60 protein-coding genes (2 of these 60 only partly in view) are annotated in these 55,041 nt (G+C 65.4%); 49 read left to right on the top strand and 11 right to left on the bottom strand.

All coding sequences use genetic code 11. The features are described 5' to 3' along the window. The 29 genes from fliH to ABFA30_RS10385 form a co-directional block, all read left to right on the top strand. Positions 1–32, top strand: partial view of a flagellar assembly protein FliH gene (fliH, locus tag ABFA30_RS10245; RefSeq protein WP_225789303.1) — the 3' portion only. The gene continues 736 nt to the left of window position 1, outside the view; 32 of the gene's 768 nt are visible here — the last part of the coding sequence; its start codon lies off the left edge, out of view; the stop codon is at positions 30–32. After that, the gene (gene fliI, locus ABFA30_RS10250; protein ID WP_253104439.1) at positions 22–1,380 is read left to right on the top strand and encodes a flagellar protein export ATPase FliI; all 1,359 of its coding nucleotides are present in this window, start codon (positions 22–24) and stop codon (positions 1,378–1,380) included. The genes fliH and fliI overlap by 11 nt, the downstream gene beginning before the upstream one ends. Positions 1,381–1,386: 6 nt before the next feature. Further along, complete coding sequence (gene fliJ / locus ABFA30_RS10255) at positions 1,387–1,839, top strand: flagellar export protein FliJ (RefSeq protein ID WP_253081042.1); 453 nt, start codon at positions 1,387–1,389, stop codon at positions 1,837–1,839. Between the two features lie 172 nt (positions 1,840–2,011). Continuing rightward, positions 2,012–2,317 carry an STAS domain-containing protein gene (locus ABFA30_RS10260; RefSeq protein WP_225789300.1) on the top strand — a complete coding sequence of 102 codons (306 nt, stop codon included), beginning with the start codon at positions 2,012–2,014 and terminating at the stop codon, positions 2,315–2,317. Positions 2,318–2,325: 8 nt separating this feature from the next. Then, positions 2,326–4,017 carry a SpoIIE family protein phosphatase gene (locus ABFA30_RS10265; RefSeq protein ID WP_410045398.1) on the top strand — a complete coding sequence of 564 codons (1,692 nt, stop codon included), beginning with the start codon at positions 2,326–2,328 and terminating at the stop codon, positions 4,015–4,017. A gap of 70 nt (positions 4,018–4,087) precedes the next feature. Continuing rightward, a complete protein-coding gene (locus ABFA30_RS10270) occupies positions 4,088–4,426 on the top strand; it encodes an Hpt domain-containing protein (protein WP_253104454.1) in 339 nt (112 codons plus the stop codon). A 71-nt stretch (positions 4,427–4,497) separates the two neighbouring features. Further along, a complete protein-coding gene (locus tag ABFA30_RS10275; RefSeq protein WP_410045399.1) occupies positions 4,498–5,751 on the top strand; it encodes a flagellar hook-length control protein FliK in 1,254 nt (417 codons plus the stop codon). Between the two features lie 130 nt (positions 5,752–5,881). Then, positions 5,882–6,379 carry a flagellar basal body-associated protein FliL gene (fliL, locus tag ABFA30_RS10280; RefSeq protein ID WP_225789296.1) on the top strand — a complete coding sequence of 166 codons (498 nt, stop codon included), beginning with the start codon at positions 5,882–5,884 and terminating at the stop codon, positions 6,377–6,379. 9 nt (positions 6,380–6,388) lie between these two features. Beyond that, the gene (fliM, locus tag ABFA30_RS10285; RefSeq protein ID WP_225789295.1) at positions 6,389–7,357 is read left to right on the top strand and encodes a flagellar motor switch protein FliM; all 969 of its coding nucleotides are present in this window, start codon (positions 6,389–6,391) and stop codon (positions 7,355–7,357) included. 46 nt (positions 7,358–7,403) lie between these two features. Then, positions 7,404–7,874: a flagellar motor switch protein FliN gene (gene fliN / locus ABFA30_RS10290; RefSeq protein ID WP_225789294.1), complete on the top strand. Its 471-nt coding sequence runs from the start codon at positions 7,404–7,406 to the stop codon at positions 7,872–7,874. Further along, the gene (gene fliO, locus ABFA30_RS10295) at positions 7,875–8,321 is read left to right on the top strand and encodes a flagellar biosynthetic protein FliO (RefSeq protein WP_225789293.1); all 447 of its coding nucleotides are present in this window, start codon (positions 7,875–7,877) and stop codon (positions 8,319–8,321) included. Then, on the top strand, positions 8,321–9,088 hold the full coding sequence (fliP, locus tag ABFA30_RS10300) for a flagellar type III secretion system pore protein FliP (protein WP_225789292.1): 768 nt from the start codon (positions 8,321–8,323) through the stop codon (positions 9,086–9,088). The genes fliO and fliP overlap by 1 nt, the downstream gene beginning before the upstream one ends. Before the next feature lie 21 nt (positions 9,089–9,109). Next, the gene (gene fliQ, locus ABFA30_RS10305; RefSeq protein WP_368816236.1) at positions 9,110–9,379 is read left to right on the top strand and encodes a flagellar biosynthesis protein FliQ; all 270 of its coding nucleotides are present in this window, start codon (positions 9,110–9,112) and stop codon (positions 9,377–9,379) included. Between the two features lie 7 nt (positions 9,380–9,386). Beyond that, complete coding sequence (gene fliR / locus ABFA30_RS10310; protein ID WP_410045400.1) at positions 9,387–10,163, top strand: flagellar biosynthetic protein FliR; 777 nt, start codon at positions 9,387–9,389, stop codon at positions 10,161–10,163. A gap of 2 nt (positions 10,164–10,165) precedes the next feature. Next, a complete protein-coding gene (gene flhB / locus ABFA30_RS10315) occupies positions 10,166–11,308 on the top strand; it encodes a flagellar biosynthesis protein FlhB (protein WP_253168320.1) in 1,143 nt (380 codons plus the stop codon). Positions 11,309–11,486: 178 nt separating this feature from the next. Further along, the gene (gene flhA / locus ABFA30_RS10320) at positions 11,487–13,616 is read left to right on the top strand and encodes a flagellar biosynthesis protein FlhA (RefSeq protein WP_225789288.1); all 2,130 of its coding nucleotides are present in this window, start codon (positions 11,487–11,489) and stop codon (positions 13,614–13,616) included. Positions 13,617–13,627: 11 nt separating this feature from the next. After that, positions 13,628–14,938 (top strand): flagellar biosynthesis protein FlhF, encoded by a 1,311-nt coding sequence (flhF, locus tag ABFA30_RS10325; protein ID WP_410045401.1) that lies wholly within the window; start codon positions 13,628–13,630, stop codon positions 14,936–14,938. 90 nt (positions 14,939–15,028) lie between these two features. After that, positions 15,029–15,862 carry a flagellar synthesis regulator FleN gene (fleN, locus tag ABFA30_RS10330; RefSeq protein WP_011534890.1) on the top strand — a complete coding sequence of 278 codons (834 nt, stop codon included), beginning with the start codon at positions 15,029–15,031 and terminating at the stop codon, positions 15,860–15,862. After that, positions 15,859–16,599: an RNA polymerase sigma factor FliA gene (gene fliA, locus ABFA30_RS10335; RefSeq protein WP_225789286.1), complete on the top strand. Its 741-nt coding sequence runs from the start codon at positions 15,859–15,861 to the stop codon at positions 16,597–16,599. The genes fleN and fliA overlap by 4 nt, the downstream gene beginning before the upstream one ends. A gap of 103 nt (positions 16,600–16,702) precedes the next feature. Continuing rightward, positions 16,703–17,077, top strand: a complete 375-nt coding sequence (locus tag ABFA30_RS10340) for a chemotaxis response regulator CheY (RefSeq protein WP_225789285.1) — start codon at positions 16,703–16,705, stop codon at positions 17,075–17,077. Positions 17,078–17,095: 18 nt separating this feature from the next. Next, positions 17,096–17,884 (top strand): protein phosphatase CheZ, encoded by a 789-nt coding sequence (locus ABFA30_RS10345; protein WP_225789284.1) that lies wholly within the window; start codon positions 17,096–17,098, stop codon positions 17,882–17,884. 12 nt (positions 17,885–17,896) lie between these two features. After that, positions 17,897–20,143 (top strand): chemotaxis protein CheA, encoded by a 2,247-nt coding sequence (locus tag ABFA30_RS10350; RefSeq protein ID WP_410045402.1) that lies wholly within the window; start codon positions 17,897–17,899, stop codon positions 20,141–20,143. Between the two features lie 45 nt (positions 20,144–20,188). Beyond that, positions 20,189–21,313, top strand: coding sequence for a chemotaxis response regulator protein-glutamate methylesterase (locus ABFA30_RS10355; protein WP_225789282.1), 1,125 nt, complete (start codon positions 20,189–20,191; stop codon positions 21,311–21,313). Beyond that, the gene (locus ABFA30_RS10360) at positions 21,313–22,053 is read left to right on the top strand and encodes a flagellar motor protein (RefSeq protein ID WP_225789281.1); all 741 of its coding nucleotides are present in this window, start codon (positions 21,313–21,315) and stop codon (positions 22,051–22,053) included. Before ABFA30_RS10355 ends, ABFA30_RS10360 begins: the two co-directional genes overlap by 1 nt. A gap of 3 nt (positions 22,054–22,056) precedes the next feature. Then, complete coding sequence (gene motD, locus ABFA30_RS10365; RefSeq protein WP_225789280.1) at positions 22,057–22,914, top strand: flagellar motor protein MotD; 858 nt, start codon at positions 22,057–22,059, stop codon at positions 22,912–22,914. Positions 22,915–22,993: 79 nt separating this feature from the next. Continuing rightward, entirely contained in the window at positions 22,994–23,782 is a 789-nt protein-coding gene (locus ABFA30_RS10370) for a ParA family protein (protein WP_225789279.1), read from the top strand. Beyond that, positions 23,782–24,621 (top strand): CheW domain-containing protein, encoded by an 840-nt coding sequence (locus ABFA30_RS10375; protein WP_225789278.1) that lies wholly within the window; start codon positions 23,782–23,784, stop codon positions 24,619–24,621. The genes ABFA30_RS10370 and ABFA30_RS10375 overlap by 1 nt, the downstream gene beginning before the upstream one ends. A 67-nt stretch (positions 24,622–24,688) precedes the next feature. Continuing rightward, positions 24,689–25,168 carry a chemotaxis protein CheW gene (locus tag ABFA30_RS10380; RefSeq protein WP_003254393.1) on the top strand — a complete coding sequence of 160 codons (480 nt, stop codon included), beginning with the start codon at positions 24,689–24,691 and terminating at the stop codon, positions 25,166–25,168. Position 25,169: 1 nt separating this feature from the next. Next, the gene (locus ABFA30_RS10385) at positions 25,170–25,565 is read left to right on the top strand and encodes a DUF2802 domain-containing protein (protein ID WP_225789277.1); all 396 of its coding nucleotides are present in this window, start codon (positions 25,170–25,172) and stop codon (positions 25,563–25,565) included. A gap of 35 nt (positions 25,566–25,600) precedes the next feature. On the opposite strand, the gene ABFA30_RS10390 is transcribed toward ABFA30_RS10385, so the two are convergent. The 3 genes from ABFA30_RS10390 to ABFA30_RS10400 form a co-directional block, all read right to left on the bottom strand. Next, positions 25,601–28,306 carry a dermonecrotic toxin domain-containing protein gene (locus tag ABFA30_RS10390; RefSeq protein ID WP_410045403.1) on the bottom strand — a complete coding sequence of 902 codons (2,706 nt, stop codon included), beginning with the start codon at positions 28,304–28,306 and terminating at the stop codon, positions 25,601–25,603. A gap of 136 nt (positions 28,307–28,442) precedes the next feature. Next, a complete protein-coding gene (locus ABFA30_RS10395; RefSeq protein ID WP_225789275.1) occupies positions 28,443–28,775 on the bottom strand; it encodes an EscU/YscU/HrcU family type III secretion system export apparatus switch protein in 333 nt (110 codons plus the stop codon). Further along, positions 28,772–30,328 (bottom strand): flagellar hook-length control protein FliK, encoded by a 1,557-nt coding sequence (locus ABFA30_RS10400; protein WP_253081451.1) that lies wholly within the window; start codon positions 30,326–30,328, stop codon positions 28,772–28,774. Before ABFA30_RS10400 ends, ABFA30_RS10395 begins: the two co-directional genes overlap by 4 nt. A gap of 252 nt (positions 30,329–30,580) precedes the next feature. Here ABFA30_RS10400 and ccmA point away from each other — a divergent pair, with 252 nt between their 5' ends. The 13 genes from ccmA (at position 30,581) to ABFA30_RS10465 (ending at position 40,270) form a co-directional block, all read left to right on the top strand. Then, complete coding sequence (gene ccmA, locus ABFA30_RS10405; protein WP_410045404.1) at positions 30,581–31,213, top strand: cytochrome c biogenesis heme-transporting ATPase CcmA; 633 nt, start codon at positions 30,581–30,583, stop codon at positions 31,211–31,213. Next, positions 31,210–31,878, top strand: a complete 669-nt coding sequence (ccmB, locus tag ABFA30_RS10410) for a heme exporter protein CcmB (RefSeq protein ID WP_225789272.1) — start codon at positions 31,210–31,212, stop codon at positions 31,876–31,878. The genes ccmA and ccmB overlap by 4 nt, the downstream gene beginning before the upstream one ends. 46 nt (positions 31,879–31,924) lie before the next feature. Continuing rightward, complete coding sequence (locus ABFA30_RS10415; protein WP_225789271.1) at positions 31,925–32,692, top strand: heme ABC transporter permease; 768 nt, start codon at positions 31,925–31,927, stop codon at positions 32,690–32,692. Continuing rightward, the gene (ccmD, locus tag ABFA30_RS10420; RefSeq protein ID WP_225789270.1) at positions 32,689–32,865 is read left to right on the top strand and encodes a heme exporter protein CcmD; all 177 of its coding nucleotides are present in this window, start codon (positions 32,689–32,691) and stop codon (positions 32,863–32,865) included. The genes ABFA30_RS10415 and ccmD overlap by 4 nt, the downstream gene beginning before the upstream one ends. Further along, positions 32,862–33,317 carry a cytochrome c maturation protein CcmE gene (ccmE, locus tag ABFA30_RS10425; RefSeq protein WP_225789269.1) on the top strand — a complete coding sequence of 152 codons (456 nt, stop codon included), beginning with the start codon at positions 32,862–32,864 and terminating at the stop codon, positions 33,315–33,317. The genes ccmD and ccmE overlap by 4 nt, the downstream gene beginning before the upstream one ends. An 11-nt stretch (positions 33,318–33,328) precedes the next feature. Further along, a complete protein-coding gene (locus tag ABFA30_RS10430; RefSeq protein ID WP_410046039.1) occupies positions 33,329–35,302 on the top strand; it encodes a heme lyase CcmF/NrfE family subunit in 1,974 nt (657 codons plus the stop codon). Next, positions 35,299–35,835 (top strand): DsbE family thiol:disulfide interchange protein, encoded by a 537-nt coding sequence (locus tag ABFA30_RS10435; RefSeq protein ID WP_225789268.1) that lies wholly within the window; start codon positions 35,299–35,301, stop codon positions 35,833–35,835. Before ABFA30_RS10430 ends, ABFA30_RS10435 begins: the two co-directional genes overlap by 4 nt. Then, positions 35,832–36,308 carry a cytochrome c-type biogenesis protein gene (locus ABFA30_RS10440; protein ID WP_225789267.1) on the top strand — a complete coding sequence of 159 codons (477 nt, stop codon included), beginning with the start codon at positions 35,832–35,834 and terminating at the stop codon, positions 36,306–36,308. The genes ABFA30_RS10435 and ABFA30_RS10440 overlap by 4 nt, the downstream gene beginning before the upstream one ends. Then, complete coding sequence (gene ccmI, locus ABFA30_RS10445) at positions 36,301–37,497, top strand: c-type cytochrome biogenesis protein CcmI (protein WP_410045405.1); 1,197 nt, start codon at positions 36,301–36,303, stop codon at positions 37,495–37,497. The genes ABFA30_RS10440 and ccmI overlap by 8 nt, the downstream gene beginning before the upstream one ends. A gap of 11 nt (positions 37,498–37,508) precedes the next feature. Then, the gene (locus ABFA30_RS10450) at positions 37,509–37,928 is read left to right on the top strand and encodes a hypothetical protein (RefSeq protein WP_368816243.1); all 420 of its coding nucleotides are present in this window, start codon (positions 37,509–37,511) and stop codon (positions 37,926–37,928) included. A gap of 106 nt (positions 37,929–38,034) precedes the next feature. Further along, entirely contained in the window at positions 38,035–38,973 is a 939-nt protein-coding gene (locus ABFA30_RS10455) for a 2-hydroxyacid dehydrogenase (protein ID WP_253081453.1), read from the top strand. Positions 38,974–39,001: 28 nt separating this feature from the next. Then, positions 39,002–39,790: a PhzF family phenazine biosynthesis protein gene (locus ABFA30_RS10460; RefSeq protein ID WP_410045406.1), complete on the top strand. Its 789-nt coding sequence runs from the start codon at positions 39,002–39,004 to the stop codon at positions 39,788–39,790. Positions 39,791–39,862: 72 nt separating this feature from the next. Beyond that, the gene (locus tag ABFA30_RS10465) at positions 39,863–40,270 is read left to right on the top strand and encodes a GFA family protein (protein ID WP_253081454.1); all 408 of its coding nucleotides are present in this window, start codon (positions 39,863–39,865) and stop codon (positions 40,268–40,270) included. A 10-nt stretch (positions 40,271–40,280) separates the two neighbouring features. Here ABFA30_RS10465 and ABFA30_RS10470 read toward each other — a convergent pair whose 3' ends face one another. Beyond that, positions 40,281–41,171, bottom strand: a complete 891-nt coding sequence (locus ABFA30_RS10470) for a LysR substrate-binding domain-containing protein (protein ID WP_225789261.1) — start codon at positions 41,169–41,171, stop codon at positions 40,281–40,283. A 143-nt stretch (positions 41,172–41,314) separates the two neighbouring features. On the opposite strand from ABFA30_RS10470, the gene ABFA30_RS10475 reads away from it, so the two are divergent. The 4 genes from ABFA30_RS10475 to ABFA30_RS10490 all read left to right on the top strand — a co-directional run bounded on the left by ABFA30_RS10475 (position 41,315) and on the right by ABFA30_RS10490 (position 44,765). Continuing rightward, on the top strand, positions 41,315–42,256 hold the full coding sequence (locus ABFA30_RS10475) for a DMT family transporter (RefSeq protein ID WP_225789260.1): 942 nt from the start codon (positions 41,315–41,317) through the stop codon (positions 42,254–42,256). Between the two features lie 39 nt (positions 42,257–42,295). Then, complete coding sequence (locus ABFA30_RS10480) at positions 42,296–42,634, top strand: FKBP-type peptidyl-prolyl cis-trans isomerase (RefSeq protein WP_253081455.1); 339 nt, start codon at positions 42,296–42,298, stop codon at positions 42,632–42,634. A 226-nt stretch (positions 42,635–42,860) separates the two neighbouring features. Then, positions 42,861–43,523: a histidine phosphatase family protein gene (locus ABFA30_RS10485; protein WP_225789258.1), complete on the top strand. Its 663-nt coding sequence runs from the start codon at positions 42,861–42,863 to the stop codon at positions 43,521–43,523. Positions 43,524–43,571: 48 nt separating this feature from the next. Further along, complete coding sequence (locus ABFA30_RS10490; RefSeq protein ID WP_225789257.1) at positions 43,572–44,765, top strand: D-amino acid dehydrogenase; 1,194 nt, start codon at positions 43,572–43,574, stop codon at positions 44,763–44,765. A gap of 127 nt (positions 44,766–44,892) precedes the next feature. Here ABFA30_RS10490 and ABFA30_RS10495 read toward each other — a convergent pair whose 3' ends face one another. The 3 genes from ABFA30_RS10495 to ABFA30_RS10505 all read right to left on the bottom strand — a co-directional run bounded on the left by ABFA30_RS10495 (position 44,893) and on the right by ABFA30_RS10505 (position 48,087). Next, positions 44,893–45,621: an aspartate/glutamate racemase family protein gene (locus tag ABFA30_RS10495; protein ID WP_225789256.1), complete on the bottom strand. Its 729-nt coding sequence runs from the start codon at positions 45,619–45,621 to the stop codon at positions 44,893–44,895. A 16-nt stretch (positions 45,622–45,637) separates the two neighbouring features. Then, on the bottom strand, positions 45,638–47,167 hold the full coding sequence (locus tag ABFA30_RS10500; protein WP_225789255.1) for an NCS1 family nucleobase:cation symporter-1: 1,530 nt from the start codon (positions 47,165–47,167) through the stop codon (positions 45,638–45,640). Between the two features lie 482 nt (positions 47,168–47,649). Beyond that, a complete protein-coding gene (locus ABFA30_RS10505) occupies positions 47,650–48,087 on the bottom strand; it encodes an Lrp/AsnC family transcriptional regulator (protein WP_225789254.1) in 438 nt (145 codons plus the stop codon). Between the two features lie 133 nt (positions 48,088–48,220). Here ABFA30_RS10505 and ABFA30_RS10510 point away from each other — a divergent pair, with 133 nt between their 5' ends. Both ABFA30_RS10510 and ABFA30_RS10515 read left to right on the top strand, forming a co-directional pair. Next, complete coding sequence (locus ABFA30_RS10510) at positions 48,221–49,120, top strand: DMT family transporter (protein WP_225789253.1); 900 nt, start codon at positions 48,221–48,223, stop codon at positions 49,118–49,120. Between the two features lie 77 nt (positions 49,121–49,197). Continuing rightward, positions 49,198–50,127 carry a class I SAM-dependent methyltransferase gene (locus ABFA30_RS10515; RefSeq protein ID WP_225789252.1) on the top strand — a complete coding sequence of 310 codons (930 nt, stop codon included), beginning with the start codon at positions 49,198–49,200 and terminating at the stop codon, positions 50,125–50,127. A gap of 29 nt (positions 50,128–50,156) precedes the next feature. On the opposite strand, the gene ABFA30_RS10520 is transcribed toward ABFA30_RS10515, so the two are convergent. Together ABFA30_RS10520 and ABFA30_RS10525 are read right to left on the bottom strand one after the other, a co-directional pair. Next, positions 50,157–51,155: a sulfate ABC transporter substrate-binding protein gene (locus ABFA30_RS10520; RefSeq protein ID WP_225789251.1), complete on the bottom strand. Its 999-nt coding sequence runs from the start codon at positions 51,153–51,155 to the stop codon at positions 50,157–50,159. A gap of 130 nt (positions 51,156–51,285) precedes the next feature. Next, positions 51,286–52,116, bottom strand: a complete 831-nt coding sequence (locus ABFA30_RS10525) for an ion transporter (protein WP_225789250.1) — start codon at positions 52,114–52,116, stop codon at positions 51,286–51,288. 153 nt (positions 52,117–52,269) lie between these two features. Here ABFA30_RS10525 and ABFA30_RS10530 point away from each other — a divergent pair, with 153 nt between their 5' ends. Then, positions 52,270–53,223: an RHS repeat-associated core domain-containing protein gene (locus tag ABFA30_RS10530; RefSeq protein WP_225789249.1), complete on the top strand. Its 954-nt coding sequence runs from the start codon at positions 52,270–52,272 to the stop codon at positions 53,221–53,223. A gap of 131 nt (positions 53,224–53,354) precedes the next feature. Here ABFA30_RS10530 and ABFA30_RS10535 read toward each other — a convergent pair whose 3' ends face one another. Continuing rightward, positions 53,355–54,224 carry an urea transporter gene (locus ABFA30_RS10535; protein ID WP_225789248.1) on the bottom strand — a complete coding sequence of 290 codons (870 nt, stop codon included), beginning with the start codon at positions 54,222–54,224 and terminating at the stop codon, positions 53,355–53,357. A 233-nt stretch (positions 54,225–54,457) separates the two neighbouring features. After that, a protein-coding gene (gene pyk / locus ABFA30_RS10540) for a pyruvate kinase (protein ID WP_253081460.1) crosses the window boundary here: on the bottom strand, positions 54,458–55,041 show its 3' portion. Its footprint extends 832 nt past the window's final position; only the last 584 of its 1,416 coding nucleotides appear in the window; its start codon lies beyond the right edge, outside the window; it ends in the stop codon at positions 54,458–54,460.

The following is a 55,041-nucleotide window of genomic DNA, read 5'->3' on the forward strand; positions in this document are numbered from 1 at the left end:
CGATCGAACTGGATAATCCCGATGCGCCTTGACCGCACCAGCTTCGGCAAGCGCCTGGGCAGCTATGCCGGGGCGGTGAAGTTGCCTGCGCAACCGCTGGTCGAGGGCCGCCTGCTGCGCATGGTCGGCCTGACCCTGGAAGCCGAGGGGCTACGGGCGGCGGTGGGCAGCCGCTGCCTGGTGATCAACGACGACAGCTACCACCCGGTGCAGGTGGAGGCCGAGGTGATGGGCTTTTCCGGTAGCAAGGTGTTCCTCATGCCGGTCGGCAGCATCGCCGGCATCGCCCCGGGCGCGCGGGTGGTACCGCTGGACGACAGCGGCCGCCTGCCCATGGGCATGAGCATGCTTGGCCGGGTGCTCGACGGTGCCGGCCGTGCGCTGGACGGCAAGGGCGGGATGAAGGCCGAGGACTGGGTGCCGATGGACGGGCCGGTCATCAACCCGCTCAACCGCGACCCCATCAGCCAGCCGCTCGACGTGGGCATCCGCAGCATCAATGGGTTGCTCACCGTCGGCCGAGGCCAGCGCCTGGGCCTGTTCGCCGGTACCGGCGTGGGCAAGTCGGTGCTGCTGGGCATGATGACCCGCTTCACCGAGGCCGAGATCATCGTGGTCGGGCTGATCGGCGAACGGGGCCGGGAGGTCAAGGAGTTCATCGAGCACATCCTCGGCGAGGAGGGGCTAAAGCGCTCGGTGGTGGTGGCCTCGCCAGCCGACGACGCACCGCTGATGCGCTTGCGCGCGGCCATGTATTGCACGCGCATCGCCGAGTACTTCCGCGACAAGGGCAAGAACGTCTTGTTGCTGATGGACTCGCTGACCCGTTTCGCCCAGGCCCAGCGCGAGATCGCCCTGGCCATCGGCGAACCGCCGGCGACCCGGGGCTATCCGCCTTCGGTCTTCGCCAAGCTGCCCAAGCTGGTGGAGCGGGCGGGCAATGGCGAGCCGGGAGGCGGTTCGATCACGGCGTTCTATACCGTGCTCTCGGAAGGCGACGACCAGCAGGACCCGATCGCCGACTCGGCGCGGGGCGTGCTGGATGGCCACTTCGTGCTGTCCCGGCGCCTGGCCGAGGAAGGGCACTATCCGGCCATCGATATCGAGGCTTCGATCAGCCGGGTCATGCCCCAGGTGGTCGATGCCGATCACCTGTGCCAGGCGCAGAAGTTCAAGCAGCTGTGGTCGCGCCTGTCGCAGAGCCGCGACCTGATCAGCGTCGGCGCCTACGTGGCTGGCGGCGATCCAGAGACGGACCAGGCCATCGCCTTGCAGTCCAAGCTGGTGGGCTTCTTGCGCCAGGGGCTGGACGAGAATGTCGGCATGGCCCAGAGCCGCGAACAGCTGGGCGGTATCTTCGCCGCGCCGGCGGGCGGTTGATAGCCCATGGCCCTGCCCAGCAGAGCGGCGCGCCTGGCGCCGGTGGTGGAAATGGCCGAGGAGGCCGAGCGCAAGGCTGCCCAGCGCCTGGGGCATTTCCAGCAGCAGGTGGTGCAGGCCCAGGCCAAGCTGGCCGAGCTTGAGCGTTTTCGCGAGGACTACCAGCAGCAATGGATCAACCGTGGCGGGCAGGGGGTCAACGGCAGCTGGCTGGTCAACTACCAGCGCTTCCTGGGGCAACTGGAGGCGGCCATGACCCAGCAGCGGCAGAGCCTGACCTGGCACCAGAACAACCTCAACGGTGCCCGCGACACCTGGCAGCAGGCCTATGCCCGGGTCGAAGGCCTGCGCAAGCTGGTGCAGCGCTATAGGGACGAGGCCCGGCGTGCCGAGGACAAGCGTGAGCAGAAGCTGCTCGACGAGCTGTCCCAGCGCCTGCCGCGCCAGGGGCATCTGTAGCCGTGAGCATCTGGGGCCGCTTCGCGCCCCATCGCCGGCAAGCCCCTGAGACCTCTCTGAAACCCGCCCGGCAACGAACCTCACGAACGGTCCTGCCCCTGCCTTGCGACCCCGCTCCATGCCTGCTAAACCTTCAAAAGTCGTATTCGCCATCATCGAAGGAATCGCTGGCATGGCTGTCGAATCCGATTTCTCCCAGGACGATAAAAAGCTGACGATCAAGGTCAAAGGCCGCTTCGATTTCGGCAGGCATCAGGAATTTCGCAATGCCTACGAAAGGCAACCGGTACGGCCCAACTCGGTCGTGGTCGACCTCAAGGACGCCACCTACCTGGACAGCTCGGCGCTGGGCATGTTGCTGCTGCTGCGCGACCACGAAGGCGGTGATGACTCCTGCATCAGCGTGATCAACACCAGCCCCGACGTGCGCAAGATCCTGGCCATTTCCAATTTCGAAAAGCTGTTCGACATCAGTTGAGTATCGACATGCCGGCCGAACGGGCGCTGAGCGTGCTGGTTGCCGAGGACGGGGCGGCAGACCGCATGCTGCTCGCGCAGATCGTCCGGCGCCAGGGCCATGAGGTGTTCACCGCGGAAAACGGCGAGCAGGCCGTGGCGCTGTTCGCCGAGCGGCGCCCGCAACTGGTGCTGCTCGACGCGCTGATGCCGGTGATGGACGGCTTCGAGGCTGCGCGGCAGATCAAGGCGCTGGCCGGCGAAGCGCTGGTGCCGATCATCTTCCTTACGTCGCTGAACGAAGAACAGGCTCTGGTGCGCTGCCTGGAGGCTGGCGGCGACGATTTCATGGCCAAGCCCTACAGTGCGGTGATCCTCGGCGCCAAGATCCGTGCCATGGACCGCTTGCGCCGGCTGCAGGCCACGGTGCTGGAGCAACGGGACCAGATCGCCCGCCACCATCACCACCTGCTCAACGAGCAGCGCGTGGCCAAGGCCGTGTTCGACAAGGTGGCCCATTCCGGCTGCCTGCAGGCGCCGAACATCCGCTACCTGCAATCGCCCTACGCCCTGTTCAACGGCGACCTGCTGCTGGCGGCCTACACCCCTTGTGGCGACATGCACGTGCTGCTCGGCGATTTCACCGGCCATGGCCTGCCTGCCGCGGTCGGGGCCATGCCCCTGGCCGAGGTGTTCCATGGCATGACAGCCAAAGGCTATGGCCTGGGCGAGATGCTGCGGGAGATGAACGCCCGGCTCAAGCGCACGCTGCCGGTGGACATGTTCTGCTGCGCGCTGTTGCTCGAACTGAGTTTCCAGCGCGGCACGGTGCAGGTGTGGAACGGCGGCATGCCTGACGGCTACCGCTTGTCCGCGGCTGGCGAGGTGCTTTCGACGTTGGTGTCCCGCCATCTGCCGCTGGGGATCCTGGCCCCCGAGCGCTTCGACGACAGTACCGAAGTGCTGCCGCTGGCGGTGGGCGAACGCTTGTTCCTGTTGTCCGACGGTGTCGTCGATACCGCTGACGCGCAGGAGCGGCTGTTCGGCGTGCAGCGCCTGCGCCAGGTGCTGGCCGACAACCGGGATCCGGCCCGGCTGTTCGACGAGGTGATGCTGGCCCTGGAGCGGTTCGGCGGGCGCCCCCGGGACGATATCAGCCTGTGCGATATCCGCATGAGCGAGCCAGTACCGCCGCCCCCGCTGGCCGTGGCCCCTGGCGGTGGTGGGCACTCCGGCCCGCTGGCGTGGTCGATGCGCTTCGAATTGCGTGCCGACAGCTTGAAACGGTTCAACCCGGTGCCCTACCTTGTGCAACTGCTGCAGGAAGTCCAGGGGTTGCGATCGCATGGTGGGGCGCTGCACAGCGTGCTCAGCGAACTGTACGCCAATGCCTTGGAGCACGGGGTGCTGGGCCTGGACTCGCGGCTCAAGTGCGACGCCCAGGGTTTTGCCGATTACTATCGCGAGCGCGACCGGCGCCTGGCGCAACTGGCCGAGGGGTTCGTGCAGATCGTCATGAAGGTGGAACCACAGCCCTGTGGCGGGCGTCTGACGATCGAGGTCGGCGACAGTGGTGCCGGCTTCGACGTGGCGCGGGAACTGGCGCGCTCGATGACGGCGCACAGGCTCAGCGGCCGCGGCCTGAACATGGTCCGGCGCCTTAGCCAGGGGGCCGAGTGGCTCGACGGTGGCCGTTGCGCACGGGTGATGTTTTTCTGGTGAATGGGTGGCGAACTGCCACGCAGGCTGGGGCATAATCAAGCTTGATCAAGGAGTGAACAAGTACGTGGACATGCATATCGATCACAAGGTGCTCACCGACCTGCAGGAGGTCATGGAAGACGGCTACCTGCAATTGCTGGAAACCTTCCTCGAGGATTCCGAGCGGCGCCTGAGCCAGTTGCACGAAGCCAGGAACGCCGATGAGCTGGGCCTTGCCGCGCACAGCTTCAAGGGCAGCAGCAGCAACATGGGCGCCGTTGGCCTGGCCGAACTGTGCCGCCAGCTCGAGGAGCGGGCGCGGCAGCGGCCGCTGTATGGCATCGAGGACCTGGTCAACCGCATCGACCAGGAATATCAGGAGGTCCAGCGCTTCTACCGCGACGAGCGAGAACGGATTTCCGCCAGCTGAGGGAAACCTGGCGCGAGTCTTGCCTGTCTTTGCCCGGACGATTTCACGATTTCCGGCGCGGAGACCTTTCAATGCCTGTCGCACCCAATCCTTTGTTGCAAGCCAGTGTCATGGACAAGCCGTCGCGCTCGGCTGCCAGCGTGGTGGACAAGCCGCAGCAGGGCGCGGGCGGGCAGGGCACTGGCTTCGACCAGGTCATGGCCCGCCAGGGGCGTGACGACAAGCCCGTCCAGGCCAAGCCGAAGGACAGGCCCGAGGCGGCGTCGGGCGGCAAGCAGGATGATGGCAAGGGGGCAGCCGTTGCCAAAGGCGGCAAGAACTTGCCGGCCACCGACCAGGCTGGCGAAACCGCTGAAGCCGATGGCCCGGGCTCGCTCGATGCTCGCCTGGTGGCGGGCCAGGTCACCGATGCGCAACCCGGCGCGCAGCTGATTCAGGCCCAGGCCGAGGCCGTGGCGCCTGCCCTGCAGGCGGCCCAGCCAGCAGACGCATCGACGGCTACCGAGCAGGCGTCCGAAGATTTCGACCCGCAGGCTGACCCCTTGGCCGACCTGCCAGCCCTGCGCCTGGCCCTGGAGCAGAATGCCCAGGCCAAGGGCACCACCTGCGCCCATGCCAGCCGGGCTGACGAGCGCCAGGCCCAGGCCGACGATGGCCGGGGAGCCGTCAATACCTTGGCGAACCTGGTCGATGAAGCTGGAGAGTCGGAGCCGGGCGGCAAGGCATTCGACAACCTGCTCGACGATGGCCTCAAGGACCTCAAGAGCGCCAGCAGCGACACCCGCGTCGACGATTTCGCCAACCGCCTGGCCAGCCTGACCCAGGCCGCCACGCCGAAGGCCGCCAACGCCATGCCGGCCACCCCCCTGCACCAGCCGCTGCCGATGAACCAGAACGCCTGGGCCGAGGGGTTGGTCAACCGGGTCATGTACCTGTCCAGCCAGAACCTCAAGTCGGCCGACATCCAGCTCGAGCCCGCCGAACTCGGGCGCCTCGATATCCGCGTCAACGTGGCGACGGACCAGTCCACCCAGGTGACCTTCATCAGCGGTCATGCCGGCGTGCGCGATGCCCTCGACAGCCAGGTGCACCGCCTGCGCGAGCTGTTCGCCCAGCAGGGCCTGGCCCAGCCTGACGTCAACGTCGCCGACCAGTCCCGTGGCCAGCAGCAACAGCAGGGGCAGCAGGAGAGCTCGAGCCTGTCCGGCGTCGCCGCGCGCCGGGCCGCCGAGGCCGGTGGGGAGGCCGACGAGCTGGCCGATGCCACGCGGCCGGTGGAGCGGCAGGTGGTCGTCGGTGACAGTGCGGTCGATTACTACGCTTGAATCGATTGCGGCGATCCGTCTGCGGGGCAAGCTCCCGGTTGGTCGACACCCCCTGCGATAAATCTGGCATAACACTTGCTCAAGCCACGTCATTCTCCTGTGAAACCCCAATGGACGACGGATTATTGGCATGGCCAAGAGCGAAGCAGTCAAAGACCCCGCCACCAAAGGCAAACTCAAACTGATCCTGCTGCTGGTGCTGGCCCTGTTGCTGGCGGTCGGCCTGTCGGTGGGTGCCACCTGGTTCGTCATGCACAAAAGCGAGTCGGCACCCGCCGCCGACCCGGCCCAGACCAATGCCAAGCCAGCGGCGATCTACGAGCCCCTGGCCCCCGCCTTCGTGGTCAACTTCAACCAGAACGGCCGGCAGCGCTACATGCAGGTGAGCATCACCCTGCAAGGGCGCAACCAGGCCGACCTGGACGCGCTCAAGGTGCACATGCCGGTCATCCGCAACAACCTGGTCATGATGTTCTCAGGCCAGGGCTTCGACACCCTGGCCAGCAGCGCGGTGGGGCAGGAGATGCTGCGCCAGAAGGCCACCGCGGTGGTCCAGGAAGTAGCGCAGAAGGAAGTCGGCAGGCCGGTCGTCGACCAGCTGCTGTTCACCAATTTCGTATTGCAGTAGGAGCCCGAAATGGCCGTGCAGGACCTGCTGTCCCAGGATGAGATCGATGCCCTGTTGCACGGGGTCGACGATGGGCTGGTACAGACCGAAAGCGTTGTCGAGCCCGGCAGCGTCAAGAGCTACGACCTGACCAGCCAGGATCGGATCGTGCGCGGTCGCATGCCGACCCTGGAGATGATCAACGAGCGCTTCGCCCGCTACACCCGCATCAGCATGTTCAACCTGTTGCGCCGCTCCGCCGACGTGGCGGTCGGGGGCGTGCAGGTGATGAAGTTCGGCGAGTACGTGCACTCGTTGTACGTGCCCACCAGCCTGAACCTGGTCAAGATCAAGCCGTTGCGCGGTACCTCGTTGTTCATCCTCGACGCCAAGCTGGTGTTCAAGCTGGTGGACAACTTCTTCGGCGGCGATGGTCGCCACGCCAAGATCGAGGGCCGCGAGTTCACTCCCACCGAGCTGCGCGTGGTGCGCATGGTGCTGGACCAGGCCTTCGTCGACCTCAAGGAAGCCTGGCAGGCGATCATGCCGGTCAACTTCGAGTACATCAATTCCGAGGTCAACCCGGCCATGGCTAACATCGTCGGGCCGAGCGAGGCGGTGGTGGTGTCGACCTTCCACATCGAACTCGACGGTGGCGGTGGCGACCTGCACGTGACCATGCCGTACTCGATGATCGAGCCGGTGCGGGAAATGCTCGACGCCGGTTTCCAGTCCGACCTGGACGACCAGGACGAGCGCTGGGTCAAGGCCCTGCGCGAGGACGTGCTGGATGTCAGCGTGCCGCTCTCGGCCACCGTGGCCCGTCGCCAGCTGAAGCTGCGCGACATCCTGCACATGCAGCCGGGCGACGTGATCCCGGTGGAGTTGCCCGAGCACCTGGTGCTGCGCGCCAATGGCGTACCGTCGTTCAAGGCGCGGCTGGGCTCGCACAAGGGCACCCTGTCGCTGCAGATCATCGATCCGATCGAACGCCGCTGACGGCGTGCCGGTCGCAATCCCGAATCGAATGCCAGTCGAGGACACTATGGCTAACGAAAACGAAATCACCTCCCCGGAGGATCAGGCCCTGGCCGACGAGTGGGCCGCAGCCCTGCAAGAAACCGGCGATGCCGGCCAGGCCGATATCGACGCGCTGCTGGCCGCCGATGCTGGCAAGCCGTCCGCCGGCACCGGCCGCCTGCCGATGGAAGAGTTCCCTAGCTCGCCCAAGCCGAACGAAAACGTCAGCCTCGAAGGCCCGAACCTGGACGTGATCCTGGACATCCCGGTGAACATCTCCATGGAAGTGGGCAGCACCGAGATCAGCATCCGCAACCTGCTGCAGCTCAACCAGGGCTCGGTGATCGAGCTCGACCGCCTGGCCGGCGAGCCACTGGACGTACTGGTCAACGGCACCCTGATCGCCCATGGCGAGGTGGTGGTGGTCAACGAGAAGTTCGGCATCCGCCTGACTGACGTGATCAGCCCCAGCGAACGCATCAAGAAGCTGCGCTGAGTGAAAGGCCGGATTCGGGCCGCGATGGCCCTTGGCGCGCTGTTGGCCAGCGAGGCGGTGATCGCCGCCGCCCAGCCGGTAGCGCCGGCGCCTGCCACCCCGGGCAGCCTGGGCGGGCAACTGGCGCAGATGGTCCTGGGCCTGCTGCTGGTGGTCGGCCTGATCTTCTTCCTGGCCTGGCTGCTGCGCCGCTTGCAGGGCGCCGCGCCGCGTGGCGCGCAAGTGATCGAGATCGTCGGCAGCCGGGCCATCGGCCCGCGCGACAGGTTGTTGCTGGTGCAGGTGGGCAAGGAGCAGATCCTCATCGGCCATACCCCTGGCAGCATCGAGGCGTTGCACGTGCTGGCCGAGCCCGTGGAGGTGCCGGCTGGCGCCCGCCCGGCCACGCCGGAATTCGCCCAGCGGCTGTTGGAGCTGATGGGCAAGGATCAGAAGGACAAGAAGTGATGAGTGGCGCCCTGCGCACCCTGTTGAGCACCTTGCTGCCAATCGCGCTGCTACTGGCCGCGCCGTCGGTCCTGGCCGCCGACCCGTTGTCGGTGCCGGCCATCACCCTGTCCAGCGGTCCGGACGGGCAGCAGGAATACTCGGTCAGCCTGCAGATCCTGCTGATCATGACGGCGCTGAGCTTCATCCCGGCGTTCGTCATCCTGATGACCAGCTTCACCCGCATCATCATTGTCTTCTCCATCCTGCGCCAGGCCCTGGGCCTGCAGCAGACGCCGTCGAACCAGGTGCTCACCGGCATGGCGCTGTTCCTGACCCTGTTCATCATGGCGCCGGTGTTCGACCGGGTGAACCAGGATGCCATCCAGCCCTACCTGAACGAGCAACTGACCGCCCAGCAGGCCATCGACAAGGCCCAGGGGCCGTTGAAAGACTTCATGCTGGCGCAGACCCGGCAGAACGACCTGGACCTGTTCGTGCGCCTGTCCAAGCGCACCGACATCGCCAGCGCCGAGCAGACGCCGCTGACCATCCTGGTCCCGGCCTTCGTCACCTCGGAGCTCAAGACCGCGTTCCAGATCGGCTTCATGATCTTCATCCCGTTCCTGATCATCGACATGGTGGTCGCCAGCGTGCTGATGGCCATGGGCATGATGATGCTGTCGCCGCTGATCATCTCGCTGCCGTTCAAGATCATGCTGTTCGTCCTGGTCGATGGCTGGGCGCTGATCATGGGTACCCTGGCCGGCAGTTTCGGTGGCGTCTGACGCCATCAAGGAGAGCCTTGCATGACACCTGAAGTCGCCGTAGACCTGTTCCGCGATGCCTTGTGGCTGACCACCCTGATGGTCGCAATCCTGGTGGTGCCGAGCCTGCTGGTGGGGCTGGTGGTGGCCATGTTCCAGGCCGCCACGCAGATCAACGAACAGACCCTGAGCTTCCTGCCGCGCCTGCTGGTGATGCTGGTGACCCTGATCCTCGCCGGGCCCTGGCTGGTGCAGAAGTTCATGGAGTATTTCATCGGCCTGTACACCAGCATTCCCCAGTTGATCGGTTGAAACGGCCATGCTGGAGCTGACCGACACGCAGATCGGCACCTGGGTCGCCACCTTCATCCTGCCGCTGTTCAGGGTGACCGCGCTGCTGATGACCATGCCGATCTTCGGTACGCGCATGCTGCCGGCGCGCATCCGGCTGTACGCCGCCCTGGCCATCACCGTGGTGATCATGCCGGGCCTGCCACCGTTGCCTGAGATCGACCCGTTGAGCCTGCGCGGCGTGCTGCTGTGCGGTGAGCAGATCATCGTCGGCGTGCTGTTCGGCCTGTCGTTGCAGATGCTGTTCCAGGCCTTCGTGGTGGCTGGGCAGATCATCGCCGTGCAGATGGGCATGGCCTTCGCCTCCATGGTCGACCCGGCCAACGGCGTCAACGTGGCGGTGGTCAGCCAGTTCATGACCATGCTGGTGAGCATCCTGTTCCTGGTGATGAACGGCCACCTGGTGGTGTTCGAGGTGCTGACCGAAAGTTTCACCACCTTGCCGGTGGGCAACGCCCTGGTGGTCGGCCACTTCTGGGAAATGGCCGGGCGCCTGAGCTGGGTGCTCGGCGCCGGGCTGCTGTTGATCCTGCCGGCGATCGCCGCATTGCTGGTGGTCAACATCGCCTTTGGCGTGATGACCCGTGCCGCGCCGCAGTTGAATATCTTCTCCATCGGCTTCCCGCTGACCCTGGTGCTGGGTATGGGCATCTTCTGGGTCGGGCTGGCCGACATCCTTTCCCACTACCAGGCATTGGCCAGCGAAGCGCTGCAATGGCTGCGTGAACTGGCACGGGCGCGCTGAGCATGGCAGAGAGCGAAAGCGGTCAGGACAAGACAGAAGAGCCCACCGACAAGCGCAAGCGCGACGCGCGCGAGAAAGGCGAGATCGCCCGCTCCAAGGAGCTCAACACGGTAGCGGTGACCCTGGCCGGCGCTGGCGGCCTGCTGGCGTTCGGTGGCTACCTGGGCGAGACCTTGATGGAACTGATGCGCCTGAACTTCAACCTGCCGCGTGAGGTGCTGGTGGACGAGCGGGCCATGGGCGCCTTTTTGCTCGCCTCGGGCAAGATGGCGTTGTGGGCGGTGCAGCCGGTGCTGATCCTGCTGTTCGTGATCGCCTTCATCGCCCCCATCGCCCTGGGTGGTTTCTTGTTCTCCGGGAGCCTGCTGCAACCGAAGTTCAGCCGCATGAACCCGTTGTCGGGGATCAAGCGCATGTTCTCCTTGAACGCCTTGACCGAGCTGCTCAAGGCCATCGCCAAGTTCTTCGTGATCCTCGTGGTGGCGCTGGTGGTGCTGGCCAACGACCGCCAGGCGCTGCTGGCGATCGCCAACGAGCCGCTGGAGCAGGCGATCATCCACAGTGTCCAGGTGGTGGGCTGGAGCGCCTTGTGGATGGCCGCGGGGCTGCTGTTGATCGCGGCGGTGGACGTGCCGTTCCAGCTCTGGCAGGCGCACAAGAAGCTGAAGATGACCAAGCAGGAAGTGCGCGACGAGTACAAGGACACCGAGGGCAAGCCGGAGGTCAAGCAGCGCATCCGCCAGTTGCAGCGCGAAGTGTCGCAGCGGCGCATGATGGCCGCGGTGCCGGAGGCTGACGTGATCATCACCAACCCGACCCATTACGCCGTAGCGCTCAAGTACGACCCCGAGAAGGGCGGTACGGCGCCGTTGCTGCTGGCCAAGGGTAGCGACTTCATCGCCCTGAAGATCCGCGAGATCGGCATGGAGCACAAGGTGCAGATCCTCGAATCGCCGGCCCTGGCGCGAGCGATCTACTACTCCACGGAGCTCGAGCAGGAAATCCCGGCGGGGCTGTACCTGGCGGTGGCCCAGGTACTGGCCTACGTCTTCCAGATCCGCCAGTATCGGGCGGGCAAGGGCAAGGCGCCAGAACCGCTCAAGCCAGACCTGCCGATTCCGCCGGATTTGCGTCGGGACTCTTGAGAGCTGCAAGCTACAAGCCGCAAGAAAAAGCAGTCCGTGCGCCCCGCCTGATGCGAGTTCGTCGACGCTCAATGGGCCGCCGCGATTAGCTTGCCGCTAGAAGAGTTGGAAGGTTTCTTGCAAAGGCAGCGCCAGGCGCCCTCCAGGCGTCAAAGTTTTTGCTTGAAGAGGACTCGCGGTGGATCGCACTCAGTTAATCAACAGCGCCCGACACAACCTGGCCGGCCTCGGTCGGGGCAACCTTGGCGTGCCGCTGCTGTTGCTGGTGATGATGGCAATGATGATGTTGCCGATCCCGCCGTTCCTGCTCGATGTGTTCTTCACCTTCAACATCGCCCTGTCGATCGTGGTCCTGCTGGTCTGCGTGTATGCCTTGCGCCCGCTGGACTTCGCCGCCTTTCCCACCATCCTGCTGGTGGCCACGCTGCTGCGCCTGGCGCTGAACGTCGCCTCGACCCGTGTGGTGATGCTCCACGGCCATGAGGGGCACGAGGCCGCGGGCAAGGTGATCCAGGCCTTCGGCGAAGTGGTGATCGGCGGCAACTACGTGGTCGGCGCGGTGGTCTTCGCCATCCTCATGATCATCAACTTCGTGGTGGTGACCAAGGGCGCCGGGCGTATCTCCGAGGTGAGCGCGCGTTTCACCCTGGACGCCATGCCCGGCAAGCAGATGGCCATCGACGCCGACCTCAACGCCGGATTGATCGACCAGGCCCAGGCCAAGGCGCGCCGTGCCGAGGTGGCCCAGGAGGCCGAGTTCTACGGCTCGATGGACGGTGCCAGCAAGTTCGTGCGGGGCGATGCCATCGCCGGCCTGCTGATCCTGTTCATCAACCTGATCGGCGGCATGCTGATCGGCATGCTCCAGCACGGCATGCCGTTCGGCGAGGCGGGCAAGGTCTACGCGCTGCTGACCATCGGTGACGGATTGGTGGCGCAGTTGCCGTCGCTGCTGCTCTCCACCGCCGCGGCGATCATGGTCACCCGGGCCTCCAGCTCCGAGGACATGGGCAAGCTGATCAACCGGCAGATGTTCGATTCGCCCAAGGCCCTGGCGGTGTCCGCCGCGCTGATGATCGTCATCGGCTTGGTCCCGGGCATGCCCCACGTTGCCTTCCTCGGCCTGGGCGGGCTGGCTGCGGGCGCAGCCTACCTGGTCTGGCGCAAGCAGCAACAGGCCAAGGTCAAGGCCCAGGAAGAGGCGCAGCGCCAGCAGGATCTGCTGCCATCGCCCCAGCGTGCCCTGGAAACCAAGGAACTGGGCTGGGACGACGTGACACCGATCGACATGATCGGCCTGGAGGTCGGCTACCGCCTGATCCCGCTGGTCGACCGCAACCAGGGTGGTCAACTGCTGGCGCGGATCAAGGGGGTGCGCAAGAAGCTGTCCCAGGACCTGGGCTTTCTCATGCCTACCGTGCACATCCGCGACAACCTCGACCTGCAGCCCAGCGCCTACCGCCTGACCCTGATGGGGGTGATCCTGGCCGAGGCGGAGATCTATCCAGACCGGGAACTGGCGATCAACCCCGGCCAGGTCTTCGGTACGCTCAACGGCATCGCCGCGCGCGACCCGGCCTTTGGCCTGGAGGCGGTGTGGATCGATGTCGGCCAGCGCGCCCAGGCCCAGTCGCTGGGCTACACCGTGGTGGACGCCAGCACTGTGGTCGCCACCCACCTCAACCAGATCCTGCAGAAGCACTGCCACGAACTGATCGGCCACGAAGAGGTCCAGCAGTTGCTGCAGGTCCTGTCCAAGGCATCGCCCAAGCTGGCCGAGGAGCTGGTGCCGGGCGTCATTTCCTTGTCGGGGTTGCTCAAGGTCTTGCAGGCCCTGCTCGCCGAGCAGGTACCGGTGCGCGATATCCGCAGCATTGCCGAGGCGATCGCCAACAATGCGGGCAAGAGTCAAGATACCGCCGCGCTGGTGGCGGCGGTGCGCGTCGGATTGTGTCGCGCTATCGTGCAAAGCATTGTCGGCACTGAGTCCGAGCTGCCTGTGATCACCCTGGAGCCCAGGTTGGAACAGATTTTGCTCAATAGTCTGCAAAGGGCCGGGCAAGGCCAGGAAGACGGTGTTCTCCTGGAGCCGAGCATGGCCGAGAAGCTGCAACGTTCGTTGATCGAGGCGGCCCAGCGCCAGGAAATGCAGGGTCATCCGGCTATCCTGCTGGTAGCGGGCCCGATCCGCGCGATGCTGTCGCGATTCGGCCGCCTGGCTGTACCGAATTTGCATGTTCTGGCGTATCAGGAAATACCTGACAACAAGCAAGTCACCATCGTTGCCACCGTGGGCCCCAATGGCTGAGGTAGTGGGTTATGCAAGTTAAGCGTTTTTTCGCCGCCGATATGCGCCAGGCCATGAAGCTGGTCCGCGATGAGCTGGGCGCCGATGCCGCCATCATCGGCAACCGGCGCATCGCCGGCGGTGTCGAGTTGACGGCCGCGCTGGACTACAAGCTGTCCGCCCTGGCCCCACGTGTGCCCAATGCCGAGCTCGAGGACGAACTGCGCAAGACCCAGTCGCGCATCGCCACCGCCCAGGCCGAGCTGGGCAGCCGCAACGACACCGACGAAGGTAACCGCCAATTGTTCGCCGGCCTGCCGCTGACCGCCTCGGAGCCGTTGGTCGAGCCCCATGTCGACCTGCCGCCGCCTGCCGCCGCGCAGGCCCCGGCTGCTGTCGACCCGCGCCTGTTCGATGCCATGCGCTCGGAGCTGTCGGGGCTGCGCGAGCTGCTCGAAGTGCAGCTCGGCTCCCTGGCCTGGAGCCAGTTGCAGGGCAGCAAGCCGCAGCAGGCCAACCTCTGGCGCCGCCTGCAGCGCATCGGCCTGTCCGGCCCGATCGCCCGCGAACTGCTCGACCTGACCGCCGAGGTCGGCGAACCACGGCATGCCTGGCGCATGGTCCTGGCGCACCTGGCGCGGATGATCGAGGTTCCAGAGGTGGAGCCGATCGAGGAGGGCGGGGTGATCGCCATGGTCGGCCCGGCCGGCATGGGCAAGACCACCACCCTGGCCAAGCTGGCGGCGCGCTACGTGCTCAAGTACGGCGCGCATAACCTGGCGCTGGTGAGCATGGACAGCTTCCGTATCGGTGCCCAGGAGCAGCTCAAGACACTGGGGCGCATCCTCAACGTACCGGTGACCTACGTCGATCCGGGCCAGTCCTTGGCCCAGGCGCTGGAGCCGTTGCTGCGCAAGCGCGTGGTGCTGATCGATACCGCTGGCCTGCAAGCCAGCGACCCGGCCCTGCGCATGCAACTGGAAACCCTTGCCGGGCGCGGCATTGCCGCCAAGAATTACCTGGTGCTGGCAACCACCAGCCAGAAGCAGGTGCTGACCGCCGCCTACCACAGCTACAAGCGCTGTGGCCTGGCCGGATGTATCCTGACCAAGCTCGATGAAACGGCCAGCCTCGGTGAAGTGCTGAGCCTGGCCATCAGTCATGAATTGCCGGTGGCCTATCTTACCGATGGGCCGCGCATTCCCGACGACCTGCACCTGCCGCGCAAGCACCAGTTGGTCAGCCGCGCAGTCAGTGTGCAAATGCAGGACGAGCCCAGCGAAGAGGCGATGGCCGACATGTTCGCTGATCTCTATCACAACCCTGGCAAGCGCGCGGGTTGATGAATGTGCAGCGCAAAGTACCTACATCAGGGGGTCGAGTTCAGCCCCTCATGTGGCCTGGGTCCAAGCGAGACAAGGTAAAGAACGAACATGGGTAGCATGCATCCCGTACAGGTGATCGCCGTAACCGGTGGCAAAGGTGGCGTCGGCAAGACTAACGTTTCAGTGAACCTGTCCCTGGCACTGGCCGAGCTGGGCCGGCGGGTCATGCTGCTGGACGCCGACCTGGGCCTGGCGAACGTCGACGTCCTGCTGGGCCTCACGCCCAAGCACACCCTGGCCGATGTCATCGAAGGCCGCTGCGAACTGCGCGACGTGCTGTTGCAGGGGCCCGGTGGCGTGCGCATCGTCCCGGCCGCCTCTGGCACCCAGAGCATGGTGCACCTGGCGCCTGCCCAGCATGCCGGCCTGATCCAGGCGTTCAGCGAGATCGGCGACAACCTCGACGTGCTGGTGATCGACACCGCCGCCGGCATCGGCGACTCGGTGGTCAGCTTCGTCCGCGCGGCCCAGGAAGTGCTGCTGGTGGTGTGCGACGAGCCGACCTCGATCACCGACGCCTACGCCCTGATCAAGCTGCTCAACCGCGACTACGGCATGAACCGTTTTCGCGTGCTGGCCAACATGGCGCAGAGCCCGCAGGAGGGCCGCAACCTGTTCGCCAAGTTGACCAAGGTCACCGATCGTTTCCTCGATGTCGCGCTGCAGTATGTCGGTGCCGTGCCCTACGACGAATGCGTGCGCAAGGCGGTGCAGAAGCAGCGGGCGGTCTACGAGGCTTTCCCGCGGTCCAAGTGTGCGCTGGCGTTCAAGGCCATCGCGCAGAAGGTCGACAGCTGGCCGTTGCCGGCCAACCCGCGCGGGCACCTGGAGTTTTTCGTCGAGCGCCTGGTGCAGCCCACCAGCGCAGGGCCGGTGCTATGAACGCGAGCGGTTTCAAGATGTACAGCAAGGCGTCGCGCGATGCCCAGTACGAACTGGTCGAACGCTACGCCCCGCTGGTCAAGCGCATCGCCTATCACCTGCTGGCGCGCCTGCCGGCCAGCGTGCAGGTCGAGGATCTGATCCAGTCCGGCATGATCGGCCTGCTGGAAGTGGCCAACAAGTACGATGCCAGCAAGGGCGCCAGCTTCGAGACCTACGCTGGTATCCGCATCCGTGGCGCCATGCTCGACGAGGTCCGCAAGGGCGACTGGGCGCCGCGCTCGGTGCACCGCAACACCCGTATGGTCAGTGACGCGATACGTGCCGTCGAGGCACGTACCGGCCGTGACGCTAAAGATCATGAAGTTGCTGCCGAACTCCAATTGAGTCTCGATGATTACTACGGGATCCTGAACGATACCTTGGGCAGCCGCCTGTTCAGCTTCGACGACCTGTTGCAGGACGGCGAGCACGAAGGGCTCCACGAGGATGGCGCCAGTGGCCAGCTGGAGCCCTCGCGCGACCTGGAGGACGAGCGCTTCCAGGCCGCGCTGGCCGATGCGATCGCCAACCTGCCGGAGCGTGAGCGCCTGGTACTGGCGCTGTACTACGACGAAGAGCTGAACCTCAAGGAGATCGGTGAGGTACTGGGGGTCAGCGAGTCGCGTGTCAGCCAGTTGCACAGCCAGTGCGCGGCGCGCCTGCGCAGCCGCCTGGGGGAATGGCGGGCGCGCTGAAGCCAGGTTCGCCGCAGTCGTTGTAAATGATGCCCAATTGATTGAATGCGTGCTCGGGGCCGAGCGCGTCTAGGACTGCTTGGAGGTCTAATTGAACAAAGACATGAAAATCCTCATCGTTGACGACTTTTCGACGATGCGGCGGATCATCAAGAACCTGTTGCGTGACCTGGGCTTCACCAACACCGACGAGGCCGACGACGGCACCACGGCGCTGCCGATGCTGGAAAACGGCCATTACGATTTCCTGGTGACCGACTGGAACATGCCCGGCATGTCCGGCATCGACCTGCTGCGCAAGGTCCGCGCCCATGACCGCCTCAAACACATGCCGGTGCTGATGGTGACTGCCGAGGCCAAGCGCGACCAGATCATCGAAGCGGCCCAGGCCGGGGTCAACGGCTATGTGGTCAAGCCTTTTACCGCCCAGGTGCTCAAGGAGAAGATCGAGAAGATCTTCGAACGCGTCAACGGTTGAGTCACGTCAGGGGGCGCCATGGAGCAGAAAAACACGTCGCTGGGTGAGTTCGAATCGACCCTGAAGAAACATGCCCAGGAACTGGTCGAGAGCCTCGAGCACGGCCGGTTCGGCGAGGCGGTGCAGTTGATCCACCAACTGAACCAGACCCGCGACCGCGGCCTGTACCAGGAAGTCGGCAAGCTCACCCGCGAGTTGCACAGCGCGATCGTCAGTTTCCAGATCGACCCGCGCATGCCGCAGGCCGAGGAAATGTCGCAGATCACCGACGCCACCGAGCGCCTGGCCTATGTGGTCAAGCTCACCGAGGGCGCCGCCAACCGCACCATGGACCTGGTGGAAGCGGGTACCCCGGTGCTCAACGACCTGGCCGCCGAAGCCCAGAACCTGAGTGCCGACTGGCAGCGCTTCATGCGCCGCGAGGTCGCCGCGCCGGAGTTTCGCGAGCTGGTCAAGCGCGTCGACAGTTTCCTGACGCACAGCGTCGAGGGTAACCGCAAGGTCGCAGGCCATCTCAACGACATTCTCCTGGCCCAGGACTATCAGGACCTGACTGGCCAGGTGATCAAGCGCGTGACCGCGTTGGTCACCGAAGTCGAAAGCAATCTGCTCAAGCTCGTGCTGATGGCAAGCCAGGTCGACCGTTTTGCCGGTATCGAACATGACCACCAGCAGCTGCGCGCTGAAAAAGATCAAGAAAAACATCCGGCCCGGGGTGAAGGTCCGCAGATTCATGCCGATAAGCGTGAAGACGTCGTGTCCGGTCAGGACGATGTCGACGATCTGCTGTCCAGCCTGGGTTTTTAGGGAGCACGTTCAATGAGCTTCGGCGCCGATGAAGAAATCCTCCAGGATTTCCTGGTAGAAGCCGGCGAAATTCTCGAGCAACTGTCCGAGCAACTGGTCGAGCTGGAAAGCCGGCCCGACGACGCGGACCTGCTCAATGCGATCTTTCGCGGTTTTCACACTGTTAAAGGGGGCGCCGGCTTCCTCCAGCTCAACGAGCTGGTGGAATGCTGCCATATCGCCGAGAACGTGTTCGACGTCTTGCGCAAAGGGGAGCGCCGGGTCGACGCAGAGCTGATGGACGTGGTCCTCGAGGCGCTGGACACGGTCAATGGCATGTTCGGCCAGGTGCGCGAGCGCAGCGACGTCACCCCGGCCACGCCCGAGCTGCTGGCGGCCCTGTCGCGCCTGGCAGAGCCTGCCGCAGCCGAGGCCGAGGCGCCGGCCCCTGAGCAGGCGCCGGCAGCGGTCGCCGAAGCGCCGGCTGCCGAGGCGGACATCACCGATAGCGAATTCGAACAACTGCTCGACTCCCTCGACGCGGTCAAGGCCCAGGCTGAGGCTGCCGAGCAGAGGCAGGGCGAGGCGGTCGGCGGCGAAGGCGACGAGATCACCGATGCCGAGTTCGAGTCGCTGCTGGACCAGTTGCACGGCAAGGGGCAGTTCTCCCCGGAAGCCGTCGCCACTGCGCCGCAGGACTCTGCCGCGGCACCGGCGGGCGACGAGATCACCGACGCCGAGTTCGAGGCGCTGCTCGACCAGTTGCACGGCAAGGGCACCTTCGCCGCCGATGCGCTGCCTGGCGCCGCTGCGCCCGTGGCCAGCGCTGCCCCGGCGGCGGGCGACGGCGAGCACATTTCCGAGCACGAATTCGAAGCGTTGCTCGACCAGTTGCATGGCAAGGGCAAGTTCTCCAGCGACGCAGTGGCTGGCGACGCACCTGCCGCCGTGGCGGCTGCGCCGGCGACCAGTGCGCCCAAGGCCGAAAGCAAGCCCGCTGCCAAGCCGGCACCGGCCGTCAAGCCTGCCGCCGCCGCGCCTGCTGCCAGCAAGCCTGCGGCCCCGGCCCGTGCCCCGGCGCCGGCTGCCGACAAGCACGCGGTCAGCGAGGCGGAAACCACCGTGCGGGTCGATACCGCCCGCCTGGACGAGATCATGAACATGGTCGGCGAGCTGGTGCTGGTGCGTAACCGCCTGGTCCGCTTGGGCCTGAACAGCGGTGACGAGGCCATGTCCAAGGCCGTGTCCAACCTCGACGTGGTCACCGCCGACCTGCAGACCGCGGTCATGAAGACCCGCATGCAGCCGATCAAGAAGGTCTTCGGCCGCTTCCCGCGCCTGGTTCGCGACCTGGCCCGCCAGCTCAAGAAGGAGATCAACCTAGAGCTGGTCGGCGAAGAGACCGACCTGGACAAGAACCTCGTCGAAGCCCTGGCCGACCCGCTGGTGCACCTGGTGCGCAACGCCGTCGACCATGGCGTGGAGATGCCCGACGAACGCGAGGCCGCCGGCAAGGCGCGCACCGGCCGGGTGGTGCTGTCGGCCGAGCAGGAGGGCGACCACATCCTGTTGTCGATCTCCGACGACGGCAAGGGCATGGACCCCAACGTCCTGCGTGCCAAGGCCGTGGAGAAGGGCTTGATGGACAGGGACGCCGCCGAGCGCCTGAGCGAGTCGGACTGCTACAACCTGATCTTCGCCCCGGGCTTCTCGACCAAGACCGAGATTTCCGACGTCTCCGGCCGTGGTGTGGGCATGGACGTGGTGAAGACCAAGATTTCCCAGCTCAACGGCTCGATCAACATCTTCTCGGCCAAGGGCCAGGGCTCGAAGATCGTCATCAAGGTGCCGCTGACCCTGGCGATCATGCCGACTTTGATGGTGATGCTGGGCAACCAGGCGTTCGCCTTCCCGCTGGTCAACGTCAACGAGATCTTCCACCTGGACCTGTCGCGCACCAACGTGGTCGACGGCCAGGAGGTGGTGATCGTCCGCGACAAGGCGCTGCCGCTGTTCTACCTCAAGCGCTGGCTGGTCCAGGGCCAGGTGCACGAGGAGCAGCGCGAGGGGCATGTGGTGATTCTTTCGGTCGGCACCCAGCGCATCGGCTTCGTGGTCGACCAGCTGGTGGGCCAGGAGGAGGTGGTGATCAAGCCGCTGGGCAAGATGCTCCAGGGCACCCCGGGCATGTCCGGCGCCACCATCACCGGCGACGGTCGCATCGCGCTGATCCTCGACGTACCGAGCATGCTCAAGCGTTACGCCGCCCGGCGTATTTGATTTCGGCGGCGCGCCCTGGCGGTTGCGCCGCCTAATGGAGTGTTTATGGCAGTCAAGGTCCTGGTGGTGGATGATTCCGGTTTCTTCCGCCGCCGTGTCTCGGAAATTCTCTCGGCAGACTCGACGATCCAGGTCGTGGGTACCGCGACCAACGGCAAGGAAGCGATCGACCAGGCGCTGGCGCTCAAGCCCGATGTCATCACCATGGACTACGAGATGCCCATGATGGATGGCATCACCGCCGTGCGGCACATCATGCAGCGCTGCCCGACGCCGGTACTGATGTTCTCCTCGCTGACCCACGAAGGCGCCCGCGTCACCCTCGACGCCCTGGATGCCGGTGCGGTGGACTACCTGCCGAAGAACTTCGAGGACATCTCGCGCAATCCGGAGAAGGTCAAGCAACTGCTGTGCGAGAAGGTCCACACCCTGTCGCGCAGCAACCGTCGTTTCGGCGGCTTTGCCACGCCGGCAGCCGCCGTGGCACCGACCAGCCATGTGCCGCTCGGCAGCCCGGCAAGCCCTGCGCCGGCCCGCGCGGCTGCCCCGACGCCGGCCAGCCGTCCTGCCGCCGCAGCCGCTTCCCATGCGCCAGCGCCCAAGCGCAAGCCCTACAAGCTGGTGGCCATCGGCACCTCCACCGGCGGCCCGGTGGCGCTGCAACGGGTGCTGACCCAACTGCCCGCCAGCTTCCCGGCGCCGATCGTGCTGGTCCAGCACATGCCTGCAGCCTTCACCAAGGCGTTCGCCGAACGCCTGGACAAGCTGTGCAGGATCAGCGTCAAGGAAGCCGAGGATGGCGACGTGCTGCGCCCCGGCCTGGCCCTGCTGGCCCCTGGTGGCAAGCAGATGATGATCGATGGCCGTGGCACGGTGAAGATCCTGCCGGGGGACGAGCGCCTGAACTACAAGCCGTGCGTGGACATCACCTTCGGTTCGGCCGCCAAGTCCTATGGCGACAAGGTGCTCTCGGTGGTGCTCACCGGCATGGGCGCCGATGGGCGCGAGGGCGCGCGCCTGCTCAAGCAGGGCGGCAGCACCGTGTGGGCCCAGGATGAAGCCAGTTGCGTGATCTATGGCATGCCCATGGCCATCGTCAAGGCCAACCTGGCCGATGCGGTGTACAGCCTGGACGAGATCGGCAAGCACCTGGTCGAGGCCTGCGTCTGATGGATGTCCTGAGCCTGATCGGTCTGATCCTCGCCTTCGTCGCCATCGTCGGCGGCAACCTGCTCGAGGGCGGCCACGTCGGGGCGCTGGTCAATGGCCCGGCGGCCCTGATCGTGCTGGGCGGCACCCTGGCGGCAGCGCTGTTGCAGTCGCCGCTGTCGGCGTTCAAGCGCTCCCTGCAGATCATTCGCTGGATCTTCTTTCCGCCGCGGGTGGACCTGGCCAGCGGTATCGACCGGGTGGTCAACTGGAGCCTGACCGCGCGCAAGGAAGGCCTGCTGGGCCTGGAGGGGGTGGCCGATGCCGAGCCGGACCCGTATGCGCGCAAGGGCCTGCAACTGCTGGTCGACGGCGCTGAGCCCGAGTCCATCCGCAGCATCCTCGAGGTCGACTTCCTGACCCAGGAGAGCCGCGACATCCAGGCCGCCAAGGTGTTCGAGAGCATGGGCGGCTATGCGCCGACCATCGGTATCATCGGTGCGGTGATGGGCCTGATCCACGTGATGGGTAACCTGGCCGACCCTTCGCAACTGGGCAACGGCATCGCCGTGGCGTTCGTCGCCACCATCTACGGCGTGGCCAGCGCCAACCTGATCCTGCTGCCGGTCGCCAACAAGCTCAAGGCCATCGTCCTGCGCCAGTCGCGCTACCGGGAGATGCTCCTGGAAGGCCTGCTGTCGATCGCCGAAGGGGAGAACCCACGCTCGATCGAGCTGAAGCTGCAAGGCTTCATGGAGTAAGCCATGCCGCGCCGTCGCCATACCGAGGAACACGAGAACCACGAACGTTGGTTGGTGTCGTACGCCGACTTCATCACCCTGCTGTTCGCCTTCTTCGTGGTCATGTATTCGATCTCCTCGATCAACGAGGGCAAGTACAAGGTGATCTCCCAGGCCCTGCTCGGGGTGTTCAACGACCCCGAGCGGAGCATGAAGCCGATCCCTATCGGCGAGGAGCGCCCGCTCAGCGTCAGGCCGGCCGAGCCGCTGGTCAAGGACAGCGAGCAAACCGACGCGGGCCTGGCGCAGAGCAGCGTCGATCCGTTGCAGAGTATCTCCGAGGATGTCCGCGATGCCTTTGGCGATCTGATCAAGTCCGACCAGATGACCGTGCGCGGTAACGAGCTGTGGGTGGAGATCGAGCTCAACTCGGCGCTGCTGTTCGGCAGCGGCGATGCCATGCCCAGCGATGTCGCCTTCGAGATCGTCGAGAAGGTGGCGAAGATCCTCAAGCCGTTCGCCAACCCGGTGCACGTGGAGGGCTTCACCGACAACCTGCCGATCCGCACCGCCCAGTACCCGACCAACTGGGAGCTGTCGTCGGCGCGGGCGGCGAGCATCGTGCGCCTGCTGGCGATGAACGGGGTCGACCCGGCGCGCATGGCCTCGGTGGGCTATGGCGAGTACCAGCCGGTGGCGAGCAACGACAGCGCCGAGGGCCGGGCGCGCAACCGCCGGGTGGTGCTGGTGATTTCCCGCAACCTCGAAGTACGCCGCAGCCTGACCGGCTCCGGCAGCGCCAATGCCACGCCGGACGCGGCCTTGCGGCGGGCTGGCACACAAAGTGCACCGACAACGCCTGCAGCGACGGCGGGGGGATGATCCCGTCAATTCCCCGTCACCGATTTTTCACACCGTTCCCGGCAGGGCAGGCGGCCACACCGGGAGGAAGCGACGCACGATGAGAGTCTGGGCAGTAGCCAATCAAAAAGGTGGTGTCGGCAAGACCACCACCACCATCGCCCTGGCCGGCCTGCTGGCCCAGGCGGGCAAGCGCGTGGTCGTGGTCGACCTCGACCCGCACGGCTCGATGACCAGCTACTTCGGGCACGATCCCGATGCCCTGGAGCACAGCTGCTACGACCTGTTCCTGCACAAGGGCGTGGTACCCGAGGGGCTGCCCGGGCAATTGCTGCTGCCCACCAGCGACCAACGCATCTCCCTGCTGCCTTCGAGCACTGCCTTGGCGGTGCTGGAGCGCCAGTCGCCAGGGCAGAGCGGGCTGGGCCTGGTGATCGCCAAGAGTCTGGCGCAGCTGTGGCAGGATTTCGACTTCGCCCTGATCGACAGCCCACCGCTGCTCGGTGTGCTGATGGTCAATGCCCTGGCCGCCAGCCAGCAACTGGTGATCCCTGTGCAGACTGAGTTCCTCGCGGTCAAGGGCCTGGAGCGCATGGTCGGGACCCTGGCGATGGTCAACCGCTCGCGGCGCCAGGCGCTGCCGTACGTGATCGTGCCGACCCTGTTCGACCGCCGCACCCAGGCCTCCCTGGGCACCCTCAAGGTGCTGCGCGACAGCTATGGCGAACAGGTCTGGCAGGGTTACATCCCAGTCGACACGCGCCTGCGCGATGCCAGCCGGGCCGGCGTCACGCCCTCGCAGTTCGACGGCAAGAGCCGTGGGGTGACTGCTTACCGGGCGCTGCTCAAGCACCTGCTGACTTCCACATCCGCGTTGCAGGTGGCCTGATGAACCCAGCCCGGCCGATTACCAGCAAGCCGCAACTGGCCCTGCAGTCCTATCTCGATGGCCTGTTGCAGGAGGCCACCGAAACGTTCGAGGCCGTCGAGGCCGCACCAGCACCGGTCGACGAGCCGGCCGCCACCGACGACGGGTTCGCCGCGGCGGTGCGCGAGGAACAGGCCCGTGACGCCCAGCGACAACAGGCGGCGCCCGCCCCGCAGCCGGTACTCAGCGTTGTCATGTCCGAGGCGATGGCCCCGGCCAGCCCTCCGATAGTGCCCCAGGCCCCGGCTGCCGAGCCGGTAGCGCCACTGGTCGATGTGCACCTGCCTGCGCCGGGCGCGCCACGCCCGCCGGCCACCGTGGATGGCCGCCCAGCCTGGGCGGCGGAGCCGTTCGAATGCCTGCTGTTCGATGTCGCCGGCCTGACCCTGGCGGTGCCGCTGGTGTGCCTGGGCTCGATCTACAGCCTGGCCGGCCAGGAGCTGACACCGTTGTTCGGCCAGCCGGACTGGTTCCTCGGCATCCTCAGTTGCCAGGCGGGCAACCTCAAGGTCCTGGACACCGCACGCTGGGTCATGCCCGAGCGCTATCGCGAAGACTTCCGTCAGGGCTTGCAGTACGTGATTTCCGTCCAGGGCTATGAATGGGGGCTGGCCGTGCACCAGGTCAGCCGCTCCCTGCGCCTGGACCCGGCCGAGATCAAGTGGCGCAGCCAGCGTGGCCAGCGCCCGTGGCTGGCCGGCACGGTGATCGAACACATGTGCGCCTTGCTCGACGTCGCCGAACTGGCCGAGCTGATCGCCAGCGGCGCCGTCAAGCAGCTGCATGCCAAACCGCAATGAATGAACGCCGCCACTGCCGCGGCGATACCGAGCACACCGCCGATGGCGGATTTTGAGGGGTAGGGGAATGAAAAAGTCGTCTGCACAAGGTTCCGAAGATCCGATCCTGCAGTGGGTAACCTTCCGCCTGGACAACGAGTCCTATGGCATCAACGTCATGCAGGTGCAGGAAGTCCTGCGCTACACCGAGATCGCCCCGGTGCCGGGCGCACCGAGCTACGTGCTGGGCATCATCAACCTGCGTGGCAACGTGGTCACGGTGATCGACACCCGCCAGCGTTTCGGCCTGATGCCGACCGAGGTCACCGACAACACCCGCATCGTGATCATCGAGGCAGACAAGCAGGTGGTCGGCATCCTGGTCGACAGCGTGGCCGAGGTGGTCTACCTGCGTCAGTCGGAGATCGAGACCGCGCCCAACGTTGGCAACGAGGAATCGGCCAAGTTCATCCAGGGCGTGTGCAACAAGAACGGCGAACTGCTGATCCTGGTCGAGCTCGACAAGATGATGACCGAGGAAGAGTGGTCCGAGCTGGAGAACATCTGAGTTGATCTTCGAGGTTGCTGTCATCTTCCTGGCGCTGCTCTGGGCGCTGAGCCTGTGGTTCTTCCTCAACTACAGCAAGCGCCAGCGTGAGCTGGCCGCCCAGCAGGCCCAGGGCGATGCGCTGCGCGACCAGCGCATCAAGGACCTGGCCAAGCGCCTGGACGACTACCAGAACGGCAGCGTGCGCATGGGCGAAGCCATCCATGAACTGCGTGCGGTGGTCGCGCCTTTGCCCGACAGGCTCCAGCAACTGGAGCAGCGCGACCCCAGCAGCGTGACCTTCACCCAGGCGGCCAAGCTGGTGGGGATGGGGGCCAGTGTCGAGGAGCTGACCCAGAGCTGCGGCCTGACCCAGGCCGAGGCGGAGCTGATGAGCAAGTTGCATCGCGGCGAATGAGAGGATCGGGGGCGACGAAAGTCGCCCTCGGTGTATCAGGGGCGGCTCCAGGAATGATAGTTGCCGATCTGCGCGACACCGGTCAGTGGCAGGTCGGTGATCATCGCCTGGCGAAGGTCGGCGTCGACATTCAGTAGCAGATAGTTCGGGTCGCTCTGAGGCAGGGTGCGCAAGTTGGCGATCTGGCGGATTATCCGCAACCGTGGCAGTCGCTGGTCGACCACGTGATTGAACACGCCAGGCCCGGTCAGGTCGCTCAGGCGCAAGGCATAACGCTCGAAGGCAGCGTCGTCTGCTTGGGGCTTGCTGTCGTAGAAGGCTCGATCGGCTTGGTAGCGTGCATGTATCTCCTGCGAAATGGCCTGCAGCGTCGGGTTGTTGGGATGGCTACCGAGCATGTTGGTGTTGTACTGGCAGTGCATGCCCAACGTCTCGTTGCTCGCCGGTATACCGAGCAGCAAGCCGTCGGGGGACGTGGCCAATGTCAGGCTGTCGAGGGCGGCTTGTTCAGGGTCATCAGGTGCAGAGGGGGCTGGCAGCAGGACGTCGTCGACGTCCAGGTACAGGCCGCCTTCGTGCTCGAGCAGCGGGTAGCGCAACACGTCCGAGGCCGAGGAGAAATTGGCACCGCTGCCGTTGAGTGCGTGCTGGTATTGAGCGAAATTCGGGCTTTGGCTGAAGCTACGGTAGAACGGCTGCTCCTCCAGAGGCAGAACGCGGATATTCGGTGCCTGTGTGCCCAGCAGTTGTAGATTCTCCTCGAACGCGGCCGGGCTTGCGTTCGACAGCAATAGCTTCAGCTGGTACTGGCTGGATGTCAGGCGGCGACTGTTGCTGGCCAGCGTAGCGAGCAGCTCGGAAGGGATCACCTTGTCGCCTACCCAGATGCTGAGGATGTGCTTCGGGATGGGCTGCAGCATCTGCGCCTCGACTGAGGGCAGCGCGATGGGTAACTGCAGATCCACACCCATGGCCCGCAGGCTGTTCATGCGCATCTGGTCGGTTACCGGCCGTTCTCCGATGTCGATCCGCACCAACCCGCGATGGCTATCGGACACCTGGTAATAGGTGGGGTCCACGTCATTGAGGGCCCTGCCGGAAATGAACGCATCGTATTCGGCGCTGTAGAGCACATCCGTGTTGTAGCCGTCGAGCATGCTCTGCAGTTGTCCTGGGCCATCCTCGGTCAGCGGGAGCCTGACCACCCAGCGTGCAGTGGTGAGATCGCCGCCAGGCAGTGGCTCTACCGCCGATTTGAAGAATTGCAGGGTAGGTTCGGGCAGGTGTGGCGGCATCATGGGGCTCAAGGGGTAGCCCAGTTGCCCGTTGACCCGCGTGGGGAATACAAAACCGTCGCGCTTGGGTGGGAAGAGCTGCTGGGCCTTGGAAAGGCCAGTGAGGACCAGGGGCGCTGCGTTCATCAGGCCAAACTCGATGTTCTGCACGCCATCGGCCTTGTCCTCGAGCGATTTGCCATTGATGGCCTGGTCGAGCCCCAGACCGAACTGGGCCATCCCACCCAAGGCGAACAGGGGGGCCAGTTCCGGTACCACTAGCGCCAAGGGGGCCAGCAGATTGATCGAGGCGGTCAGGTAGCTTCGCCACTTGGCCTTGGTCACCTCGCTGTCGCTGGTGATGATGAAGTCGGCATCGGCATAGCTGCGCTGGCGCTGGCGTTCAGTGAGCGCTTCGAACAGGTCGCCCTTGATCGGAGGGCTGTATTTGGTCGCTCGGTAATTGACGAAGTCACCAGGCGACCAGGGGCCATCGGTGGTGAAGCCTGGACGATTGGGTGAGCGCCAATGAAGCGCGGGGTACGCTCCCAGGCCCGCCAATGCGGTGTCCAGGCCGCTGAAGTCCAACCCGTCTGGTGTATCGGCCAGGGCGAAGTGCTGGCGCAGTATCTGGCGTTTCTCGTCGCTCTGGCATTGTCGGCCGAACCAGTCTTGCAGGGCGGCCCGGGTGCTGAATTCATGCAGCGGGAAGGCGTTGCCTGGCAGGTACAGCAGGGCTTCAGGGCTGGCCCTGTCGGTGATGCAGAGTATGTCGGTGGCGGTGTAGCCATACACATTCAGCGGTCGGACGCGTAACCCAGGCGTGCGTGGCATCAGGTCGGCCGCCTGCCAGGCCAGCTTGCGCCCGGCTTCGCTCAAGGAGCCCTGCAGCACCTGTTTGTTGCAGGCCGCGATGAAGTTGATGCGTGCCGCGACCTGGTGGCTCTTCAGGGCATGCGTCCAGTAATCGTCCAGCATCGATTTGTAGCGAGCATGGAAGTCCAACGACCAGATGAACTTCTGCATGGCCTCTACGTCGACTGGCAGGTGGGTGGTGGCGTCATAGCGAGCGGGGGAGGTTACGCGAAACAAGCCGTTGAACACGCTGTAGGGCGCACTGTTGTCCAGCGGGCCAGGCTTGGGTAACTCATCGACCAGTTGCAATGGGCCTTGGGGCAAGGTACCTGCCCAGTGCCCTGGCAACAGTTGGCCGACCAGGTCCTTGCTGGTTTCGCCCTGCCAGTTCGAGAGCACCGCGTGGGTGAGGGGCTGACGGTCGATGATCACGGCCTGCTGGCCACGGTAGTGCAGGGTTACCACTTCTGTCTGGTCCGGATCGAGTGGGAAGCCCTGTTGGGATGCCCAGTCACGGATCGCCTCGGCCGCGTGCCGATCGGGCCTTGGGATGTGTTGCAGGTGGTTGCGCACGAACTGGACGCCGCTGGCATTTACGTAAGGTAGGGACATGGGGAGCACCTGTGTGGGTCAAGGAGGCGCGAGCATGTCCCGGTAGCAGGAGGGTGGGGCGGTAATTACCTATGTCGCCCGGTTCGATCGATGACGGGCAGTGCCTGTGATCGAGGTTGTTCTTGCGGATGCAGCTTCAATCAACTGGCAGTGTCAGCGTTGGCGGCGTCACGTCACGGGGCGAGGGCGCCTGGTCGCTGAAACCGTCCGGCACCTTGCCCCGCAACTGCCAGGCGAAGGCGATGATCTCGGCGATGGTCAGGTACAGCGCCTCGGGGATCTGCTCGCCCAGTTCCAGGCGTGCCAGCAGGCGTACCAGTTCGGCATTTTCGTAGATGGGGACTTCGTGCTCGCGGGCGATGGCGAGGATGGCTTCGGCCAGTTCGTCCTCGCCCTTGGCGCTCAGGGTCGGGGCTTCTTGGCCGTCGTAGCTCAGGGCGATGGCCTGACGGGGTTGTGTGCTGCTCATGCGGTCTCGTCCACCCAGCGTTGTTCCACCCGTGTACGGGGCCCCTGTGGCGGGATGCCGGGGTGGCATTCCAGGTCGCCGACATCCAGCCCGCGGGCCAGCAGGCGTTCGCGCAGTCCGCCGAGCTGGCTGTCGATCAACTTCGCGGTCTGCTCGCGTTCTGCCCACAACTGGCCAGACAGCCGGCCTTGGCTCAGTTGCGCCTGGACCTGCAAGGGCCCCAAGGGGGCAAGGTCGAAGGCCAGTTCGATACGCCACAACGCTTGCAGCGGATCCTGCGGCTCCCGCTGGCGGTCGGCGTGTTGTTGCGGCGTTTCCTCGCGCTGCAACTTGGCCTGCAAGGGGATGAACTCCTGGCCATGGCGGATGGGGATTTCGGTTTGCCAGGTGGTTTGCAGGTTGCCGTTTTCCAAGGTTGCGCTTTGCTGCAGGCTGCTCAAGGCATGGCTCTGCAGGCGCGCGATAGCGGCGGCGGCCAGGCGCAGCAACTGCTGCAGGTCGCCTTCGTTTTCCATGGCCTGCAACAGCCGGGAAGGGAGCGGAAACGTCCCAGGTTGCTGCCTTGGGCCGACCCGTTCGAGCATGCCCAGGGCGCCTCGGGCCATGGCGGGCATGACTTGGGCCAATGTCGAGGCACTCGTCGAGGCGAGGAAGGGCCCATTCCCCGATGCTTGAGCCATCAAGCGGAGCAATTGCGCCTTCAGGTCCGTGGCCAGTTCGGTGGAGAGGCCGCCGAGCAGCTTGGCCTCGAGAAAGGCGCCACTGTTGTTCAGTGCCTGGGCAACGGCCTTGGCTTCACCGAGTTGGCGCGCATCGGGCAGGCTGGCCAGCAGCTGTTCGGCAGTGGCGCGCAGCGTTCCAACGCCGCCTGGGTCGAGGGCGACCTGTTGCAGGGCATTGAGCAGCCCCGGCAACGACGCTTGCCGGCCTTGTTGGCTGATCAGTTGCTGCGCGATGCTCAGTTGCTCCTGGCGGCCGCTCAAAGGCACGAAGCGCAGCGACTGGTCGCCCTGTACCACGGCGCTGAGCAGGCTGCCCACCGGCAACGCGCGTGGGCTGTCGATGGTCAGGGTGGCGCCGGCCTGGCTGCTGTTGAGCAACGTGACCAGGGAGCGAAAGCTGGCGGCCTCGCCCGGGAGCTGCGCAAGTGCCTGGCTGGTCAGGACCTTGCCTTGCAGCAGGGTACCGACGGGGACCTGGGTGTTATCCAGGCGGGTGAGGGTGGCGACGTTGTTGGCATTGACCTGTTGCACCATGACGGCGAGGCGGTTGCTCTCGGTCTGGCTGACGGTCACCAGGCTGCCCTGGGGCAGCGGCTGGCTGGCAGTGGCTTGCAGTTGCACCTGGCTGCCATTGGCCTGGATCAGGCGCAGCAACAGTTGGAAGTCCTGGCCCACCTGGCGCAGGGCCATCACCTCGGCCCTGGCGGTCTCGCCTGGCGCCAGCAGGCCTGGCTGCGGTTGCAGCAGGCGCAGCAGTTCGCCGGTCATGGCGGCTTTGCCTGCTTGCAGGCCTACCGCTGTTTGTGCGCCGAGACTATTGATTTCAGTCATGATTGTATACAACCTGTGGGCCTGGCCCTCTTGGCAGCGGGACATCGCATGTAATAATGCCGGCCACGCTGCCTGCCATTGCCACTATAACGGCAGGGCCGGAAGCGACTTGAGACAAAGGCTTCGGCCGGTGCCGCCTGCTTCGCGGGCAAGCCCGTTCCTACAGGATACAGTGCAGACCCTGTGGGAGCGGGCTTGTCCGCGAAGCCAGACGACACCGATCATGGCCCCCACACTGAATAAGGCGAAACCGTGCCCCTTCACCTCCAAGCCGCGGGCCTGGCCTGCGAGCGCGACTGGCGCCTGCTCTTCGAACACCTGCACTTCGAGCTGGGCCCCGGCGACATGCTGCAGGTCAGCGGCCCCAACGGCAGCGGCAAGACCAGCCTGCTGCGCCTGCTGGCCGGGCTGATGCAGCCCACCGCCGGGCAGATCCTACTCGGTGGCCAGCCCCTGGCCGAACAGCGCCATGCCCTGGCCAGCATCCTCCTGTGGATCGGCCACGCCGCCGGCATCAAGGACCTGCTCACCGCCGAGGAAAACCTCGCCTGGCTGTGCGCCTTGCACCGGCCGGCGACTGCCGAGGCCATCTGGCAGGCACTCGCCGCCGTGGGCTTGCTCGGTTTCGAGGATGTGCCGTGCCATACCCTGTCCGCCGGGCAGCAGCGCCGCGTGGCATTGGCCCGGTTGTACCTGGACAGCCCGCCGCTGTGGATACTCGACGAACCCTTCACCGCCCTCGACAAGCAAGGCGTGGCCCAGCTCGAGGCGCACTTGGCCGCTCACTGCGAGCAGGGCGGGACGGTGGTACTGACCACCCATCACCACCTCGAGTGCAAGCCATCGGGTTACCGTGAACTGAACCTGGGGCAGTGGGCGGCATGAGTGTATTCGTCTTGTTGGTGCGGCGCGAGGCGCGCCTGCTGTGTCGCCGGCCGGCGGAGCTGGCCAATCCCTTGGTGTTCTTCGCGATCGTCGTCGCCTTGTTTCCACTGGCGGTCGGTCCTGAGACACAATTGTTGCAAACCTTGTCGCCGGGGCTGGTCTGGGTCGCGGCGCTCTTGGCCGTGCTGCTCTCGCTGGACGGCCTGTTTCGCAGCGATTTCGAGGACGGCTCGCTGGAGCAGTGGGTACTGTCGCCGCACCCGCTGGCGTTGCTGGTGCTGGCCAAGGTGCTGGCGCACTGGATCTTTTCCGGGCTGGCGCTGGTATTGTTGGCACCACTGCTGGCGCTGATGCTCGGCCTGCCGGCCCACTGCCTGCCGGTGCTGCTGGGCTCGCTGCTGCTGGGTACGCCGGTGCTGAGCCTGTTGGGCGCGGTAGGGGCGGCACTGACGGTCGGCCTCAAGCGCGGTGGCCTGTTGCTGGCGTTGCTGATCCTGCCGCTGTATATCCCGGTATTGATCCTGGGCAGTGGCGCCTTGCAAGCGGCGTTGCAGAATATGCCGGCCACCGGCCACCTGCTCTGGCTCGCCAGCCTGGCTGCCCTGGCGGTGACATTGGCACCTTTTGCGATAGCGGCCGGCCTGAAGATCAGCGTCGGCGAATAACGAGTCCCGGGCTTCCAAGCCCGGCAAATACCCTGGATGTACCCTGATGAAAATAAGCTGGACGTGGTTCCACAAGCTGGGTTCCCCCAAATGGTTCTATGCCATCAGCGGCCGCATGCTGCCATGGCTGACCGTCTCCGCCATTGTCCTGCTGCTGGTCGGCATCGCCTGGGGGCTGGCCTTCGCGCCCCAGGACTACCAGCAGGGCAACAGCTTCCGCATCATCTACATCCATGTGCCGGCGGCCATGCTGGCGCAATCCTGCTATGTGCTGCTGGCGGTGGCCGGCATCGTCGGCCTGGTGTGGAAGATGAAACTGGCCGACGTCGCCCTGCAATGCGCGGCGCCCATCGGCGCCTGGATGACCGCGGTGGCGCTGGTCACCGGGGCGATCTGGGGCAAGCCGACCTGGGGCAGCTGGTGGGTCTGGGATGCCCGCCTGACCTCCATGCTCATCCTGCTGTTCCTGTACTTCGGCATCATCGCCCTGGGCCAGGCGATCAGCAACCGCGACAGCGCGGCCAAGGCCTGTGCGGTGCTGGCGATCGTCGGCGTGGTGAACATCCCGATCATCAAGTACTCGGTGGAGTGGTGGAACACCCTGCACCAGGGCGCCACCTTCACCCTCACCGAGAAGCCGGCCATGCCCGCCGAGATGTGGCTGCCGCTGTTGCTGACGGTCTTGGGTTTCTACTGCTTCTTCGGTGCCGTGCTGCTGCTGCGCATGCGCCTCGAGGTGCTCAAGCGCGAGGCGCGCGCCAGTTGGGTCAGGGAGGAAGTGTTGAACAGCCTGGGGCGGAGGGCCGCGCAATGAGTTTCGCGTCCTTCGGGGATTTTCTCGCCATGGGCCACCATGGCCTGTACGTCTGGTCGGCCTATGGCATCTGCCTGGCGGTGCTGGCGCTCAATGTCGCCACGCCCCTGCTGGCCCGCCGTCGCTACCTGCAAGAAGAGGCGCGCCGTCTGCGCCGGGAGAACAACCAGTGAATCCGCAGCGCAAGAAACGCCTGTTGCTCATCCTCGGCCTGATGGTCGGTGTCGCCGTCGCCGTCGGTTTCGCCCTGAGCGCCCTGCAGCAGAACATCAACCTGTTCTACACCCCGACCCAGATCGCCAACGGCGAGGCGCCGCTGGACACCCGCATCCGCGCCGGCGGCATGGTCGAGCAGGGCTCGGTGCAGCGCTCGGCCGACTCGCTGGACGTGCGCTTCGTGGTCACCGACTTCAACAAGTCGGTGCCGATCACCTACCGTGGCATCCTGCCGGACCTGTTCCGCGAAGGGCAGGGCATCGTCGCCCTGGGCAAGCTCAACGCCGACGGCGTGGTGGTGGCCGATGAGGTCCTGGCCAAGCACGATGAGAAGTACATGCCGCCGGAGGTCACCAAGGCGCTGAAGGAAAGCGGCCAGGCCGCTGCCGGTGGGGAGGCCAAGCCATGAACGCGGCCCTGGTGATTCCCGAACTGGGTCAGCTGGCGCTGATCCTGGCGATCTGCTTCGCCGTGGTCCAGGCGTCCGTGCCGCTGCTCGGCGCCTGGCGCGGCGACCGCCTGTGGATGGGCCTGGCGCGGCCGGCGGCGTGGGGGCAGTTCACCTTCCTCGCCTTTGCCTTCGCCTGCCTGACCCACGCCTTCCTGACCGACAACTTCTCGGTCGACTACGTCGCCAGCAACTCCAACAGTGCCTTGCCCTGGTACTACAAGTTCAGCGCCGTATGGGGCGCCCACGAGGGCTCGTTGCTGCTCTGGGCATTGATCCTCGGCGGCTGGACCCTGGCCGTCTCGGTGTTCTCGCGCCAGTTGCCGCAGGTGATGCTGGCCCGCGTGCTGGCGGTGATGGGCATGATCAGCGTGGGCTTCCTGTCGTTCCTGATCATCACCTCCAACCCCTTCGCGCGCCTGCTGCCCCAGGTGCCCACCGATGGGCGCGACCTCAACCCATTGCTGCAGGACTTCGGCCTGATCGTCCATCCGCCCATGCTGTACATGGGCTACGTGGGCTTCTCGGTAGCCTTCGCCTTCGCCATCGCCGCGCTGCTGGGCGGGCGTTTGGACGCGGCCTGGGCACGCTGGTCGCGGCCCTGGACCATCGTCGCCTGGGCCTTCCTCGGCGTGGGCATCACCCTGGGCTCCTGGTGGGCCTACTACGAGCTGGGCTGGGGGGGCTGGTGGTTCTGGGACCCGGTGGAGAACGCCTCGTTCATGCCCTGGCTGGTGGGCACGGCGCTGATCCACTCGCTGGCGGTCACCGAGAAGCGCGGGGTGTTCAAGAGCTGGACGGTGTTGCTGGCCATCGCCGCGTTCTCCCTGAGCCTGCTGGGCACCTTCCTGGTCCGTTCCGGGGTGCTGACCTCGGTGCATGCCTTTGCCTCCGACCCCTCGCGCGGGGTGTTCATCCTGATCTTCCTGCTGTTCGTGGTCGGCGGTTCGCTGACCCTGTTCGCCCTGCGCGCACCGGTGGTCAAGAGCCAGGTGGGCTTCGCCCTGTGGTCGCGGGAGACGCTGCTGCTGGCCAACAACCTGGTGCTGGTGGTGGCCGCCTCGATGATCCTGCTGGGCACCCTCTACCCGCTGGTGCTCGATGCCCTGACCGGCGCCAAGCTGTCGGTCGGCCCGCCTTACTTCGATGCCCTGTTCCTGCCGCTGATGGCACTGCTGATGGTGGTGCTGGGTATCGGCGTGCTGGTGCGCTGGAAGGACACCCCTGGCAAGTGGCTGCTGGGCATGCTGACCCCGGTACTGATCGGCAGCGCGATCCTGGCGCCGCTCGCCGGGCTGATCGTCGACGACTTCGACTGGCCGGCCCTGACGGTCTTCGCCCTGGCTGCCTGGGTGGTGTTCGGCGGCCTGCGCGACATCCTCGACAAGACCCGCCACAAGGGCCTGGCCAAGGGCTTGCGTGGCCTGCCGCGCAGCTACTGGGGCATGCACCTGGCGCACCTGGGCCTGGCGGTATGCGCCCTGGGCGTGGTGCTGTCGAGCAACAACAGTGCCGAGCGCGACCTGCGCATGGCCCCGGGCGAGAGCGTGGAGCTGGGCGGGTACCACTTCCTGTTCGAAGGCGCCAAGCACTTCGAGGGCCCCAACTTCATCTCCGACAAAGGCACCATCGTCGTCTCCCGCGAGGGGCGCGAGGTGACCACGTTGCACCCGGAGAAGCGCCTGTACACCGTGCAGCAATCGATGATGACCGAGGCCGGCATCGATGCCGGTTTCACCCGCGACCTCTACGTCGCCCTGGGCGAGCCCCTGGAGAACGGCGCCTGGGCGGTACGGGTGCATATCAAGCCTTATGTCCGCTGGATCTGGCTGGGCGGTCTGCTGACCGCGCTGGGCGGCTTCCTGGCGGCCTTCGACCGGCGCTATCGCGTCAAGGTCAAGGCCCGGGTACGTGATGTCCTGGGCATGTCTGGAGCGACTGCATGAAGCGTTGGATCATGGTGTTGCCGCTGGCGCTGTTCCTGCTGGTGGCGGTGTTTCTCTACAAGGGCTTGTTCCTCAAACCCGACGAGCTGCCCTCGGCGATGATCGGCAAGCCGTTCCCGGCGTTCTCCCTGGCTTCGGTGCAGGGCGACCGCACCCTGACCCAGGCCGACCTGCTGGGCCGCCCGGCGCTGGTCAACGTCTGGGGCACCTGGTGCCCTTCGTGCAAGGTCGAGCACCCGTACCTGAACCAGTTGGCCGAGCAGGGCGTGGTGATCCATGGGGTCAACTACAAGGACGACAACGCCGCCGCGCTGAAATGGCTGGCCGAGTTCCACAACCCCTACCAGCTGGACATCCGCGACGAGCAGGGCACCCTGGGCGTGGACCTGGGCGTGTACGGCGCGCCGGAGACCTTCTTGATCGATGCCAAGGGCATCATCCGCTACAAGCACGTGGGTATTGTCGACGCCACGGTGTGGCGCGAGCAACTGGCGCCGCTGTACCAGGGGCTGGTCGACGAGGCCAGGCCATGAGGCGCTGGCTGGCAGCCGCCGTGCTGGGCGTGAGCCTGGCCGGCATGGCCCAGGCGGCCATCGACACCTACCAGTTCCGCGACGACGCCGAGCGCGAGCGCTACCAGCAACTGACCAAGGAGCTGCGCTGCCCGAAGTGCCAGAACCAGGACATCGCCGACTCCAACGCGCCGATCGCCGCCGACCTGCGCCGGGAGATCTTCCGCATGCTCGGCGAAGGCAAGAGCAACCAGCAGATCGTCGATTTCATGGTCGACCGCTACGGTGACTTCGTGCGCTACAAGCCGGCGCTCAGCGGGCGCACCTGGTTGCTGTGGTTCGGCCCGGGCATCCTGCTGGCCGGTGGTTTCGTGGTGCTGGCGCTGATCGTGCGCCGTCGTCGCGCCCAGGGGGGGGGCGGCACCGAGGAGCTGTCTGCCGAAGAACGCGAGCGTCTCGCCAAATTGCTGGATAAAGAAAATACCCATGATTGATTTCTGGCTTAGCGCGGGCCTGCTGCTGCTCGCTGCCCTCGGTTTCTTGCTGATCCCTATCCTGCGCGGGCGTCGTCGCCAGCAGGAGGAAGAAGACCGCACCGCCCTCAACGTCGCTCTGTACCAGGAGCGCATCGCCGAGCTCACCGCCCAGCAGGAAGCGGGTGTGCTGGATGCCGAGCAATTGGCCAAGGGCCGCGACGAGGCGGCGCGCGAACTGCTGGCCGATACCGAGGGTGCCGAGGCGCCGCGCCAGGGGCACCTGGGCAAGACCCTGCCGCTGCTGGCGGCGGTGCTGGTGCCAGTCATGGCCCTGGGGCTGTACCTGCACTTCGGTGCCGCCGACAAGGTCGAGCTCACCCGCGAGTTCGCCCAGGCGCCGCAGTCGATGGAAGAAATGACCACGCGCCTGGAGCGCGCCGTCCAGGCCCAACCGGACTCGGCCGAGGGCCTGTACTTCCTAGGCCGTGCCTATATGTCCGAGCAGCGCCCGGCGGACGCGGCCAAGGCCTTCGAGCGTGCGGTGGCCCTGGCCGGGCGCCAGCCCGAGTTGCTCGGGCAGTGGGCCCAGGCCCTGTATTTCGCCGCCGGCAAGCAGTGGAGCCCGCAGTTGCAGGCGCTGACCGACGAAGCCCTCGCAGCCGACCCCAAGGAGGTCACCAGCCTCGGCCTGCGCGGCATCGCTGCCTTCGAGGGGGAGCGCTACCAGGAAGCGATCGACTTCTGGCAGCGCCTGCTGGCCCAGTTGCCCGAGGGCGATGCCTCGCGCGCCGCCCTGCAGGGGGGCATCGACCGCGCCGCCGAGAGGCTCGAGGTCGCCGCTGGCAAGCCCTCCGCCGCGCCAGTGGCCGCACGCCTGAAGGTGCGGGTGGAACTGGCGGCGGCCCTCAAGGACAAGGTCAAGCCTGACGACACGGTGTTCATCTTCGCGCGGGCCAGCAACGGCCCGCCCATGCCGGTGGCGGCCAAGCGGGTGACCGTGGCCCAGTTGCCGATCGAGGTGGAGCTCTCCGATGCCGATGCGATGATGCCGCAGATGAAACTGTCGGACTTCGCCGAAGTCCAACTGGTGGCGCGCGTCTCGCGCGCCGGCCAACCGACCCGGGGCGAGTGGATCGGCCAGAGCGCGCCGTTGTCTACCCGTACCCAGGCCGCCCAGCACCTGACCATCGACAGCCCTGATTCGTAAGAGAGCGATCCATGAACAGCACCGTCCGCCTGACCCTGATCACCCTGGCCCTGGGGCTGTCCGCGTGTACGGTGCGCGAGCCTGTCGAGCGACCGGCGCCCCCGATCGAGACCGTGCCGCCGCGCCAGGGGCCGGTGGTCAAGCCGCTGCCGGGCGGGCAACCGGCGCCCCAGCCGGACAAGCCGGCGGCCATTCCCAAGCCCATGCCGCGCACCTCCGCCAGCTTCGCCCCGCCACCGGGCGGTGCCAGCCACTGGGATCCAAGGCTGGGGGTCTATGTGCTGGAGAAGAAGCCCAACACCTTCTACCGCCAGCGTACCTACTACCGCTGGAACAACGGCTGGAGCTGGTCGCTGAGCCCGGACGGGCCCTGGCAGGAGACCGACAGCAGTGGCGTGCCAGGCGGCCTTGGGCGAGCGTTTGCGCAATAGGGCTCGTCAGCTTCACTTTCGCAGGGGCCGCGAAGCGGCCCCAGATCAACTAGCCCCCAACACAGCGCCCGCGCATAATGCCCCTTCGTATTGATCCGGAGGTGGCATGAGCAAGACCGTCCTGGTGCTGGTGGAAACCGTCGACGACTACCTACCGCTGCTGGAGCAGGCCGGTTATCGCCTGATCCGCGCACCCTCACCGCAACTGCGCGCCGACGCCATCGTCCGCCACGCCGGCGAGATCGACGCCGTGCTCACCCGTGGGCCGCTGGGCCTGACCGCTGCCGAGATCGAGGCCTTGCCGAAGTTGCAGATCATCTGCGTGATCGGTGCTGGCTACGAGCAGGTCGACCTGGCTGCCGCCGCTGCCCGTGGCATCACGGTGACCAACGGCGCCGGTGCCAACGCGCCGGCGGTGGCCGACCACGCCATGGCCATCCTGCTGGCGCTGCTGCGCGACATCCCGCGGGCCGATGCCAGTACCCGCCGGGGCGAGTGGAACCGGGTCATCAGCCCCTCGGTGAGCGGCAAGCGCCTGGGCATCCTCGGTCTCGGTGCGGTCGGCCTGGCCATCGCCAAGCGAGCGGCCCAAGGCTTCGACATGAACGTCAGCTACCACAGCCGCACCCCGCGCCAGGATGTCCCGTACACCTGGTACGACACCGCGCTGCACCTGGCCGAGGCCGTGGACATCCTGGTGGTGGCCACGCCAGGCGGTGCCGGCACCCACCACCTGGTCGATGGGCAGGTGCTCGAGGCCCTGGGCGCCGAGGGCTACCTGGTCAATATCGCGCGGGCCAGCGTGGTCGATACCCAGGCCTTGGTCGAGGCGCTGCGCCAGGGGGTGATCGCCGGGGCGGCGCTGGATGTGTTCGATGACGAGCCTGCGGTTCCCGACGCGTTGAAGTCCCTCGGCAACACCGTGCTCACGCCGCATGTGGCCGGCCAGTCGCCAGAAGCGGCACGCGACACCGTGACCTTGGTTCTGCGCAACCTGCAGGCGTTCTTCGCCGGCGAGCCGGTTTTGACCCCCGTGCGTCACTGAGCCCTCTTTCAGCATCAGGAGCTTTTGCATGCAACTCGAGATGTTCCAGGTCGATGCCTTCTCGGCCAAACCCTTCGGCGGCAACCCGGCCGCTGTGATCCCGCTGCAAAGCTGGCTGCCGGACGCGCTCCTGCAGCGCATCGCCGAAGAGAACAACCTTTCCGAAACCGCCTACATCGTGCGCAATGGTGAAACCTTCGACCTGCGCTGGTTCACGCCGGCGGTGGAGGTGGACCTGTGCGGCCACGCCACCCTGGCTGCGGCCTGGGTACTGTTCGAGCAACTGGGCGAGCAGGCCCAGGTGCTGCGCTTCAATACCCGCAGTGGCGAGCTGCGCGTGAGCCGTGGTGCCGATGGCCTGCTGGCCATGGATTTCCCGGCCAAGCAACCGCAGGCGGTGGACATCCCCGCCCAGCTGCTGGAGGCGCTGGGCCTGAGCGAGGCGCGCGCGCTGTACCGTACGGACGACTATGTGCTGGTGATCGACGACGCCGCGTTGATCGAAACCCTGGCGCCGGACTTCGCCGCGCTGGCGGCCTTCGATGTGCGTGGCATCGCCGTGACCGCGCCGGGCCGTGGCTTCGACTTCGTCACCCGCTGGTTCGGGCCGCGCGTGGGCGTGAACGAAGACCCAGTGACGGGATCGGCGCACACCTCGCTGGCGCCCTACTGGGCCGAGCGTCTGGGCAAGCGCAGCCTGAGCTGCGAGCAGGGCGGGGCACGCAAGGGGCAGTTGCAGTGCGAGGTGCCGGGCAATGGGCGGGTGATCATCAGCGGGCGTGGGGCGCTGTACCTGCGGGGGACCGTGTTTCTCTGACCGCCGCGAAGGGGGCGGCACCGCCACCGCTATACTTGCCAATCCCTGACCCCTCGCACAGGAGCCCACGCCATGCCTCTGGAAAAACAAGGCACCTGCCTTTGCGGCGCCACCCAACTGAGCGTCACCGTGGACAACACCCACATCAGCGCCTGCCACTGCAGCATGTGCCGCAAGTGGACCGGCGGCCCCCTGCTGGTGGTGCACTGCAGCCAGCCGCCGACGATCCAAGGCCGTGCCCCGAGCGTCTACGACTCCTCCGACTGGGCCCAGCGCGGCTTCTGCGGCCAGTGCGGCACGCACCTGTACTACCGCCTCAAGGCCAACGACTTCTATGCCGTCCCGGTCGGCTTGCTGGACGGCGAGCAAGCCTGGGACTTCGACCTGCAGATCTTCGTCGAGGAGAAACCCGCCTGGTACTGCTTCGCCAACCAGACCCAGGAGCTGACCGGGCAGCAAGCCTTCGACCAGCTCGGCTAGGCGTTCTGCTTCAGGCCTGCAGCAGCCATTCGGCGAACACCTGGGCGGCGGGCGAGGGCAGTGTCTGGCGGTCGTGCACCAGGTAGTCGGCCTGGCCCGTGCGCACCACGAAGTCCGACACCGGCCGGATCAGGCCGGCGTTGATGCGCTCGCGAGCCATCGACTCCCAGCCCAGCCCCACGCCCATGCCCTGCATCACCGCATCGAACACCAGGTTGACCTGGTTGAAGGTCAGGGCGTCGGCCGGTGCCTGGTAGCGCACGCCGAAATGGCCGAACCAGTCGTGCCAGTCCAGGCAGTTCCAGGCCGAGGCGTCGAGCTGGATCAGTGGCAGCGCCTGCAGGTCGGCGAGGCTGTCGATGCTGCCTAGGTCCTGGCGGGTGCTGGCGATGGGGAAGATCACCTCGTCGAACAGCTTGCTCGCCTGCAACGAGCGCCAGCGGCCATGCCCATAGAGAATGCCGAAGTCGTAGTCGGCGATCAGGCTCTCGTTGATGTCGTTGCTGGCATGGATGTTCACCGTCAGCCCCGGATGCTGCTCGTTGAAGCGCAGCAGCCGTGGAAACAACCAGTACTGCGCCACGGCATGGGTGCAGATGACACTGACATGGCGGTCGCCATGGCCGCTCTTGAGGCGCTGCACGTTGGCCAGCAGCTTGTCGAGCATGGGCTCGACGAAGCCATGGAAATGCTCGCCGGCGCTGGTCAGGCTGATGCCGCGGGCACGCCGTTCGAACAGCTGGGTGGCGAGGTGATCCTCCAGCAGGCGGATCTGCTTGCTCACCGCGCTCTGGGTCAGGTACAGCTCGCCGGCGGCACGGGTGAAGCTGCCGGTGCGGGCCACGGCCTCGAAGGCGATCAAGGTATCCAGCGGGGGCAGGTGACGGCTGTATCGGCTCATGTCGGAGTCGCGTGGCGAAAGGGTGCGCTCAGCATAGGGCGCCGCGAGCCATTCCTCCAGGGAATGGCTGTATGAGGAATGATCTTTTGCCCGGTGCCGGCCTGGCAGGTAGCCTGCGCGCATCTTCGAACAGGAGCAGACAGGTGAGACGCGGTGTGATGTATGCCGGCATGGCCGGCGCGTTGTGGGGCATGGTGCTGATGGTTCCGGAGCTGTTGCCGGAGTTCAACCCGATGCTGCTGAGCAGTGTGCGCTACCTGATGGTGGGCGTGATCTCGCTGTTGCTGGCGCTGCCCATGGCCCGGCAACTGCGCCAGCTGACCCTGGGCGATGCATGGATGCTGTTGCGCCTGGCGGTGATCGGCAACCTGGTGTACTTCATCTGCCTGGTGGCGGCGATCCAGCGCCTGGGCGTGGCACCGGCCTCGCTGATCGTCGGCGTGCTGCCCCTGACCATCACCCTGTACGGGCGCAACGACAGCGGCGCGGTGCCGCTGGCACGGCTGGTCGGCCCACTGGCGCTGATCCTTGCCGGCATGCTGTGCATCAACCTGGAGACATTCGCCTTCGCCCCGGGCGACGTGGGCGACAAGCTCATGGGCCTGTTCTACGCCCTGGCCGCGCTGGCCTGCTGGACCTGGTACGCCGCGCAGAACAGCCGCTATCTCAAGCAGTGCGGGCATTTCGACAGCCACCAGTGGTCGGTGCTGTGCGGGGTGGTGACAGGGCTGGCCAGCCTGGTGATGGTCGCGGCGCTGGCGTTGTGGCAGCCGCAGTCATTGCAGGTAGAGGCGCCGATGTCGCGCTGGTGGTTGTTCTGGGCGTGCAGCCTGGGCTGCGCGGTGCTCGGTTCGTGGTTGGCCATGGCCTTGTGGAATGCGGCGTCCAAGCGCCTGCCGCTGACCCTGAGTGGGCAGTTGATCGTCTTCGAGACCTTGTTCGCGCTGCTCTACGCCTTCCTCTGGCGGCAGACCGGGCCGAGCGTGCTGGAGGCCGCGGCGATCGTCCTGGTGATCGGTGGCGTGCTCTGGTCGATGCGCCAGCACGAAGCGCCGCGCGAACTTGCCAAACCCGTGCATTCCTGAGAAAAGGGCGGCCACGCAAACCGCTTCGAGGAAACAGGCATGAGCAGCGAACTGCAGGTCATCGATATCCAGGAAGGCGACGGCAAGGCCGTGGTCAAGGGCGCCCTGATCACCACCCAGTACACCGGCTGGCTGGCCGACGGCAGCGAGTTCGACTCGTCCTGGTCGCGTGGCAAGCCATTCCAGTGCGTGATCGGTACCGGGCGGGTCATCAAGGGGTGGGACCAGGGCCTGATGGGCATGCGTGTCGGCGGCAAGCGTCGGCTGCAGGTGCCGGCGCACCTGGGGTACGGCGAGCGCAGCATGGGTTCGATCCCGCCCAACTCGGACCTGACGTTCGAGATCGAGTTGCTGGAAGTGCTGACCCGCGACGACTGAGATTCGCCGTCCGTGGACATGATTCGGCAACATGCAGCCTTTAACCTGGGCCTTGTCGACGGAACGGCACGTGCATCCAGGGAGGAACCAAACGGGCCGAGGGCGCTCTGACCCTCACCCGCTATCCACGGAAGGATGTCATGACAGGGATGCCCTGCGGCTTCGGCCGCAGGGCGACGTGGCGGGTAAACCCCCATTCTTTCTGCCACGAGAGCCTGCCTTTTTGATGAAGTTGCCCCTCTTTCTACGACGCCGCCGTCACCTGTTGCTGGGCGTGATGCTCACCGCCATTGGAGTGCCGCTGGCGCTGGAAGCGATCGAAGGCCGGGCCGAACCGGTCGACGGTACCCAGACGCTGGTGTTCCTGCGCCATGCCGAAAAGCCCGGCGAAGGCCTGGGGCAACTGAACTGCCAGGGCCTGAACCGTGCTTTGGACCTGGCCACGCTGCTGCCTGAGCGTTTCGGCGAGGCCGACTATGTGTTTGCCGCCAACCCCTCGCGGCATGTCGAGGAGGGCAGTCAGGACCGCAGCTACAGCTACATTCGCCCGCTGATGACCATCTCGCCCAGCGCCATCCGCCTGGGCCTGCCGGTGAACATCGACTTCGGTGCCAATGACACCGATGACCTGGCCGAGGAGCTGATGCGTGACAAGTACCGCAACGCCACCGTCTATACCGCCTGGTCGCATGGCTACCTGCCCGACCTGATCAACGCCGTGGCTGGCAAGGCCTTGGGCGAGGAGCGGGTGATCACCGAAGACTGGAGCGGTGATGATTTCGACACCCTGTACGTGCTGACCCTGACCTGGCGCGACGGCAAGGCGAGCCTGCTCAGCCGTAACGTACGCCAGGGGCTGGACGATGGGGTGCATACCTGCCCGAGCTGATCCGTACGGTTTCCTGCTAGGCTGCAAGGCCTGACGCAGGAGGCGCGCATGAATCGGCGGGTGACGGTGATCGGTGGCGGGGTGATCGGGCTGGCGACGGCCTACGCGCTGGTGCGCGAGGGGCTGGCGGTCGACCTGGTCGAGGCGCGCGGCAGTTTGGCCAGCGCCACCAGCTTCGCCAATGGCGGGCAGCTTTCGTATCGCTACGTGGCGCCGTTGGCCGATGCCGGCGTGCCATGGCAGGCGCTTGGCTGGTTGCTCCAGGGCGAGTCGCCCCTGCGCTTGCGCATGCGCCTGGACCCAGCCCAGTGGCGCTGGCTGGCGGCCTTCGTGATGGCGTGCCGGCACACGGTCAACCGCCGCAATGCCGCTTGGCTGTTGGAGCTGGCCTTGCACAGCCAGGCCACCCTGGCGCGCTGGCGCGAGGACGATGGCCTGCAGGGCTTCGCCTGGCGGCGTAACGGCAAGCTGGTCGCCTTTCGCACGGCGCGGGCCTTTGCCCATGGGCGGGAGCATCTGCTCGAACCGGACAGCCAGCAGGTGCTCGGTGCGGCCGAGTTGCAGGCGCTGGAACCGGCATTGGCCGATGCGCCTTTCATTGGAGGCGTGTTCACGCCGGATGAGGAGGTCGCCGACTGCCACCGCTTCTGCCAGCGATTGGCCGAGCGGTTGCAGGCCTCGGGGCTGTGCCGGTTGCTTCTGGGGCGGCCGGTGACGGGCTGGGTACGGCGCGATGACGAAGTGCTCGCGCTGGAGCTGGGTAGCGAGCAACTGGACGTGGAGCGGGTGGTGCTGTGTGCCGGCTATCGCAGCCCAGGCCTGGCGTTGCCGGGGATGAAGCTGCCGATCTATCCGCTGAAGGGCTACAGCCTGACCGCGCCGATCACGGCGGAGCATCTGGCGCCGCAGGTGAGCATCACCGACTACGAACGCAAGATCGTCTATGCGCGCCTGGACCAGCAACTGCGGGTGGCGGCGATGGTGGACATCATCGGTTTCGACGAGTCGGTAGACGCGCGGCGGTTGCGCAGCATGCACCGGCTGGCAGGCGAGACCTTGCCGAGGGCGGCGGACTATGAGCGGGCGGTGGAGTGGGCGGGGATGCGACCGGCGACGCCTACGGGGGTGCCGATCATCGGTGGTACGCCGTATCGCAATGTGTGGCTGAACCTGGGGCATGGGGCCCTGGGCTTCACCCTGGCCTGTGGCAGTGGGGAGCGGTTGGCCAGGATGTTGGGGTGATCGAGCCGATTGGGGCTGCTTTGCAGCCCTTTCCGACCGGTCCGGCGCCCTGGCAAGGCCGCTCCCACAGACACCGCGCAATGCCGACGTTCAGCGTCGTGCCTGTGGGCGTGGCTCCCAGTGTGATCTACCGCCCGAAGCGCATCGGCCAGCCCACCACCTTCTTCGCCCGTGGCGTGGCATAGGTACGCACCTTGGAAGTGCTCAAGCCCATCCGCACCAGCGACTCGGCGATGGTCACCGCCGCGCTCACCCCATCCACCACCGGTACCCCGGTGCGCTGGCGGATCTGTTCGTCGAGCCCGGCCATGCCGCCGCAGCCGAGGCAGATCACCTCGGCCTTGTCGTCACGCACCGCCCGTTCGGCCTGGTCGACGATGGCCTCCACCGCACGCCGCGGGTCGGCCTCCAGCTCGAGCACGGCCAGGCCGCTGGCGCGCACCGAGGCGCAGCGCTCGTACAGGCCGGAGAGCTTGAGGCGGTCCTCGATCAGCGGCACCGTGCGGTCCAGGGTGGTCACCACCGAGTAGGCGTGGCCCAGGTACATGGCCGTGCTGGCGGCGGCGTCGGTGATGTCCACCACTGGTACGTCGAGCAGCTCCTGCAGGCCTTCGCGGCCATGCTCGCCATAGCCGGCCTGGATCACCGCATCGAACGGTTCCTCGTAGGCCAGCACCCGGTCCATCACGGCGATGGCTGCCAGGTAGCTCTCGAAATTGCCCTCCACCGACTCGGCGCCGAACCAGGGGGTCAGGCCGACGATCTCGGTGCCGGGCGCCGCGACGCTGCGTGCCTGCTCGGCGATGGCTGCGGTGATGGCTTCGGTGGTGTTGACGTTGGCGATCAGAATACGCATGGACAGTCCTCCTTGATCAGTGGCTGCTGGAGTCGACGGCGATGCATTCGCCGCTGACGTCGTGGTATTGGCGGTTGCGTGGGGCGAGCAGCAGGTAGAGGGCGGCGGCGGTGCCGGCGCCGATCAGCCAGGAGAACGGCGCGACGCTCTGGAAGTTGGGCACCAGGGCCAGGACGATGGCCAGCAGCGCGGTGGGAATGAAGGCGGCCACTGCCCGCAGGTTGATGCCACGGCTGTAGAAATAGGCCCCGGCCGGGTTCTCGCTGTACAGCTCCGGCACGTTGATGCGGCCTTTGCGCAGCAGCCAGTAGTCGGCCATGATCACCCCGTACAGCGGGCCGAGCAGGGCGCCCAGGCCGGAGAGGAAGTACACGATCACCAGCGGGCTGTTGTACAGGTTCCACGGCAGGATCAGCACCGCCAGGGTCGCGCTGATGAGCCCGGCGCGGCGGAAGTTGAGATGGCGTGGCGCCAGGTTGCTGAGCACGAAGGCCGGGGCGACGAAGTTGGCCATGATGTTCACCGCCACGGTGACGATCAGGAAGGCCAGGCAGCCGAGCACCAGGAACGGCGTGTTGGGAATGGTGGCGACGATCTGGGTCGGGCTGTCGATCACCTGGCCGTTGATCTGGAACTGCGCACCGCACAGCACCACGGTGATGGTGGCGAAGACCAGGATGTTCACCGGCAGGCCCCAGAAGTTGCCGACGCGGATGGTCTTGCGGCATGGCGAGGAGCGGGCGAAGTCGCAGAAGTTCAGCACCAGGGTGCCGTAGATCGCCAGCCACAGGGCGCCACCGGCGAAGATGTTGCGCCACATCTCGTAGCCGGTCAGGGGGTCGGCCACCGACCAGGCGATGCGCGCGTCGGCCTGGAAGTACATCCACACCGCCAGGCTGGCCACGGTCAGCAGGATCACCGGGCCGGCGAAGGCTTCGTAGCGGCGCACCATTTCCATGCCGTAGGCGAGGATCACCAGCTGGACCATCCAGATCGCCACGAAGCACACCCAGCCCAGGGTCGACAGCCCCAGCAGGCTGTCCTGGTCATAGGCGGCCACCTGTGGCCAGACCGCAGTGAGCAGGACCCGCAGCACCACCGAGGCCAGGTAGGTCTGGATGCCGAACCAGGCGATGGCGATCACTGCACGGATCAGCGCCGGGATCTGCGCGCCGTGGATGCCGAAGGCGATACGGCTGATGACCGGGAAGGGCACGCCGGTCTTCTGCCCCATGTAGCCGGACAGGTTCATGAAGAAGTACACCAGCGCCGCGCCGATCGCCAGCGACAGGAGGATCTGCCAGCCCCCCAGGCCGAGGGCGAACAACCCCATGGCGAAGGAATAGTTGGCGATGTTGTGCACATCGTTGGTCCACAGGGCGAAGATGCTGTAGCGCCCCCAGCGCCGGCCTTCGAGGCGGGTCGGGGCGAGGTCGTGGTTGTGCAGGCGAGGGCTTAGTTCAACTTCTGGCAGTCGCTCGGCGAGTGGGGTGGGGTGGGTGCTGGCAACGGATAGTTCAGGGGCAAGGTCGAGGCTGGTACTCATTCCGGCAGGCTCCTGATGCGCGTGGACTGCGATGAGCGGGCATGCGCACGGGCTCGCCATCTCGTCGGTGCAGCGTTGGCATCACTGGGTTCTGGGCGCAACGGCCTGTGTGAGGGCAGGCGCTGCGGGTTCTTGTGTATTTATGTTTTGTTTAAGTTGTATACAAAACATGAACACACAAAAGCGAGTTCCATGCCAGGCGAACAACAAACAGTCCGGTGGCCATTATTTTGAATCTATCTTGTTGAAAGATAAGTAGATGAATTAAGGGGAATATAAATTGACCAAATGAACAGGTTTTATTTTTGATGTAGATGATTACTTGATCATTTGGTCAAATTTTTAGGCGGGAAGTGTGTAACTTAATAGGGCGTTACCGTAGAAAGTGCACACAAAAATGGCACTTATGGTGACAATGTTGTGTACAAAAAATCGCCGACCGTTTCATCCTTTGAATGGGGCTGCTGAGGCTATCGCCGTGCTCAATCCATCGGCGGCAGCCGCCGTTTCACCGGTGTCTTCTTGACGATCGCGGTATTGGTCTCGGCCAGCAGGTTGAGGCGGTCGAGCAGGGTGTCGAGTTGCTCCATGGAGCGCACATGCATACGCGCGATGAAGCAATCTTCGCCAGTCACCTTGTCGCATTCGGTGAACTCCGGGATCGCGATGATCTGCCGTTCGACCTCCTGCAACTGGCCGGGCAGCGGGTGGATGCGCACGATGGCCTGGAGCTGGTAGCCGAAGCTGCGTGGGTCCACGTCCACGGTGTAGCCGCGCAGCACGCCGCGTTCTTCCAGGCGGCGCAGGCGTTCGCTGACGCTGGGCGCGGACAGGCCGCTGATCTGTGCCAGCGCCTTGAGCGAACGTCGGGAGTCTTCCATCAGGGCATGGATCAACAGTTGGTCGATGGCGTCGGTCATGAGTGCCTCGTCAGGTGATTCGTTGAATGTACCTTGATAGTAAAGGTGAGGCAGCGCTAACACCTTCGTTATCCGCTGGAAGGTCGCCTTTTGCCTTGCGCATACTAAGGCCATCTTCGACGGGAGGTGTGAGATGGACAATTCATTGCGTCGCGGCTCGCTGGAAATGATCGTCGCCATGCTGATCTCCGGGACCATTGGCTGGTTCGTGCTGGTATCGGGGCAACCGGTGCTGGAGGTGGTGTTCTGGCGCTGCCTGTTCGGTGCCGGCACCTTGCTGCTGATCTGCGCTGCCATGGGCTTTCTCAAACCCGGCATCCTGACCCGTGCGACTTTCCTGATGGCGCTGGCCAGCGGCGTGGCGATCGTCGGCAACTGGGTATTGCTGTTCGCCTCCTATTCGAGGGCGTCGATCGCCATCGGCACGGCGGTGTACAACGTCCAGCCATTCATGTTGGTGGGGCTGGCGGCGATCTTTCTCGGCGAGAAGATCACCGTGCCCAAGGTCACCTGGTTGAGCCTGGCCTTTCTCGGCATGCTGGCCATCGTCAGTGCCCATGGCAGTGGCCAGGCCGGGGCCGGCAGCTACCTGCTGGGCATCGCCCTGGCCTTGGGCGCGGCGTTCCTCTATGCCGTGGCGGCGCTGATCGTCAAGCGCTTGAGCGATACGCCGCCGCACCTCATCGCTTTGGTCCAGGTCATCACCGGCGTGTTGCTGCTGGCGCCCTGGGTCGGGCTGGGCGGTTTGCCGGGCGAGTTGCCGGCGCAGGCCAGCCTGGTGACACTGGGTATCGTCCACACGGGTCTGATGTACGTGCTGTTGTACAGCGCCATCCAGCGCCTGCCCACGGCGTTGACCGGCGCGCTGTCGTTCATCTACCCGGTCGCGGCGATCCTGGTGGACTGGTTCGCCTTCGGGCACCGTCTGACGCCGTTGCAGTGGCTGGGTGTGGCGGCAATCCTGCTGGCGGCGGCGGGGATGCAGCAGGGGTGGTGGTTCAGGCCAAGGGTGGCTGCAGTGAAGGGCCAGTGAGGCTGCGTAGCGCCCTCCAGGGTCAGCACCTGTGAAACCGGTTAGAATGCCGGCTTTTCTTTGCTTGCGACCCTGCCATGACCTCGCCGATCCACACCCTCGAGCAACACCTGCTCGCCGCCCTCGACCCCGCGCCACAGGAAACCCGCCGTCTGTTCCATGGCCGCGGGCGCTGCTGGCCTGGCCTGGAGCAGATCACCGTCGACTGGCTGCAGGGTGTGCTGTCGGTGGCGTTGTTCCGTGAGCCGGCCGAGGGCCAGCTGGCGGAACTGGAGCACATGCTGCGCGCCCTCGCCGAGCGCCCGCAGTGGAGCGGTCAGGCGATCCTCATCCAGCACCGCTACCTGCCAGACAGCCCCGGCCAGTGGCTGCTGGGCGAGCCTTGCCAGCAGCACGAAGTGGCCGAAGATGGCCTGAAGTACCTGCTCGACCTGGGCGTGCGGCAGAACAACGGCCTGTTCCTCGACATGCGCTACGGCCGGCGCTGGGTGCGTGAGCAGGCAGCAGGCAAGCGGGTACTCAACCTGTTCGCCTACACCTGTGGCTTTTCGGTGGCGGCGATTGCCGGTGGGGCCGAGCAGGTGGTCAACCTGGACATGGCCAAGGCGGCGTTGGCTCGAGGGCGTGAAAACCATCGGCTCAACGGCCATGACGCTTCCCGGGTCGCCTACTTGGGCCATGAGCTGTTCAAGTCCTGGGGCAAGGTACGCAAGTACGGGCCGTACGACCTGATCATCATCGACCCACCGACCTTCCAGAAAGGCAGCTTCGTGCTGACCCAGGACTACGCGAAGATCCTGCGGCGCTTGCCAGAGCTGCTGACGGAGGGTGGTACGGTACTGGCCTGCGTGAACGACCCTGGCATCGGGCCGGCGTTTCTCATCCAGGGCATGGCCGAGCATGCACCGGCGCTGGTGTTCGTGGAACGGTTGGAGAATCCGCCGGAGTTTCCAGATGCGGATCCAGCGGGCGGGTTGAAGGCGCTGGTGTTCCGCCAGCAAGGCTGAAGCGGGGCGCACAGCGCCCCTGCCAGGCCTTAGTTGCTGGTATAGATCTGGTCGAACACCCCACCATCATTGAAGTGGGTCTTCTGCACGGTGCGCCAGTCGCCGAAGGTCTTCTCCACCGACAGGAAGTCGACTTTCGGGAAACGGTCGGTGTACTTGGCCAGCACGGTGGCATCGCGTGGGCGCAGGTAGTTCTGCGCGGCGATTTCCTGGGCCGCCGGCGACCACAGGTACTTGAGGTATTCCTCGGCCACGGCGCGGGACTTCTTGCGCTCCACCACCTTGTCGACCACGCTCACCGGCGGCTCGGCCTCGGCCGATACGCTCGGGTAGACCACCTCGAACTGTTCGCGGCCGAACTCACGGGCGATCATCTCGGCCTCGTTCTCGAAGGTCACCAGCACGTCGCCGATCTGGTTGGTCATGAAGGTGGTGGTGGCGGCGCGGCCGCCGGTGTCGAGTACCGGCGCCTGCTTGAACAGCTTGCCGACGAACTCGCGGGCCTTGTTCTCGTCACCGCCTTGCTTGAGCACATAGCCCCAGGCCGAGAGGTAGGTGTAGCGGCCATTGCCCGAGGTCTTGGGGTTGGGCACGATCACCTGCACGCCGTCCTTGAGCAGGTCGGGCCAGTCCTTCAGCGCCTTGGGGTTGCCCTTGCGCACGATGAACACGGTGGCCGAGGTGAACGGCGCGCTGTTGTTCGGCAGGCGGGTCACCCAGTCGTCCGGTACCAGTTTGCCGTTGTCGGCCAGGGCGTTGATGTCGGTGGCCATGTTCATGGTGATGACATCGGCTGGCAGGCCATCGATCACCGCCCGTGCCTGCTTGCTCGAGCCGCCGAAGGACATCTGCACGTTGACCTTCTCGTTGTGCTCGGCCTCCCAGTGCTTCTGGAACGCCGGGTTGTAGTCCTTGTAGAAGTCGCGCATCACGTCATAGGACACGTTGAGCAGTGTCGGCGCGGCATGGGCCAGGTTACCGAGGGCCAGGCCTGCGGCGAGCAGTGAGGCACTGAAGAGTTTTTTCACAGGGCATTCCTTGTTCTAGTTCAACGAGTTGGCGATATGCCCGCGACTATAGCGGGTGGTTGATTGGCGCTTAAAGACTAAAAAGGTCTTTGCTTATACATTCCTGGCCTAGATCTGTTCACCTCGCCCGTCATTGTTTGGGGAACAGCGCATTGCCGCACCGCGAGCAGAACGCGGCGCCATGTTCATGGTGCGTCTTGGTGCAAGTAGGGCAGTCGTGCTGCAGATGTTCGCCACGCAGGGCGTTGGCCAGCTCGGCAGTGAAGATCCCAGTCGGCACGGCGATGATCGAGTAACCGGTGATCATTACCAGCGATGACAGCACCTGGCCCAATGGTGTCTTCGGCACGATGTCGCCGAAGCCTACCGTGGTGAGGGTGACAATAGCCCAGTAGATACCCGTGGGAATGCTGGTGAAGCCGTGTTCAGGGCCTTCAATCACATACATCAGGGTGCCGAACACAGTCACTAGGGTCGACACGCTGACCAAGAACACGATGATCTTCTGCTTGCTGCCCTGCAACGCGGCCAGCAGATAGTGAGCTTGTTTCAGGTAGGGGCTGAGCTTGAGCACACGGAAGATCCGCAGCATGCGGATGACTCGAACGATCAGCAGATACTGGGCATCGCTGTAATAAAGTGCGATGACCCCTGGGACGATCGCCAGCAAATCGACCAGGCCGTAGAAGCTGAAGGCGTAACGTAAGGGCTTGGGCGAGCAGTGCAAGCGCGTTAGGTACTCGATCAGGAAAATCCCGGTGAAGGCCCATTCGATACCGGCCAGCAGGCCTGCGTAGTCACGGTGGACTTCGTCGATACTGTCGAGGATCACCGTCACCAGGCTGGCGAGGATGATCAACAGAAGGATCTTGTCGAAACGTCGGCCGGCGACGGTGTCGGTCTGGAAGACGATGATGTAGAGGCGTTCTCGTAAGGGTTGCGAGGCTTGCGGGGTAGACATGAGGTCGATGGGGGCTGATGGGAACGGTACAAGACTAGAAGCCAGGCCTGGCCGTATGCAAGGGTGAAGGACCGGCACGGCTGATAAAAATGCCAGTTGTAGGTGTTGAAAAGGGGCAGGAGAATCCTGGAAGCGACGATAGGGAGAGAAGTCATGCATCTTCGGAGCCAGCAGCCTGATCGATCATTTCCTGAGTCAACACGATACTTCTACGAAAAAGACGGTAGGGCCGTTGAGTGGGGGGAGCAGGGCACAGTACGGGTGGTATGGGCAGGCGAGGCGTTGTTGGCGCTGGAGTCGAAAGACTCGGACCGAGTATTGCTGGCCATCGATGCATCTCGGTCGTTACTGGGCCTTTGGCGATCCTCGCAACTTCTCTGGACCCGCTACACCCCTTACGGCCATCGCGGCAGGTTCGAGGCGAGCCATATGGGGTTCAACGGACAGTGGCTCGACTGCCCGACGGCAGGTTACCTGCTGGGCAATGGTCATCGCCTGTACAAGCCTGCCTTGATGCGTTTCGTCAGCCCGGACAGCCTGAGCCCCTTCGGTAGTGGGGGAAGAAATGCCTATGCCTACTGTCAGGGAGATCCTTTGAATCGAACGGATCCAACGGGTAGAAGCGCCTTTTGGTTAATGTTCAGGGACAGAGTGGGCAATCGGGTATCCGTGGCTCCAAACCCGATCGCCGTCAGCAGGCCTCAATCAACGATTCGCATGACGCGCACTGGCATCCAGGTAAAACTGAAGGCTAGAGATGTTGGAAGAATGGTGGTCAATGCTGAACGATCGAGCGAGGGGGTGAGCATTCCGCTGAACGTGGGGTTTGAGAATATCCAGAGCTCTACGATGACGATCAATAAAGATGGAGTCGTCTGGAGACACACTCTCAGGGACGCCATGAACGTGGGAGTTGATTCAGCCACTGGCAGGTCGTCCAGTGGATTGAAGTTTGACCTTTCCTATGAGCACATAAGGGCGAGAACGACGAAGCTCAGTTTCACCGGAGCAGAAGTGACGCTAGGTTGGTGGGACGTTGCTGGCATGGGTAAGAACGCAATCATTGAAAGCGCACATTCTCTTGTTTCCAACATACGTCAGTCATGACGAATGATGCCCTCCCGAGGTCAGGCATCTTCGGTCGTTCGTATGACACCCACGCCCGCCCTGGCGCCATGCTGTCGTGCAGGGAGCATACTCACAAGGGCAGCGCATGTACCTTGTGGAAGTACAGGCGATCAGGATCCGCCATCGGGCAAGGTTTCGTTGGCACGGGCATCCAGTCGCGCGCCATGCAAACACCAGCAGGCGAGTACGAACGGTGCGGTGAGGCCAGGGATGGAGCACATCACCATGATGTACTGCAGCGCAATCGCCAGCATGATTGCCATCAGTGGTCGCCAGGGAGGTGTGCGCTCCCGTCCGAAGGCCAGCGCAGCCAGCGCGGCATTGAAGCCGAACAACCCCTGCCAGGCGGATTGCGCTTCGCCGGCCAGCAATGCCGCGCCACCGCCGATGGCCGAGCCGAGCAGGGCCCAGACGGCCGCATAGGGGTTGGCGATGAACAGGCCGATGGCGATCAGCAGGCCGGCCAGTGGGTTGTCCAGCAGGAAGATCTGGCCCAGGCCACGGAGCAGGGCATACAGCGGATTGGCCTCGACGTAGGTACTGAGCAAGGGGCTGGCCAGCAGCAGGGTGCCCCAGCCCAGCAGCACGAAGGGGGCGGTATAGGCGATCAGCAGCTTGCCTCCGCGCTTGCGCCACTGGTGGGTGAGGATACTGGACAGGCCACCGGCGGCGATGATCAGTGGCGGCAGGATAGCCGACCAGGGCAGCACCGCGCTGATCAGGATGCCGATCAGCACGCCGTTGTAGCAGTACAGGCCAGCCTGACGGTCGGTGCGGTCGTAGCCGCGGCGTTGGGCGGTGAGCAGGCCGGCCAGGGCGCCGAGCAGGGCACCGCCGACCAGCGCGGGGGCGGTCAGCAGCAGCGCCAACAGGCAGCACAGGCCGCACAGCGGGTTACGTAGCAACAGCACCTGGCTGAAGCCATTGAGCAGGGCCGTGGCCCAGTCGGGGCACGGGTTGACGAAATTCTTGGTGTACATGGGCAGTCGATGAGGTGGATGGGAAGCGGTGGGCCTCTGTCGGGCCTCGGGTTTTCCGCATTGTTCGTGGTTGCTGCCAGGTCCTCGCATTGGGGCTGCTTGGCAGCCCATCGCCGGCAAGCCGGCTCCCAGGGTCCGAGTCGATCACACATGATGTGGCTTGCAGGGCCGTGTGGGAGCGGGCTTGCCGGCGATGGGGCGCGAAGCGGCCCCAGATGAACGTACTGACCGGCTCAGACCAAGGTTTCGATCCGCAGGGTATTGGTCGTCCCCGGCTTGCCGAACGGCACACCGGCGGTGATCAGCAGCGTGTCGCCACGGCTGGCCATGCCTTGCGCCTGGGCGATCTCCAGCGCGGTCGAGCAGATCTCGTCGACCTGGCGCAGGCGATCGTTGACCACCGAGTGCACGCCCCAGGTCACGCTCAGGCGGCGGGCGGTGGTCAGGTTCGGTGTCAGGTTGAGGATCGGCGCCCGTGGTCGCTCGCGGGCGGCGCGCAGGGTCGAGGCGCCCGACTCGCTGTAGTTGACCAGCACCGCCACTGGCAGGATGCTGCTGATACGGCGGATCGCGCAGCTGATGGCATCCGACACCGTGGCCTCGGCCTTGGGACGGCCGACGTCGAGCTGGGCCTGGTAGTCCGGGCCGTTCTCCACCTGGCGGATGATCTTGCTCATCATCTGCACGGCTTCCAGCGGGTAGTCACCCGAGGCGGTCTCGGCCGACAGCATCACCGCGTCGGCACCCTCGGCCACGGCGTTGGCCACGTCGGTGACCTCGGCGCGGGTCGGCGCCGGCGAGAAACGCATGGACTCGA

Source organism: Pseudomonas sp. HLMP, from assembly GCF_046365545.1.
Lineage (GTDB): Bacteria > Pseudomonadota > Gammaproteobacteria > Pseudomonadales > Pseudomonadaceae > Aquipseudomonas > Aquipseudomonas guariconensis_B.

Coding starts and splice junctions, on each gene's coding strand:
- ABFA30_RS10510 (WP_225789253.1), top strand. CDS start 48,221: ATGGACAATTCATTGCGTCGCGGCTCGCTGGAAATGATCGTCGCCATG.
- fliM (WP_225789295.1), top strand. CDS start 6,389: ATGGCCGTGCAGGACCTGCTGTCCCAGGATGAGATCGATGCCCTGTTG.
- flhB (WP_253168320.1), top strand. CDS start 10,166: ATGGCAGAGAGCGAAAGCGGTCAGGACAAGACAGAAGAGCCCACCGAC.
- ABFA30_RS10535 (WP_225789248.1), bottom strand. CDS start 54,224: ATGTACACCAAGAATTTCGTCAACCCGTGCCCCGACTGGGCCACGGCC.
- ABFA30_RS10440 (WP_225789267.1), top strand. CDS start 35,832: ATGAGGCGCTGGCTGGCAGCCGCCGTGCTGGGCGTGAGCCTGGCCGGC.
- ccmD (WP_225789270.1), top strand. CDS start 32,689: ATGAGTTTCGCGTCCTTCGGGGATTTTCTCGCCATGGGCCACCATGGC.
- ABFA30_RS10340 (WP_225789285.1), top strand. CDS start 16,703: ATGAAAATCCTCATCGTTGACGACTTTTCGACGATGCGGCGGATCATC.
- fliJ (WP_253081042.1), top strand. CDS start 1,387: ATGGCCCTGCCCAGCAGAGCGGCGCGCCTGGCGCCGGTGGTGGAAATG.
- motD (WP_225789280.1), top strand. CDS start 22,057: ATGCCGCGCCGTCGCCATACCGAGGAACACGAGAACCACGAACGTTGG.
- ABFA30_RS10355 (WP_225789282.1), top strand. CDS start 20,189: ATGGCAGTCAAGGTCCTGGTGGTGGATGATTCCGGTTTCTTCCGCCGC.
- ABFA30_RS10390 (WP_410045403.1), bottom strand. CDS start 28,306: ATGTCCCTACCTTACGTAAATGCCAGCGGCGTCCAGTTCGTGCGCAAC.
- fliA (WP_225789286.1), top strand. CDS start 15,859: ATGAACGCGAGCGGTTTCAAGATGTACAGCAAGGCGTCGCGCGATGCC.
- ABFA30_RS10470 (WP_225789261.1), bottom strand. CDS start 41,171: ATGAGCCGATACAGCCGTCACCTGCCCCCGCTGGATACCTTGATCGCC.
- ABFA30_RS10395 (WP_225789275.1), bottom strand. CDS start 28,775: ATGAGCAGCACACAACCCCGTCAGGCCATCGCCCTGAGCTACGACGGC.
- ABFA30_RS10275 (WP_410045399.1), top strand. CDS start 4,498: ATGCCTGTCGCACCCAATCCTTTGTTGCAAGCCAGTGTCATGGACAAG.
- fliI (WP_253104439.1), top strand. CDS start 22: ATGCGCCTTGACCGCACCAGCTTCGGCAAGCGCCTGGGCAGCTATGCC.
- ABFA30_RS10435 (WP_225789268.1), top strand. CDS start 35,299: ATGAAGCGTTGGATCATGGTGTTGCCGCTGGCGCTGTTCCTGCTGGTG.
- fliR (WP_410045400.1), top strand. CDS start 9,387: ATGCTGGAGCTGACCGACACGCAGATCGGCACCTGGGTCGCCACCTTC.
- ABFA30_RS10515 (WP_225789252.1), top strand. CDS start 49,198: ATGACCTCGCCGATCCACACCCTCGAGCAACACCTGCTCGCCGCCCTC.
- ABFA30_RS10370 (WP_225789279.1), top strand. CDS start 22,994: ATGAGAGTCTGGGCAGTAGCCAATCAAAAAGGTGGTGTCGGCAAGACC.
- ABFA30_RS10360 (WP_225789281.1), top strand. CDS start 21,313: ATGGATGTCCTGAGCCTGATCGGTCTGATCCTCGCCTTCGTCGCCATC.
- ABFA30_RS10455 (WP_253081453.1), top strand. CDS start 38,035: ATGAGCAAGACCGTCCTGGTGCTGGTGGAAACCGTCGACGACTACCTA.
- flhF (WP_410045401.1), top strand. CDS start 13,628: ATGCAAGTTAAGCGTTTTTTCGCCGCCGATATGCGCCAGGCCATGAAG.
- fliN (WP_225789294.1), top strand. CDS start 7,404: ATGGCTAACGAAAACGAAATCACCTCCCCGGAGGATCAGGCCCTGGCC.
- ABFA30_RS10525 (WP_225789250.1), bottom strand. CDS start 52,116: ATGTCTACCCCGCAAGCCTCGCAACCCTTACGAGAACGCCTCTACATC.
- ABFA30_RS10380 (WP_003254393.1), top strand. CDS start 24,689: ATGAAAAAGTCGTCTGCACAAGGTTCCGAAGATCCGATCCTGCAGTGG.
- ABFA30_RS10345 (WP_225789284.1), top strand. CDS start 17,096: ATGGAGCAGAAAAACACGTCGCTGGGTGAGTTCGAATCGACCCTGAAG.
- fliQ (WP_368816236.1), top strand. CDS start 9,110: ATGACACCTGAAGTCGCCGTAGACCTGTTCCGCGATGCCTTGTGGCTG.
- ABFA30_RS10400 (WP_253081451.1), bottom strand. CDS start 30,328: ATGACTGAAATCAATAGTCTCGGCGCACAAACAGCGGTAGGCCTGCAA.
- ABFA30_RS10505 (WP_225789254.1), bottom strand. CDS start 48,087: ATGACCGACGCCATCGACCAACTGTTGATCCATGCCCTGATGGAAGAC.
- fleN (WP_011534890.1), top strand. CDS start 15,029: ATGGGTAGCATGCATCCCGTACAGGTGATCGCCGTAACCGGTGGCAAA.
- ABFA30_RS10265 (WP_410045398.1), top strand. CDS start 2,326: ATGCCGGCCGAACGGGCGCTGAGCGTGCTGGTTGCCGAGGACGGGGCG.
- ABFA30_RS10500 (WP_225789255.1), bottom strand. CDS start 47,167: ATGAGTACCAGCCTCGACCTTGCCCCTGAACTATCCGTTGCCAGCACC.
- ABFA30_RS10260 (WP_225789300.1), top strand. CDS start 2,012: ATGGCTGTCGAATCCGATTTCTCCCAGGACGATAAAAAGCTGACGATC.
- ABFA30_RS10530 (WP_225789249.1), top strand. CDS start 52,270: ATGCATCTTCGGAGCCAGCAGCCTGATCGATCATTTCCTGAGTCAACA.
- ABFA30_RS10375 (WP_225789278.1), top strand. CDS start 23,782: ATGAACCCAGCCCGGCCGATTACCAGCAAGCCGCAACTGGCCCTGCAG.
- fliP (WP_225789292.1), top strand. CDS start 8,321: ATGAGTGGCGCCCTGCGCACCCTGTTGAGCACCTTGCTGCCAATCGCG.
- ABFA30_RS10485 (WP_225789258.1), top strand. CDS start 42,861: ATGAAGTTGCCCCTCTTTCTACGACGCCGCCGTCACCTGTTGCTGGGC.
- ccmB (WP_225789272.1), top strand. CDS start 31,210: ATGAGTGTATTCGTCTTGTTGGTGCGGCGCGAGGCGCGCCTGCTGTGT.
- ABFA30_RS10415 (WP_225789271.1), top strand. CDS start 31,925: ATGAAAATAAGCTGGACGTGGTTCCACAAGCTGGGTTCCCCCAAATGG.
- ABFA30_RS10465 (WP_253081454.1), top strand. CDS start 39,863: ATGCCTCTGGAAAAACAAGGCACCTGCCTTTGCGGCGCCACCCAACTG.
- ABFA30_RS10460 (WP_410045406.1), top strand. CDS start 39,002: ATGCAACTCGAGATGTTCCAGGTCGATGCCTTCTCGGCCAAACCCTTC.
- ABFA30_RS10350 (WP_410045402.1), top strand. CDS start 17,897: ATGAGCTTCGGCGCCGATGAAGAAATCCTCCAGGATTTCCTGGTAGAA.
- ccmI (WP_410045405.1), top strand. CDS start 36,301: ATGATTGATTTCTGGCTTAGCGCGGGCCTGCTGCTGCTCGCTGCCCTC.
- ABFA30_RS10495 (WP_225789256.1), bottom strand. CDS start 45,621: ATGCGTATTCTGATCGCCAACGTCAACACCACCGAAGCCATCACCGCA.
- ABFA30_RS10270 (WP_253104454.1), top strand. CDS start 4,088: ATGCATATCGATCACAAGGTGCTCACCGACCTGCAGGAGGTCATGGAA.
- ABFA30_RS10490 (WP_225789257.1), top strand. CDS start 43,572: ATGAATCGGCGGGTGACGGTGATCGGTGGCGGGGTGATCGGGCTGGCG.
- ABFA30_RS10450 (WP_368816243.1), top strand. CDS start 37,509: ATGAACAGCACCGTCCGCCTGACCCTGATCACCCTGGCCCTGGGGCTG.
- ABFA30_RS10480 (WP_253081455.1), top strand. CDS start 42,296: ATGAGCAGCGAACTGCAGGTCATCGATATCCAGGAAGGCGACGGCAAG.
- fliL (WP_225789296.1), top strand. CDS start 5,882: ATGGCCAAGAGCGAAGCAGTCAAAGACCCCGCCACCAAAGGCAAACTC.